This is a genomic window from Acetobacterium fimetarium (genome assembly GCF_014284475.1).
Classification (GTDB): Bacteria; Bacillota; Clostridia; order Eubacteriales; family Eubacteriaceae; genus Acetobacterium; species Acetobacterium fimetarium.
Window position 1 is genome coordinate 1 of the sequence record NZ_WJBC01000002.1, and the last position, 57671, is coordinate 57671.

General features: G+C 48.1%; 46 protein-coding genes and 4 riboswitches (1 of these 50 running past the window's edge). Of the genes, 37 read left to right on the top strand and 9 right to left on the bottom strand.

Going from position 1 to position 57671, the window contains the following annotated elements; genetic code table 11:
- Window positions 1–204: 204 nt before the first annotated feature.
- A complete protein-coding gene (locus GH808_RS01320) occupies window positions 205–714 on the top strand; it encodes a ferritin-like domain-containing protein (RefSeq protein WP_186841009.1) in 510 nt (169 codons plus the stop codon).
- Window positions 715–904: 190 nt separating this feature from the next.
- On the opposite strand, the gene GH808_RS01325 is transcribed toward GH808_RS01320, so the two are convergent.
- Window positions 905–1918 carry a type I glyceraldehyde-3-phosphate dehydrogenase gene (locus GH808_RS01325; RefSeq protein WP_186841010.1) on the bottom strand — a complete coding sequence of 338 codons (1014 nt, stop codon included), beginning with the start codon at window positions 1916–1918 and terminating at the stop codon, window positions 905–907.
- Between the two features lies 1 nt (window position 1919).
- Window positions 1920–2981 carry an AbrB family transcriptional regulator gene (locus tag GH808_RS01330; protein WP_186841011.1) on the bottom strand — a complete coding sequence of 354 codons (1062 nt, stop codon included), beginning with the start codon at window positions 2979–2981 and terminating at the stop codon, window positions 1920–1922.
- Between the two features lie 223 nt (window positions 2982–3204).
- Here GH808_RS01330 and GH808_RS01335 point away from each other — a divergent pair, with 223 nt between their 5' ends.
- Entirely contained in the window at window positions 3205–4143 is a 939-nt protein-coding gene (locus tag GH808_RS01335; protein WP_186841012.1) for a substrate-binding domain-containing protein, read from the top strand.
- A gap of 149 nt (window positions 4144–4292) precedes the next feature.
- Window positions 4293–4363: riboswitch (Fluoride riboswitch) on the top strand.
- 76 nt (window positions 4364–4439) lie between these two features.
- Complete coding sequence (locus GH808_RS01340; protein WP_186841013.1) at window positions 4440–6113, top strand: dynamin family protein; 1674 nt, start codon at window positions 4440–4442, stop codon at window positions 6111–6113.
- 140 nt (window positions 6114–6253) lie between these two features.
- Here the strand turns inward: GH808_RS01340 and GH808_RS01345 are convergent, their stop codons facing one another.
- Together GH808_RS01345 and GH808_RS01350 are read right to left on the bottom strand one after the other, a co-directional pair.
- Window positions 6254–6715 (bottom strand): EutP/PduV family microcompartment system protein, encoded by a 462-nt coding sequence (locus tag GH808_RS01345; protein WP_186841014.1) that lies wholly within the window; start codon window positions 6713–6715, stop codon window positions 6254–6256.
- A gap of 58 nt (window positions 6716–6773) precedes the next feature.
- A complete protein-coding gene (locus GH808_RS01350) occupies window positions 6774–7421 on the bottom strand; it encodes a hypothetical protein (protein WP_186841015.1) in 648 nt (215 codons plus the stop codon).
- A 171-nt stretch (window positions 7422–7592) separates the two neighbouring features.
- A riboswitch (cobalamin riboswitch) is annotated at window positions 7593–7782 on the bottom strand.
- A gap of 72 nt (window positions 7783–7854) precedes the next feature.
- A riboswitch (cobalamin riboswitch) is annotated at window positions 7855–8049 on the top strand.
- Window positions 8050–8162: 113 nt separating this feature from the next.
- Between GH808_RS01350 and cobK the strand changes: the two genes are divergently transcribed.
- The 23 genes from cobK to GH808_RS01465 all read left to right on the top strand — a co-directional run bounded on the left by cobK (window position 8163) and on the right by GH808_RS01465 (window position 38759).
- Window positions 8163–8972, top strand: coding sequence for a precorrin-6A reductase (cobK, locus tag GH808_RS01355; protein ID WP_186841016.1), 810 nt, complete (start codon window positions 8163–8165; stop codon window positions 8970–8972).
- Complete coding sequence (locus GH808_RS01360) at window positions 8969–9721, top strand: energy-coupling factor ABC transporter permease (RefSeq protein WP_186841017.1); 753 nt, start codon at window positions 8969–8971, stop codon at window positions 9719–9721. The genes cobK and GH808_RS01360 overlap by 4 nt, the downstream gene beginning before the upstream one ends.
- Window positions 9721–10047 (top strand): energy-coupling factor ABC transporter substrate-binding protein, encoded by a 327-nt coding sequence (locus GH808_RS01365; RefSeq protein ID WP_186841018.1) that lies wholly within the window; start codon window positions 9721–9723, stop codon window positions 10045–10047. Before GH808_RS01360 ends, GH808_RS01365 begins: the two co-directional genes overlap by 1 nt.
- 182 nt (window positions 10048–10229) lie before the next feature.
- Window positions 10230–10425, top strand: a riboswitch (cobalamin riboswitch).
- 119 nt (window positions 10426–10544) lie between these two features.
- Window positions 10545–11681 carry an ABC transporter substrate-binding protein gene (locus GH808_RS01370; RefSeq protein ID WP_186841019.1) on the top strand — a complete coding sequence of 379 codons (1137 nt, stop codon included), beginning with the start codon at window positions 10545–10547 and terminating at the stop codon, window positions 11679–11681.
- Between the two features lie 14 nt (window positions 11682–11695).
- The gene (locus tag GH808_RS01375) at window positions 11696–12718 is read left to right on the top strand and encodes a FecCD family ABC transporter permease (RefSeq protein ID WP_186841020.1); all 1023 of its coding nucleotides are present in this window, start codon (window positions 11696–11698) and stop codon (window positions 12716–12718) included.
- 18 nt (window positions 12719–12736) lie between these two features.
- Entirely contained in the window at window positions 12737–14014 is a 1278-nt protein-coding gene (locus GH808_RS01380; protein WP_243166056.1) for an ABC transporter ATP-binding protein, read from the top strand.
- A gap of 368 nt (window positions 14015–14382) precedes the next feature.
- Complete coding sequence (cobN, locus tag GH808_RS01385; protein ID WP_186841021.1) at window positions 14383–18135, top strand: cobaltochelatase subunit CobN; 3753 nt, start codon at window positions 14383–14385, stop codon at window positions 18133–18135.
- Window positions 18136–18192: 57 nt separating this feature from the next.
- Window positions 18193–19032, top strand: a complete 840-nt coding sequence (locus GH808_RS01390) for an ABC transporter ATP-binding protein (RefSeq protein ID WP_186841022.1) — start codon at window positions 18193–18195, stop codon at window positions 19030–19032.
- Complete coding sequence (locus GH808_RS01395; protein WP_186841023.1) at window positions 19032–19766, top strand: ABC transporter permease; 735 nt, start codon at window positions 19032–19034, stop codon at window positions 19764–19766. Before GH808_RS01390 ends, GH808_RS01395 begins: the two co-directional genes overlap by 1 nt.
- Window positions 19767–19782: 16 nt before the next feature.
- Window positions 19783–20838 carry a magnesium chelatase ATPase subunit I gene (locus tag GH808_RS01400; protein ID WP_186841024.1) on the top strand — a complete coding sequence of 352 codons (1056 nt, stop codon included), beginning with the start codon at window positions 19783–19785 and terminating at the stop codon, window positions 20836–20838.
- Window positions 20804–22858 carry a magnesium chelatase subunit D family protein gene (locus GH808_RS01405; RefSeq protein ID WP_243166057.1) on the top strand — a complete coding sequence of 685 codons (2055 nt, stop codon included), beginning with the start codon at window positions 20804–20806 and terminating at the stop codon, window positions 22856–22858. Before GH808_RS01400 ends, GH808_RS01405 begins: the two co-directional genes overlap by 35 nt.
- A gap of 9 nt (window positions 22859–22867) precedes the next feature.
- Window positions 22868–26194, top strand: a complete 3327-nt coding sequence (locus GH808_RS01410) for a cobaltochelatase subunit CobN (protein ID WP_186841025.1) — start codon at window positions 22868–22870, stop codon at window positions 26192–26194.
- An 18-nt stretch (window positions 26195–26212) separates the two neighbouring features.
- Complete coding sequence (locus GH808_RS01415) at window positions 26213–27337, top strand: ABC transporter substrate-binding protein (protein WP_186841026.1); 1125 nt, start codon at window positions 26213–26215, stop codon at window positions 27335–27337.
- 287 nt (window positions 27338–27624) lie between these two features.
- Window positions 27625–31368 (top strand): cobaltochelatase subunit CobN, encoded by a 3744-nt coding sequence (gene cobN, locus GH808_RS01420; protein WP_186841027.1) that lies wholly within the window; start codon window positions 27625–27627, stop codon window positions 31366–31368.
- A complete protein-coding gene (locus tag GH808_RS01425; protein WP_186841028.1) occupies window positions 31362–32192 on the top strand; it encodes a class I SAM-dependent methyltransferase in 831 nt (276 codons plus the stop codon). Before cobN (GH808_RS01420) ends, GH808_RS01425 begins: the two co-directional genes overlap by 7 nt.
- Window positions 32182–33198 (top strand): radical SAM/SPASM domain-containing protein, encoded by a 1017-nt coding sequence (locus tag GH808_RS01430; protein WP_186841029.1) that lies wholly within the window; start codon window positions 32182–32184, stop codon window positions 33196–33198. Before GH808_RS01425 ends, GH808_RS01430 begins: the two co-directional genes overlap by 11 nt.
- 92 nt (window positions 33199–33290) lie before the next feature.
- Window positions 33291–33950, top strand: coding sequence for a cobalamin B12-binding domain-containing protein (locus GH808_RS01435; RefSeq protein ID WP_186841030.1), 660 nt, complete (start codon window positions 33291–33293; stop codon window positions 33948–33950).
- A complete protein-coding gene (locus GH808_RS01440; protein ID WP_186841031.1) occupies window positions 33943–34668 on the top strand; it encodes a GntR family transcriptional regulator in 726 nt (241 codons plus the stop codon). The genes GH808_RS01435 and GH808_RS01440 overlap by 8 nt, the downstream gene beginning before the upstream one ends.
- 116 nt (window positions 34669–34784) lie before the next feature.
- On the top strand, window positions 34785–35378 hold the full coding sequence (locus GH808_RS01445; protein ID WP_186841032.1) for a CobW family GTP-binding protein: 594 nt from the start codon (window positions 34785–34787) through the stop codon (window positions 35376–35378).
- Between the two features lie 20 nt (window positions 35379–35398).
- Window positions 35399–35884 (top strand): hypothetical protein, encoded by a 486-nt coding sequence (locus tag GH808_RS01450; protein WP_186841033.1) that lies wholly within the window; start codon window positions 35399–35401, stop codon window positions 35882–35884.
- A gap of 318 nt (window positions 35885–36202) precedes the next feature.
- On the top strand, window positions 36203–36820 hold the full coding sequence (locus GH808_RS01455; protein WP_186841034.1) for a cobalamin B12-binding domain-containing protein: 618 nt from the start codon (window positions 36203–36205) through the stop codon (window positions 36818–36820).
- A gap of 2 nt (window positions 36821–36822) precedes the next feature.
- A complete protein-coding gene (locus GH808_RS01460; RefSeq protein WP_186841035.1) occupies window positions 36823–37947 on the top strand; it encodes a uroporphyrinogen decarboxylase family protein in 1125 nt (374 codons plus the stop codon).
- A gap of 8 nt (window positions 37948–37955) precedes the next feature.
- Window positions 37956–38759: a dihydropteroate synthase gene (locus GH808_RS01465; protein ID WP_186841036.1), complete on the top strand. Its 804-nt coding sequence runs from the start codon at window positions 37956–37958 to the stop codon at window positions 38757–38759.
- A gap of 97 nt (window positions 38760–38856) precedes the next feature.
- On the opposite strand, the gene GH808_RS01470 is transcribed toward GH808_RS01465, so the two are convergent.
- The gene (locus GH808_RS01470) at window positions 38857–39780 is read right to left on the bottom strand and encodes a cation diffusion facilitator family transporter (RefSeq protein WP_420797515.1); all 924 of its coding nucleotides are present in this window, start codon (window positions 39778–39780) and stop codon (window positions 38857–38859) included.
- Window positions 39781–40268: 488 nt separating this feature from the next.
- On the opposite strand from GH808_RS01470, the gene GH808_RS01475 reads away from it, so the two are divergent.
- From GH808_RS01475 to GH808_RS01490, 4 genes are all read left to right on the top strand, one after another.
- Window positions 40269–42068, top strand: coding sequence for a phosphoenolpyruvate carboxykinase (GTP) (locus GH808_RS01475; protein ID WP_476559223.1), 1800 nt, complete (start codon window positions 40269–40271; stop codon window positions 42066–42068).
- Between the two features lie 295 nt (window positions 42069–42363).
- A complete protein-coding gene (locus GH808_RS01480) occupies window positions 42364–43206 on the top strand; it encodes a DUF1002 domain-containing protein (protein ID WP_186841039.1) in 843 nt (280 codons plus the stop codon).
- Window positions 43207–43260: 54 nt separating this feature from the next.
- Window positions 43261–43983 (top strand): selenium cofactor biosynthesis protein YqeC, encoded by a 723-nt coding sequence (gene yqeC / locus GH808_RS01485; RefSeq protein ID WP_186841040.1) that lies wholly within the window; start codon window positions 43261–43263, stop codon window positions 43981–43983.
- Window positions 43984–44004: 21 nt separating this feature from the next.
- A complete protein-coding gene (locus GH808_RS01490) occupies window positions 44005–44661 on the top strand; it encodes a DedA family protein (protein ID WP_186841041.1) in 657 nt (218 codons plus the stop codon).
- Between the two features lie 113 nt (window positions 44662–44774).
- Here the strand turns inward: GH808_RS01490 and GH808_RS01495 are convergent, their stop codons facing one another.
- The 4 genes from GH808_RS01495 to GH808_RS01510 all read right to left on the bottom strand — a co-directional run bounded on the left by GH808_RS01495 (window position 44775) and on the right by GH808_RS01510 (window position 51202).
- Window positions 44775–45047, bottom strand: a complete 273-nt coding sequence (locus tag GH808_RS01495; RefSeq protein ID WP_186841042.1) for a DUF5661 family protein — start codon at window positions 45045–45047, stop codon at window positions 44775–44777.
- A 227-nt stretch (window positions 45048–45274) separates the two neighbouring features.
- Complete coding sequence (locus GH808_RS01500) at window positions 45275–47836, bottom strand: chemotaxis protein CheW (protein WP_243166058.1); 2562 nt, start codon at window positions 47834–47836, stop codon at window positions 45275–45277.
- Between the two features lie 203 nt (window positions 47837–48039).
- Window positions 48040–49596, bottom strand: a complete 1557-nt coding sequence (locus GH808_RS01505) for a carboxylesterase/lipase family protein (RefSeq protein ID WP_186841043.1) — start codon at window positions 49594–49596, stop codon at window positions 48040–48042.
- 355 nt (window positions 49597–49951) lie between these two features.
- Window positions 49952–51202, bottom strand: a complete 1251-nt coding sequence (locus GH808_RS01510) for a tRNA(Met) cytidine acetate ligase (protein ID WP_186841044.1) — start codon at window positions 51200–51202, stop codon at window positions 49952–49954.
- A gap of 484 nt (window positions 51203–51686) precedes the next feature.
- Here GH808_RS01510 and GH808_RS01515 point away from each other — a divergent pair, with 484 nt between their 5' ends.
- The 7 genes from GH808_RS01515 to smc all read left to right on the top strand — a co-directional run.
- Window positions 51687–52877, top strand: a complete 1191-nt coding sequence (locus tag GH808_RS01515; protein WP_186841045.1) for an acetate/propionate family kinase — start codon at window positions 51687–51689, stop codon at window positions 52875–52877.
- A 70-nt stretch (window positions 52878–52947) separates the two neighbouring features.
- Window positions 52948–53406, top strand: coding sequence for a YceD family protein (locus GH808_RS01520; protein WP_186841046.1), 459 nt, complete (start codon window positions 52948–52950; stop codon window positions 53404–53406).
- Between the two features lie 33 nt (window positions 53407–53439).
- Entirely contained in the window at window positions 53440–53619 is a 180-nt protein-coding gene (gene rpmF / locus GH808_RS01525) for a 50S ribosomal protein L32 (protein ID WP_186841047.1), read from the top strand.
- A gap of 105 nt (window positions 53620–53724) precedes the next feature.
- On the top strand, window positions 53725–54723 hold the full coding sequence (gene plsX / locus GH808_RS01530; RefSeq protein ID WP_186841048.1) for a phosphate acyltransferase PlsX: 999 nt from the start codon (window positions 53725–53727) through the stop codon (window positions 54721–54723).
- Between the two features lie 3 nt (window positions 54724–54726).
- Complete coding sequence (gene acpP, locus GH808_RS01535) at window positions 54727–54951, top strand: acyl carrier protein (RefSeq protein ID WP_186841049.1); 225 nt, start codon at window positions 54727–54729, stop codon at window positions 54949–54951.
- Between the two features lie 120 nt (window positions 54952–55071).
- Window positions 55072–55749, top strand: a complete 678-nt coding sequence (gene rnc / locus GH808_RS01540; RefSeq protein ID WP_186841050.1) for a ribonuclease III — start codon at window positions 55072–55074, stop codon at window positions 55747–55749.
- Window positions 55750–55871: 122 nt separating this feature from the next.
- On the top strand, window positions 55872–57671 hold the 5' portion of the coding sequence (smc, locus tag GH808_RS01545; RefSeq protein WP_186841051.1) for a chromosome segregation protein SMC. It continues 1773 nt past the right edge of the window; 1800 of the gene's 3573 nt are visible here — the first part of the coding sequence; its start codon is at window positions 55872–55874; its stop codon lies off the right edge, out of view.

Genomic DNA, 57671 nt, shown 5'->3' on the forward strand with positions numbered 1-57671 from the left:
AGCTTAAACTGTTTGTCATAGTGTTTTGCCATAATGAGATCCTCCGTTTACTGATAGATTTATTTTATCATGTTTTTCTATTTTGGACTTTCTCATTTTGACTTGTACTATTTATATTCTAACAGCACAATTGACACAGATGGGGAATATGATAATCACACAAAGAAGAGAGCATCATAGCAAAATAAAAAGGAGTTGAGTATCATGAAGAAATTGGTGAAATTAATCACATCAGCAACGCTGGCCCTGACGATATTGTTAACGACAGGAATAGCGATGGCGACAGAATTGCCGAACGGTTCAGCCGGTGCTCTTGCTGATGACAGCTACACCCTTGAAGAAATGCTGACCTATGCGATTCAGGATGAATACGCCGCGCAAGCAGAGTACAGTGGCATTATTGAGACCTTTGGTGCGATCAAACCTTACAAAAATATCGTGACCGCAGAAGCCAAACATATCAATGCGTTAATACCTTTGTTTGGCACCTCAAATCTGGCCGTGCCGGCTAACGATGCCAAAGCTCAGGTAGTGATTCCGGATTCGTTGAAACAGAGTTACGAAATAGGAATCGATGCCGAAATTAAGAATATCGAGATGTACAATCGCTTTCTCGAAGAAAACCTTCCCACTGAGGTGAGAAGAGTGTTTGAATCGTTAAGGAATGCTTCGCAAAGTCATCTTGCGGCATTTGAACGGGCCGCCAACAGATAAGCGTTGGTGAAAACGATAAAAAAGATACAGGTCCGAAAGAAGCAATGAAAATCGCCGCCAGATCAGCTCAAAAAACACATAACTGAGCATGGTGTTAAAAAAAGAACCGCCGCAGGGAAATCCCGGGGTTCAATTGAAAACGTGTCATTGTGAAAGCCCGGCAGCGCAGCTGCCGGGCTTTTGGTTTGTTTTATAAATCAGAATAGTATTTTAAAAGTCTTATCAGTTGACTGACAAACGAATTTTCATTATCAAACCATGCGGCAACGCGTACTTGATAGTCATCGTCGTTGATTTTGCTGACCAGTGTTTGTGTGGAATCGAAAATAGCGGCAAACGTGTTGCCAACGATATCAGAGGAAACGTACTCTTCTTCAGTATAGCCAAAGATTTGCGAAGCGGATGATTTCATGGTTTTGTTGATTGCATCGGCAGTTATATTTGATCCCATGACGACCGCGGTAAAGGTAATCAGACACCCAACTGGAACCGGTACCCTGACGGCAGAACCATGCAGTTTCCCATTTAATTCAGGGATCACCCTGCCGACCGCTGTTGCGGCTTCGGCTGTGGTCGGGATAATATTTTCAGCCGCCGCCCTTGATCTTCTAAAATGGCCTTTTTTCTGGGCATTGTCCTGGAGCATCTGGGTAGCGGTATAACCATGGACAACCAGCATCATGCCGCTCTTAATGGGGGCATAATCATTGAGTATTTTAACCATCGGAGCCAAAGCATTCGTGGAACAGGAAGCGCCTGAAATGATGGTATCTTTATTTGAAAGGATGTTTTCGTTCACCCCATAGACAATCGTGGGAATATCGGTTCCGGCCGGCGCCGATATCACCACGCTTTTGGCCCCGGCAGTTAGATGGGCCTGTGATTTTTCCTTGCTGAGGTAGGCGCCTGAGCATTCCAGGACAATATCGATGTTCAATTCTCCCCAGGGTAATTGAGAAGCATCGGACTCTTGAAAAAACGGAATTTTGATGTCGTCCACGGAAATATAATTATCTCCCGAATCAACGTAATCTGCCTGCTCGAACGGCCCTTGTGTCGTATCAAATTTTAACAAATAAGCCGACAAGTCTGGTGGGGCGATATCATTAATGGCGGCAACTTCAAATTCTTCCAACAAAAATAATTGCCGAAAAGCCATCCGGCCAATCCTTCCAAAGCCATTAATTGCAATTCTTACTGTCATTTTATAATCCTCCTTGTGTAAAACGTAAAATTAAACCGATGATTTGCGGGAAAACCGTCATCACGACGACGGCTCTCACGACCTGTAAAATAATAATATCCGTGTTTTCGACGCCCAGATCTGCCGCTATCAGCGCCATATCTGATGCGCCCGCAGGGGTGGTGATCAGCATCGCTTCTTTTTGAGTGAACCCGCAGGCACGGCTGATCAGCTTGCCGGTTAGAAAACAGTTGGCAGTATAACCGACAATGACAATCAACAATGGCAACAGCAGATAGCGCAATTCCAATAGATTGGAACTGCTGATGGTGCTGCCAAGGTAACAACCACTGAGCACCTGGGCAATTTTCTTGGCCCAGCGGGGTATGTAAGCAAAGTCAAAACATAATTTTAGAACCAATACCGAGATAATGGGAAAGACAAAGGTAGCCGAGGGTAAGCCGGAAGCGTTCCCTAAAAGACCGAAAATTGTGGCCACCGCCAAGGTACAAAGAAACGCCTGCCAGGACTTGGTGTTCGATTTCTGACGCTTTTTCGTATAAGCTGCTCTGGTTGCTGGCGCATGGCTTTTTTTGATGCGTTGATCCCATGCGTAGATAAGTCCCGGTAACACAGCGATACCGAGGATTTGACGGGCCAATTGCATCACGGCAACTTTGGGCCCGTCAGCCCCCATTGCAACCGCGATGATTGGGGTGTCACTGATTCCACCGGGGACAACTGACATCAGCGCGGTTGCTAAATCCAAAGGACTGGTATAATAAATTAAAAAGCCCGCCGTCAGATTTAATATCAGCAAAGCGATCAGCATGATCAGGGCCGGTTTCCAGATTTGCGGTAAACGCTTGACGTCGCTTTTCTCCATAATGCAGCCAATGAAAGCCCCGGCAATAATTTGAACAATGATTTTTGTTTGATTTGGCATATAAGCAGCAGCAAGAAAAATATTCAATGTCGCTGCGCCAATCATCGAACCAATCAAAAAGCCGCCAGGCACTTTTAACCTGTTGAAAATAAATCCCAGGATGCCCCCAAATAACAATGTTAGCAGAAGATTAAGCATGTAATTTCTCCTTCAATGATGATGTTAGATATGATGAAATAATGTCAAATGATCGATAAAATATATTTTATAAGCATTCGCTTCAACGAATATCTGTTATTTTAGCATTGGATTTATTGAAAAACAACGAAATGTGGTGTAATATAAGATACAGATGTGCGGAATATGCGAAACAAAACGAAATGATGCGAAATGATATAAAACTCAAGTCAGGAGAAAGAGGATGGAAAAGGAAAAGGCATTTTCAACCCAGCAGGTAGCGGAGATACTGCATGTGAGCAAGAGCACCATTTACAAACTGATCCACCAAGAAGAAATCAATTATTATAAGATTGGTCGAAAGATACGATTCACCCAGGAGGATATCGATACTTACATCGATAAAGCCAGAAATCAGCAGGATGGATTTTTGAAGAAAAGTTTTGCCAACGAAGAGCTGATCTTCAACGGATTACAAAGTGAGCGAAGTTTTGTGATCAGTGGCCAGGATTTGATTCTGGATGTCTTATCAAATTATCTCCGTCTTAACGGCATCCCTGCTTTGCGTGCTTACATTGGCAGTTTTGAAAGTTTGCTTTCGCTGTATCATGACAGAGTTCAAGTCGCTTCTTGTCATTTGTGGGACAGTGATCTGGATGAGTATAATGTCTCCTATGTCCGGAGTTTTCTGCCGGGGATACCGTGTATCATTGTTCATCTCATCGGTCGCAGGCAGGGTTTTTATGTAAAACAGGGGAACCCGAAGAAGATCAAAGGGTGGGCGGATTTAGCGCGTGAGGATATTTCAATCATCAATCGTGAAAAGGGCGCCGGATCCCGCGTTTTACTTGATGAACAGCTGCGATTGCTGGGCCTTGACAGTGATGCAGTCAATGGCTACCAAAATGAAACATCCTCTCATTTAACTGTGGCCAGTGCGGTGGGTCGAGGTGAGGTTGATGTCGGCGTCGGCAATGAAAAAATAGCCCGCCAAGTTGACAATATCGAATTTTTACCGATGCAAAAAGAGCACTATGACCTGGTTATCAAAAAGTCGCTTTGGAATACGCCGGAAGTCAAAACGATGTTCAAAATTATTCGATCGAATGAATTTAAAAAAGAATTTGACAAAATTGGGGGTTATGATGCCAGCCGCATGGGTCAAATCGTGATGGAAACTTAGTCAAATTTGTCTTTGATACAAAATACTTTTAAATTTCATAAGGCCTCCTGAATAACAAAAAAAGCTGATGATTTCCGCACTTTGTGCAGAAGTCATCAGTGATCGTATTTACCTTTTTCATTGAAATTTGGCAGAAGATCGATTACAATGTTACAGAAGGTGATGAAGTTCGCCTTGGCCAACGCCTAAATGCAACCATGCTGATGACTTCTGCAGAATAATTTTGCGGGGGCATCATTTTTTTTTGAAATGATTAACGGTTTGCTACGATCGTTAGGGCTCTGGAAAGGGAAGCAATGAATAAAACAATGATTGAACGGTTGGCAGATGCCCATGAATTCCTGATTCGTTCTGGTATCTGCGAAGATTACATCAAAAAAATAGAACAGCTTCAGACAAAGCTGAAAAACAAAGAACTGACCATTTCTGTGATCGGGCAATTCAAGCGCGGTAAAACATCATTTATCAATGCCATTCTGAATGATGATATCCTGCCGGTGGGGATCATTCCGGTCACTTCGGTGGTGACAAAAATACAATACGGTAGCGGTTATGCGACGGTATTATTTCTTGACGGTCATGAAGAGACCGTTTCCCTGGATTCTTTGGGAACCTTCATCAGTGAACAGGAAAATCCGGTTAATATAAAAGGGGTGCCGTTTGTCAATCTATATTTGCCCTATGATTTTCTGAAAAATGGGCTGATCATCGTCGATACACCCGGGGTTGGCTCAATGCACCAGCATAATACCGATGAAGCCTATTCTTTTATGAAAGACAGCGATGCCATCATTTTTATGCTCTCGGTTGACAGTCCGATCAATGAGATTGAACGGGAATTTCTTTGTTCGGCGAAAAACCATGCTGCAAAATTCTATTTTGCCGTAAATAAGATTGATACGGTCAGTTCGGTGGATCTTGAAGCCTATCTGGGCTACTGCCATGATATTTTATGTCAGATGATGGACGTGGAGACGCTCCATCTCGCGCCTATCAGTGCCAAGAAAAACATTGGTATTGACGCGCTGTTTTCTAGAATTTTACAGGATATCCAAACTTCAGCTGATGATATTCTAGCGGATTCCGTTCACATCAAGTTGCATGAGGTTTTGGCCAGGGCGTTATCGCAGCTTGAATTATACAAGGCAGCATTGAATCTGCCGATTGATAATCTTGAAGCGAAAAACAAAGAACTCAATCAGAAACTCGAAAATCTTGATCAGATGATCAAAGAAGCCATGTTTTATCTGACTCAGAATGTTGAGGAACTGCTTGAAAAGATTCAGGTGTCCCTGAACACCCATTCCATCGCGATCGTTGACGACTTAACAGTCTTGTTGAATCGCGCCGCTGCGGGTAATTGTGATAAAAAACCCAGGGAATTTGAACGCGCTTTAAGAGAAATCCTGGAAACTGATTTATACGGACAGTTGAACCAATTGAGCGACCTGGGTTTATCAATCCTGGAAGCGGGATATGATCAGGCCGCCGATTTTATCAATAAAAAAATTGACAGGATCAAATATTTCTTGAAAGAAACTATCGAAACACTCTTTGGCATCGCCTATCATTATGACAAAACCGTCCACACCCTTTCGGAAAAGGAAGACTTTTATGTGCGGATCAACAGCAAAGCTGGGGCATTTCTGATTGACATCAATGATTTTGTCTACTTGATGCCGCGGAAAATTGCGAACAAAAAAATAACTGAACGGTTTCTGAAGAAAATGCAGAATGATGTCAATCTCAATTTGAACAACATGATCTATAATTATCAATACAAAATTCGCGAAAGCTTGCGATTGTTCAAGTATATCCTGTCGGATGAGACCGATTCCCTGAAAATGGAAATCGAGAATCTGGTGAATCGCGTCATCATCGACAAAGAAAGCACCAGTCTGGAACTTGCTGAAAAAATTGAAGAATTAAACAGAATTTGCAGTGGCTTAAAGAATGTTTTGAGTGAATAACAACCGAAAAATTTTTGCTGGCCCGATTCAAACGATGCCCTCGGCTTAACGCCGGGGACGTTTAATGGCCGAACGCGAACCGTCAATCAAGGTATAGAAGCGGGTCGCCCGGGTTTTTGAGGTGGATATGGATTTTCTGATCAGGACTCAAAAGTGACATATTGTTGAATAACGGCTTTGAGCGCGGCGATTCCTTCGCCGGTAATGGCACTGACGGGGAAAATATTGTTGGCATGGATACCGGCATAGGTCAGGTAACGTTGACTTCGCTTCAGATCGCAGTGCCTGTGATCGATCTTGGTGATGACCCCAATCACCGGGGCATTGTAGGTGCAGACAAAATTGGGAGGAACTGAGTTCTGGGCATCGGTGCTGGAATTGATCAGAATAATCAGCCCTGAGTCACACGTGACGTTAATGGCCTGGGGACGAAAACAGGGCAATTCGACAAATTCACCGGGGGTGTCAATAAAATGTTCGGAATAACTGACCTGCTGGGTTTTGCCATAGACAATAAATTCATTGGTCAACCGTTGAAATAATGTTGTTTTTCCGCTGCCGATTCGTCCGATCAACGCGACGCGGTTCTTATTAGTGGCCATAAAAATCCTCCTGTTGTGTTAAAAAATCCCTCTCAAGCAGTGCCTGTGAAGTCCGCGGTCAGGTGGTCTGGTTGAACCGGGATTCCCGGCCGATACAGGCATCAATGGTGCAGGTTTCACACTCGCAGTAGTGCTGAAAATCCTCAAAAAGAATCCCTGACGAGCTGTAAAGCGGGCGCATCATACTGTGTTTGGTTATTTCCATCCCAATGGTTTGGGGGGCGCTGCCAAAGCTGGTGAAGATGGCTTGATTGGCCTGTAACGACCAGTCCGGAATCAGGCCGGGATTGACCATGCCGATTTTTTCGATGTGGTGCTCGGTCCGCACCAACTTTTTTAATTGCTGCATGGCAGCAACCATTACCGGCAGCTTTAACGAATGAACAAAATACGTCTCGGTACGGGTAAGATCGGCAGGCATTTCACCCATCGTGAGCAGGTACAGAAATACGGTCTGATTGTCATTGAGCAGATGACGCAGCATTTTGCTGCGATAGACATGACCGTCAATGAGAATGGTATTGCCGGATATGGCTTCCACTTCACACGCTTTCAGGAGGGCTATCGGCTGAATTCTTCTGGTGAAAATATCTGCGGCATGCAGATACTCATAATAGATGGGAGAATCAGCTTCAAAGTTCTTTTGGGGCAGCAGTTTTTCGATATTCGCTTCCACGGGTATTTTGTTGATGACGACATTATTCATGGTTTCCTCTTTTCGATCTGATTTCTGTTAGCTTCCTTCAAAAAAACAAAAAAACCTTTTTCAAAAAAAGGTTTTCAAATACTGTGATGATCGATGTCGCGCTCAACCAATAAACACAAGCCTGACATTTCACGCTATTGCTCACAATTTTCCGCCTTCTTTGAAGCTTCAAACAGATATTGCTTTCACAAAAATATCCTGACTTGGAGGGACATTCGGTATACAGCCTTCTCGGATCGATAATCCAATGACTGAACACGTCCATATTCTCCTTACAGTAGCAAAGAAACTGTCGCAGATTTGCACTGCGTTTCTTTTGTAAAAGTTTTTCCTGCAACGATCATAAACCAAAATTGCGCATTAATCAAGATGTTTATACAGATTTAAAAAAAAACGTGACAAGACACACGTTAGTTGTTATAATATTAACTAATTGAAAATTAATAAAACAGGTGTCGGCTATAATCACATGTATTAAAAGCCGATGAAAAGGGAAGAAGGGTGAAAATCCCGCGCGGTCCCGCCGCTGTAAGAGAAGAGTTCCTCCAGGAATGCCACCGTTAATCGGGAAGGCAGGAGGCAATGTTGACGCTTGAGCCAGAAGACCTGCCTGCTTTAGTAACTCAAACTCTACGAGAGATGGAGGAGGTTTATTATGGCATGCATTTTTTTGTGACCTCATTTTCTTGTAAAAGATAATGGGGCTTTTTTATTTCAATAAATTTTGATTAAGGAGGACTTATGTCAGATGTCTTAGTGATAGCAGGGACGACCGATGCAAAAATAGTCATTCAGCGATTGCTGGAAATGAATGTCGACACCGCAGTCACCGTTGCAACCCGGATGGGATGCCGGATGCTCGATGATTATCAGCATTTGAATGTTTATCAGGGAAAACTCAATAAAGAGCGGATTTTAAGTTTGCTCAACGCATTAAAACCGCAGTGTCTGATTGATGCATCCAACCCGTTTTCCGGTGAGATCACGCGCAATGCGATCCATGTGTGCCAATCGGCCAACATGCCATACATCCGTTTTGAGCGGGAGAAGCTCAATTATGATGATAACCCCAACGTCGTGGTGGTCAGAAATTACGGGGAAGCCTGTGAGGTATTGTCTCAGTGTGCAGGAAATATTCTGCTGACGCTGGGCAGCAACAAGATCGAGACGTTCACGAAGATCCCGGATTATAACCAGCGGGTGTTTTTGCGAATCCTGCCGGATTGGAAGGTACTGTGCAAATGCGAAAAGCTGGGTTTCAATCCCAAAAACATTATCGCCATCAAAGGGCCTTATAATGAGGCGCTTAACATTGAACTCTTTAAATACTGCAATGCCGCGGTGCTGGTGACCAAGGAAAGCGGCAATATGGGCGGCGTCGTCGATAAAATAAATGCCGCTGATAAACTGGGGATGAAGACCATCCTGGTTGACCGTCTCGAAGAGCAATGTACGAACAAAACAAGCTCCATCGACGAGATCATGGAATTTGTCAACCAAACAAAGAACTTATCAATAAGTAATCAAAAAACATACAAGGAGACAAAATGAACAGCAAAGAAAAAAGATTTATTGCCAGTGTGGCAGCCATTGCGTTGGTTTTCGGGATCTCACCGGTGGCCAATGCCATGCATATTATGGAAGGCTACCTGCCGCCAACATTCTGCGTCGTATGGGGCGTGATCTGTATCCCGTTTCTGGTAGCCGGCTATTTTTCAATCAAGAAAACGGTCGCAGCAAACCGCAAAACCATAACGATTCTGGCCATGGCCGGGGCCTTCGTTTTTGTCCTGTCATCGCTGAAAATTCCATCCGTGACCGGCAGCTGCTCCCATATGACCGGCACCGGACTGGGTGCCATTTTATTCGGACCGGCAGCCGTCAGCATTCTGGGGATTATCGTCCTGGTTTTCCAGGCCATCCTGCTGGCTCATGGCGGATTGACAACGCTCGGCGCCAATACCTTCTCAATGGCCATCGCTGGCCCCTTTGTGGCCTATGGCATCTACATTTTATGTAAAAAAATAAAGCTCAACAAAAATGTCGGCATTTTTCTGGCCGCCTGCATCGGTGACCTGTTTACCTATTGCGTCACGGCATTTCAGCTGGCAATCGCCTATCCGTCCGAGACCGGTGGGATCGGTGCTTCGGTCGTCAAGTTTCTGGCTGTCTTTGCCCCGACTCAGTTGCCGTTGGCCATCATCGAAGGGATTCTGACGGTCGTCATCGTGATGGGTCTGGAAACCTATGCTGCATCGGAATTATCCGATCTTGGATTTTTAGCAGGAGGTGAAAATTAATGACACAAACAAAAAAAACAGTGATTGGTTTATTGCTGATTGTCGTCTTGATCGCCGTCGTTCCTTTGTTTATGCTCAAAGGGGCTGAATTTGGGGGTTCGGATGATGCCGGCAGCGTTGCGATTTCGGAGATGACCGGCAGCGAATACGAACCCTGGTTTACCCCGGTGATGGAAACAGCCATCGGCGGTGAATTGCCGGGCGAAATTGAAAGTCTGCTCTTCTGTGTCCAGACCGGTATCGGCGTGGGCATCATCGCCTTTGTGATGGGCCGATTTGTGGAACGAAAAAAATTGGCAGACAAAACAAAAAACAAAACCGCATAAGCGATAAGAAACGGTCATCAGAGTACGATCGTAGTACCGACAATTGTTAGATCGTGTTGTATGCATCAGAGCGGACATCTCATAGAGTGTCCGATTCTGCAGCATACAACTGATTAACAATTGATCGGTACGGGGTTTGTGGAAAAACCAAAACCGTATCAGCGGTGATTAATTAGTAAAATTGAATCGTTAAAAAAACAGGTGTCGGCTGTAATCGCATGTATTATGAGCCGGTGAAAAGGGAAGATGGGTGAAAATCCCACGCGGTCCCGCCGCTGTAAGAGAAGAGTTCCTCCAGGAATGCCACTAATTTATTGGGAAGGCAGGAGGTAACGTTGACGCTTGAGCCAGAAGACCTGCCTGTTTTTATGACTCAGACTCTACGAGAGATGGAGGAGGCTTATTAAAACACGCATTTTTTCGTGACCTCATTGTCTTGTTTGGAGACAATGAGGTTTTTTTTATGCCGCAACAGAAGAATGGAAAGAGGAGTTAAAATGAAAAGAAAAATAAAAATAGCGGTTTCGCTGTGTTTGCTGATCGTGATGGGATCGTTTTTCCTGATGGGCTGCAGCAGCGCATCGGACAAGGTGGATGGCAAGCTGGAATTCGACTCCAGTATGCAACTGGAATATGCCCAGAATTTTACCGTCGACAATTATAAAGGCGGCTACAAAATCATTGCCCTGAAAGACGGCACCCGTTATCTGACGGTACCGGAGGGAAAAAGCGTGCCGAAGGATCTGGATGCGGATTTAGTGGTGCTGCAGCTGCCGTTGACAAATGTCTGTCTGGGATCAACCACCGCTGCATCGCTGATGACGGATATCGGAGCCCTGGATGCGGTCACCCTGACAACGCAGAAAAGAGAAAGCTGGTACATCGATAAAGTCGGCGCTGCCATGGATGCCGGCAAGATCACCTATGTCGGCGATTATGATACGCCTGATTATGAAATGCTGACCGCAAAGCAGCCGCAGTTGCTGATTTATTCGGGCATGCTGGATAGTCATCCGGAAGTTGCGGATAAATTCAAAGAACTGGGACTCAACTGTCTGGTGGATCGTTCATCCGATGAATCCCATCCGCTGGGCCGGGTTGAGTGGGCAAAACTCTTTGGCATCCTGTTTGACAAAGAAGATGAGGCGCAGAAACTGTTTGATGAACAGAAAAAGGTCGTCGATTCCATTGATGCAAAATCCACCGGTAAAACCGTGCTGGCTTTCTACCGGACGAGCAATGGCAGCTGTTATGTCAGAAATGGCGGCGACTATTTCGCTAAAATGATCGAACTGGCCGGCGGCGTGTACTACCCGGCTAATTTCAATGCGGACAAGAGCGGCACAACCAAAATGGACGCGGAGACTTTCTATCAGACCGCCATCGATGCGGATTATATCATTTACATCGATTTCAGTTCGTCGGAACAATTGACCCAGCTTTCTGAACTGGTGGCGAAAGACCCGCTGTTTGCCGATTTGAAGGCCGTCAAAAACGGCAATGTCTGGAGCACCCAACAGAGTTTCTGGCAGATTACCAGCACCCTGGGAAACATGATTTCAGACATCAATACGGCGATTACAGCGACGGATCATGCGCATGATGATTTAACCTATCTCTATCGATTGAAATAAGAAAGATTGGAAAGATGAAAAAGAGCAACTTGGGTAAAATCGCACGTTATCAACTTGTCTGCATATTTTTGTTGATTGGGTTAGTGGCCGCCGTGGTGTTCAGCATCAATTCTGGAACCGTGCACATGTCAGTGAAGGATATCTTCGATATCATCGTTTTGAGAGCGAATGAAGGTTCGGTGGAGAGCAATGTCATCTGGAAGATCCGCTTGCCGCGCCTGCTGGCCGCCGCCATTCTGGGCGGCGGCCTGTCGGTGGCGGGCTATCTGCTGCAGACGTTTTTCAGAAATCCGATCGCCGGGCCTTATGTGCTGGGTATTTCATCGGGATCGAAAATGTTTGTTGGCTTCACGATGATTGTGCTGATGCATTATGTCAAGACCATACCGGCGGGAATCATCGTCCTGGCCGCTTTTGTCGGCGCGCTTGTATCGATGGCGTTTGTCATGGCCGCGGCCAGAAAAGTGACGGATATGTCGATGCTGCTGGTGGTCGGCGTGATGATCGGCTATATCTGTTCGGCGATCACCGATTTCTTCATCAACTTTGCCCAGGAAAATGAGATTGCCAATCTGACAAACTGGTCACTGGGAAGCTTCTCCGGCATCGGCTGGTCGGATATTCGGGTGATGTCAATTGTGATTTTCAGCTCGCTGTTTGCCGTGATGATGCTTTCTAAACCGATTGGCGCCTATCAGTTGGGCGAGGGCTATGCCAAGAGCATGGGCATCAACATCAAACTGTTTCGATTGCTGCTGGTACTCTTTTCCAGCCTTCTGGCGGCAACCGTCACGGCCTTTGCAGGACCGATCGCCTTTGTCGGGATCGCCGTCCCCCAGATCGCAAAAATGCTGATGAACACATCAAAACCGATCATCATCATCCCGACGACTTTTTTAACCGGCGCTGTCTTCTGCACCTTCAGCGATCTGCTGGCGCGCACGATGTTTGCGCCAACTGAGCTGACAATCAGCACCGTAACCGCATTCTTCGGCGCGCCTTTCGTTATCTGGCTGCTGCTCAAGAAGAAAAAATAGAAATGGTCAATTATTTTTATGAAAGGAGAAGGGGCCGGTGGCAGCGGCCCCAAATTTAACATGTATTTTAAAACCGAAGATTTAGCAGTCGGATACAGCGGCAAGGCCTTGATTGAGAATATCAACATCGGCGTTGAAAAAGGCAAGATTCTGTGTCTGCTCGGGCCCAATGGCTCAGGAAAATCGACCATCCTCAAAAGCATTACTCGCCATTTAAACAAGATTGCCGGCACGGTCTTTATCGATCAGGAGGATATGAGTCATTTCAGCAGCGTCGAGACGGCCAAAAAACTGTCGGTGGTATTGACTGACAAGGTGGCGCCGGAATTGATGACCTGCGGTGAAGTGGTGGCCACCGGGCGCTATCCGTACACCAATCATTTTGGAAAGCTGACCGAGCAGGATAACCGGATCGTTGCGGAATCGATGGAAGCCGTCAAAGTGTTGGATCTGATGGAGCAGGAATTCATCCGCCTGAGCGACGGTCAGAAACAAAGGGTGTTGCTGGCCCGGGCCATCTGTCAGCGGCCGGAGATCATCGTCCTCGATGAACCGACTTCCTATCTGGATATCAGACACAAGATCGAGCTGCTGGGTATTCTCAGAAATATGGCTGTTGAACAGAATGTGACGGTGATCCTGTCCCTCCACGAAGTCGATCTGGCGGCAAAACTGGCGGATCAGATCATTCTGGTGAAGGACAATCACGTCTACGGTTACGGCTGCCCGGAAGATATTCTCGATGATGAAGTGATAAAAGACCTTTACGGCATTGAACACGGCAGCTTCAACATGCTGCTGGGGAGTGTGGAACTGCCGAAGACCGGCGACATGGAGCCACAGGTGTTTGTTTTTGGCGGCGATGGCTACGGGACGCTCTGTTATCGGGCCCTTAATAAACGGGGCATCTCCTTTGCCACCGGTGTGCTGTACCACAATGATGTGGATTATCAGGTGGCCAAAAGCCTCGCCAGCCAAACCATTGTTGAAAAGAGTTTTCGGCCAGTCAGCGAGTTTGTCTATGAACAAGCCCGCAAAGCATTGCAGAAATGCGAAGTGGTCATCGACAGCGGTTTTGATCTGGAAGGGGAGAACAACCGGAATCGGATGCTGCTGGAAATGGCCCGCCATGCAAATAAACCGATCCTCAGTCTGCGTAAAGAAACAAAACACGAAACCGGCAGTGTCGAATATTTTAATGATATCGGTGCGCTGATCAACAGCGACCGCTTAAAATTCGGATCAGCCAACGGACACAAACGAAAGCAACGCCGCTCACTGGCGGCAAGCATCTAGCCAGCGTGAAGACGGCAATTGAGAAAGTGGTGTGAGCTTCGCTGCCGGTTTGCGCGAATCAATTTGTACACTGTACGGCGGACAGCCTAACGACTGTTCGCCTACACGTTACCAAATTGATTGCGAAACCGACATCAAAGCAACAATGGTTCGTTTTGCAATTGCCTGAAAAATCAGGCTACTCTAAGCGCATTAGACATAAACGCAGTACCGACAATTGTTACATCGTGTTGCACCCTAAGGGGCAGGCTCTGTGCCTCAGAGCGGACATCTCGAAGAGTGTCCGATTCTGCAGCAGACAACAGATTAACAATTGGTCGGTACGGATATTAGCAAACAACCTTTTGAAAACAGGGTAAGGAGACGTTATGTACCATATTGCATTTATACATTCACCGATGGACCATTCCTACAATATGAAGGACGCGGCCCAGCGGCTAAAAAAAGAAGCAGAAAACATCGCCGTTTCTTTTCTGGACAGCCGGGAAATGGACAGCGCTCCTGAAATCTACAGCCGCGCGATGGAAAAACTGGAAAAGGCTGATTTTATTTTCATCTTCATGCATGGCGGGTTGACTCAGTTCAAAAGCTATGCGGCGGTGATGGAAAACTTCGAAAACCGGAAACGTTTTTTTGTCTGGTCGGGTTATGATGAAGAAAACCGGCTGGCGCTCAAAAAATCCGGTCTTTCGCTGATGGAACATGGCGAAATACAGAAATATGCGATGGATACCAGTCCGGCAAACGGCACGAACCTGCTCAAATATCTGGCGGCGTATTACGGCAAGCTCAGTATCAAATACGGTGAGCCGGCATCTTCCCAGTGGGAAGGCATCTATCATCCAAATCGGGAAATCGGCATCGAGGCGGCGTTGCAGGAGGCCAAAGAAAGCGATAAACCAGTTGTCGGCATTCTGCTTTACAGCCGGCTGATTCAGGAAAATAATCTGGTGCACATCGCGGCACTGATTCAAGAAGTGGAGAGACAGGGCGCTTATCCACTGGCGGTTTATTCCGCTTCGGCACCGCAGCCGGCGATCGGCTGTCGGGGTTTCAAGTGGGTTGTGGATCATATTTTTATGACTGACGGAAAAAATAACGTTGACGTAATCATTAATACCATGAGCCATTCCCAGAGTATTCTGTCAGATCCTGGGGATGGCTCAAAAACCGTCGCGCGCAGTATTTATGAAGACATCGACGTGCCGGTGATTAAAGCGCTGAGCACCTATCAGAGCTACGATGACTGGTGTGAAAATCTCCGCGGCATCGATGCGATGTCATTTCCCGGAAGCGTCTATTATCCGGAATTTGATGGACAGATTATCAGCTTCACGTTCGCCTATGCGATGGTGATCACGGATGAAATCGGCGATAAGATCGTCAATCGGCCGATTCCGGACCGGGTTCACAACCTCTGCGAGCTGGCGATCAACTGGGCAAATCTGTCGCGCAAGGACAACGGGGAAAAGAAGGTGGCGATTCTTTTTCACAATATGCCGCCGCGAAATGACATGATCGGCTGCGCCTTTGGCCTGGATACCCCGCAAAGCGTTTTTGATATGGTGGCAGATCTAAAAAAGAACGGCATCACCACCGCCTATGATTTTGAAAGCGGCGATGAAATCATCCAGCAGATCATCGATGCCGTCAGCAACGATACCCGGTGGCTGTCGGCCGAACAGTTAATCAAACGCAGCGTCGCCATCATCGAGAAAGAAGAATATCAAAGCTGGTTTGACCGGCTGGAGATGAAAAACCGGGAAGAACTGAAACGGGACTGGGGCGATCCGCCCGGTGAAAAGATGGTGTATCGGGATCAGCTGCCGGTACCCGGCATTCTCAATGGCAATATTTTTATCGGACTTCAGCCGGCCCGCGGTTATGAGGACAAGGCCGAGGAAGTCTATCACAGCACGGATATCGTGCCGCCCCATCAGTATATTGCTTTTTATAAATGGATAAAATACACCTTCAAAGCCGATGTGATCGTGCATGTGGGCACTCATGGCACGCTGGAATGGCTGCCTGGAAAAGAAATCGGGCTGTCGGCCGCCTGCTATCCGGATGTCACCATCGCCAATATTCCCCATCTTTATCCCTACAGCATCAACGTCGAAGGGGAGGGCATTCAGGCCAAACGGCGCGCGGATGCGGTGCTGCTGGACCATCTGATACCGTCCTTGACGCTCAGCGGTTCCTATGACGAAATGGCGGAACTGGATGATCTGATCAAGCAGTATTACCGGGCAGTGCGCACCGATCCGGGCAAACAGGGAATTGTGCAGCAAAACATCGAGCAGATTGTGATCGAGCAGAACTATCTCAGCGATCTGAACATCAGCGCCCAGGCGATGGCGGCGGATTTTTCAGCCTTTGTCGGCAAGCTGCATACCTGGGTGGAAGAAATCAAAAATACGCTGATCAAAGATGGGCTGCATGTTTTCGGGAAAGTGCCGCAAGACGAAAAACGGCATCAGCTGATCTGCGCCCTGCTGCGTTTGTCCAATGGCAAAGTGCCGTCGCTGACCCAGGCCACCTGCCGTGCCAGCGGTTACGATTATGAGACGCTGAAAAACGAACCGCAGGCGGTCGATGATCAGGGTATCACCAATCTGATGAAATTCAACGCGGTTGAAGAGATCAGCCGAGAGCTGGTCACCGTGTATCTTGAAAACCATTTTGAGCCGGATTTCATTTACGAGCAAAAGAGCGTCTATTTTCCGGCGGCCGACCACTCGGAGCTGGCAGATCTGGCGCAGGTTTTCAGGTTTGTCAGGGAAACGGTGGTGTCGAAACTGGACGCCACAACCGACGAGATGCGCTATCTGGTACATGGCGTCAACGGGAAATTTGTGCCGCCGGGCGGAGCCGGTTCACCGACCCGGGGCCGAGTCAGCATTCTGCCGACCGGCCGGAATTTTTACGCCATTGATCCCTCAGCCGTGCCGACTCGGGCTGCCTGGGAAGTCGGCCGGCAGCTGGGAGAGCAGTTGATCGACCGTTATGTCAAGGATGAAAACAAATATCCGGAGGCGCTGGTCATCGTCGTCTATGCCGGTGAAACCATGAAAACATCCGGCGACGACATTGCCGAGATCTATTATCTGTTGGGGGTTCAACCGAAATGGCTGGAGAATTCCGACAAGGTCATCGGCCTGGAAGTCATCCCGATTGAGGAACTGGGGCGGCCACGGGTGGATGTGACGCTGCGGATTTCGGGGCTGTTCCGGGATACTTTCCCGAACATCATTGAAGCGGTTGAGGAAGCCGTCAACATGGTCGCCGGTCTTGATGAAAGTGACGACGATAATTTTGTCAAACGCAATTTTCAGAACGAAATGCGGGAATTGATCCACAACGGCGCCAGCCTGGAAACCGCTCAGGAGGAAGCTGGAATGCGAATTTTCAGCGATCCGCCGGGGACCTACGGGGCCGGCGTCACGCAGCTGATCAACAGCAAGAACTGGGACAGCTATACGGACCTGGGCAATATTTACACCTTCTGGGGCGGCCATGCCTACGGCAGTAAAATGCACGGCCGGCAGGTGACCGAAACCTTTGCCAGAAGGTTGTCAAAAGCGCAGATCACCGTGAAGAATGAATCGTCGATGGAAATCGATATGCTCGAAAGCGATGATTTCTATAATTACCACGGCGGTCTGATTGCCGCTGTCCGGACGGAATCCGGGCAGAAGCCACAGTCCTACTGCGGCGATAGCAGCGATCCGACACGGGTGAAATTGAGCAATGTCAATGAACAGACGGCCAAAATCATGCGCGCGCGGATTTTAAATCCCAAATGGTTTGACGGCTTGAAGGAGCATGGCTACAAGGGGGCCCAGGAAATTTCCGGCATGGTCGATTTTGTCTTCGGCTGGGATGCGACCGCTGATATTGTCGAGGACTGGATGTACGAGAAAATCAGTGAGAATTTCCTCTTCAATGAGGAACGACGGGAGTGGATCAGAAGCGTCAATCCATGGGCGATTCAGAATATGACGGAGCGGCTGCTGGAAGCCGCCCAGCGGGGCATGTGGGAGGCCAAAGACGAAAGTCTTGATAAGCTGCGTTCGATCTACATGGAAATTGAAGGCGATCTTGAAACTTTCAGCGAATAGGACGTGGCTGTTTGATGTTTATAAGAACTGGAAAATGATTGAAGAGAAAGGGAAAAAATGCTGAATATTGTTGATTTGACAAAAGAGTATAAAAATGTGACCGCCGTGGATCATCTTAATTTAACCATCGAGGATGGTGAATTCTTTGGGCTGTTGGGCCCAAATGGTGCGGGAAAAACGACGACGGTGCGGATGATCAGTACGATTACGCCAAAAACATCAGGCGATATTGTGATCGACGGTGAAAGTATTGATCGGAATCTGACGACGATCAAAGCAAAAATCGGCGTGGTGCCGCAGCAGAATAATCTGGAAAATGAAATGTCAGCCTGGGAAAATCTGGAGGTGCATGGCATCCTTTACCATATCGGCAAGGAAAAACGGCGCCAGAAAATAGCGGAGCTGCTTGAATTCACCGGGTTGACGGAGCGCAAAGATGATCTGGCCAAAACCTATTCCGGTGGTATGAAACGCAAGCTGATGATCGCCAGAGCGCTGCTGCATGAACCGGAGATGCTGCTGCTGGATGAGCCGACGGTGGGACTGGATGCCGGCGCCCGACGAAAAATGTGGGATCTTCTGAAACGTCTGAAATCAAACGGACTGACGGTGCTGCTGACCACGCATTATATCGAAGAAGCGGAGGTGCTCTGCGACCGGGTGGGCCTGATCAACAAAGGCAAACTGGTGCAGCTGGACACCCCGTTAAACCTGATCGAGGAGGTCGGAAAAGTGACGGTGGAGTATTTTGAAGACGGCAAAACCCATGAGGAATTTTTCCGCACCCGTGAAGAAGCCAATACCTATGCCGGCACCATTGAAGGCGAAGTGCGGATCCGTCCCTCCAATCTGGAGGATGTGTTTTTGAAATTTACCAACAGAAGGGTGGAATCATAATGAGCGGTTTATATGGCATTCTCTGGCAGGAGGCGGTTGTTTTCCGACGAAAATTCTGGGCAACAACGCTCGGAAATATGGTTTCACCGATATTGTACCTGATTGCATTCGGCTGGGGACTTGGCGGCAGTGTTCAGATGAACGGCATGTCCTATATGGCCTATATTATTCCCGGTATCATCGGCATGAATACCATGATGATCAGTTTCAGCAATACCGGCAGTTCGATCAATATTTCCCGGCTGTTTTACAAAACCTTTGAATCCTACATGATATCGCCGATCAACATGACGGTGTACGCCCTAGGAAAAATCATTGCGGGAGCCCTTTACGGGGCATATTCGGCCCTACTGATCATCATCCTGGTTTCCGTTTTCACCACGGATCTGGCGATCACCCCCTATTTTGTGCTGGTGGCATTGCTGAACTGTCTGGTCTTTTCGGCAATGGGATTTTTCGTTGGACTACTGGTTAACTCCCATTCCGATATGTCGAAGTTCACGAGCTTTGTGATTACACCGATGTCGTTTTTATGCGGCACCTTTTTCCCGGTGGACAAGATGCCGGAAGTATTAAGCTGGATCATTTATCTGCTGCCGCTGACGCATACTAATATCGCACTGCGTTCAGCGGGAGAATCGCCGGAACAGATGGCCCTGCATGTCGGCGTGCTGGTCGCATATTTCATCGTCCTGTTTGTCCTGGGCGCGCATCATTGCAAAAATGTTGAATAACAAAGGAAGGTTAGAGATGAAAAATAATAATATAGTCTATCCATTTACGGGGATTATCGGTCAGGAACAGATGAAAAAGGCCCTGATTCTCAATGTGATCAATCCGCTTCTGGGCGGCGTTCTGATCAGGGGTGAAAAAGGGACGGCCAAATCAACCGCCGTCCGGGCACTGGCGGATTTACTGCCAACCCGGAGTCAGGTGGAAGGCTGCGCTTTCGGGTGCGATCCCCGCGAACCGGCCAACATGTGCAGCGATTGTCTGTCAAAATATGAAAGTAACGGGACCTTCGTCGAAATGTTTGGCCGCATGAAAGTCGTGGATCTGCCAGTCAGCGCCACCGAGGACCGGGTGGTGGGCACGCTGGATATCGAGTATGCCATCAAAAAAGGGGAAAAGAAGTTTGAACCGGGCATTCTGGCTCAGGCCAATCGCAACATTCTCTATGTCGATGAGGTTAACCTGCTGGACGACCATATCGTCGATGTGCTGCTGGATTCGGCAGCGATGGGGGTGAACACCATTGAACGGGAAGGGGTTTCCTATTCCCATCCGGCCCGCTTTATTCTGGTCGGCACCATGAACCCGGAAGAGGGTGATTTAAGGCCTCAGCTGCTTGATCGCTTCGGTATGGTTGTGGACGTGATCGGAGAACGGGACACCGCAAGACGGATCGAAGTGATCCGGAACCGGCTGGAATACGAAAACAATAAAGAAATGTTTTCAAATAAATTCATCGATGACCAGCAGGATTTGCGGGAGCGCATTCTGAAAGCGAAAAAACTGCTTCCGAAAGTTCAATTCGGTGATGATATGCTCGAGATGGCCGCGAAAATAAGCATCGAACTGGATGTGGATGGCCACCGGGCGGATATCGCGATGATCAAAACCGCCATGACCATCGCCGCTTTCAAAGGCTTAACAGCTGTGTCGTCCGCCGATATGCAGGAAGCGGCTGAACTGGTGCTGCCGCATCGGATGCGACGGACCCCGTTTGAGGAAGGAATCTTCAATTTCAGCAAGGTTGAGCAGATTATCAATGAAGTGGGGAGTGCTCGGGATGACGCCATTTAGCCAGTGCGAAAGCAAAGAAAAAAGCGGGCCCGTACCGTTGCTCAAAGACCGTCCGAAAAACGTCAGTAAAGCGGCACCGCCGCGTTCCTACCGCTTCCCATTTGTAGCGGTCATCGGCCAGGAAAAAGTAAAAAAAGCATTGCTGCTCAATCTGGTCAATCCTAAGATCGGCGGCGTTCTGCTGGCCGGCGAGAAAGGCACTGCCAAATCGACGCTGGTCAGGAGCTTGAACCAGGTCGCCAACGAAATGAAAGTGGTGGAACTGCCGCTCAATGCTACCGAGGATCGCGTGATCGGCAGCATCGATATTGAAAAAACCGTCGCCGGCGGGAAACGGAGTTTTGAAAGCGGCATCCTGAAAAAAGCCGACGGCAATATTCTCTACATCGACGAAGTCAATCTGCTGAGTGAACACATCGTCAACAGTATTCTGGAGGTGGCCGCTTCGGGCGTCAATCGCGTCGAGCGGGAGGGCATATCCTGCGAGCATGATTCGAAGTTCGTCCTGATCGGGACGATGAATCCGGAAGAAGGCTTTCTGCGCTCCCAGTTTCTCGATCGGTTTGGCATCTATGTCGAGGTTGGCGGCTCCAAAAATCTGGCCGAGCGAAAGGAAGTCATCAGACGCCGGCTGGCCTTTGAATCCGGCCCCGCCGAATTTGCCGGGAAATGGGAAACAGAAGCCGCTGAGCTCAGGAATCAGGTGCTTGACGCGCAGAAAAAGCTGCCGCTGGTCAAAATTTCCGAGTCGATTCTGAAACTGACGGCGGATATTGTCAATGAAGCCTGCTGTGCCGGAAACCGCGCGGAACTGGTTATGATTGAAACGGCCAGAGCACTGGCCGCCTGTGACGGCCGCCAGAACATCAACATCGCAGACATCAAGGAAGCGGCCGAGTACGCGCTGCCCCATCGAAAACGGGAAAAACCGGAAGAACCGGAATCCCGTGAGGATGAGCAGGAACCGTCGCAAGAAGAAAACGACGATCAGAATCAGGAACCTGATGACGAGCAACCGGATGATCAGGAAGATGGCGGCGCAGAGGAACCGGAAAATCAGCAGCAGGAACAGCCGCCAGAAACCGAAGCGGATCCGCCAGCAGAATCAGATGATGATGAATCACCGGAACCGGAAGAGCAAGAGCCGGATCTCAGTGAAATCATGGATCAGATTGATGCCATCGGCCGGACCTTTATCGTCAGGAACCTGAACATCAAAGCCATCGACCGAAAGAAACGAAAGGGCGACGGTAAACGGATCAAAACCAAAACTGATGCCAAAAAAGGGCAGTACATCAAAAGCATGATCCCGCAGCATAAAATCAACGACCTGGCCTTTGATGCGACCCTACGGGCCGCTGCGCCTTTTCAGAGCGTCCGCGAGAAAAACGGCCTGGCGGTGTCGATCCGATCAGAAGACATCCGCGAAAAGCTCAGGGAAAAACGGACCGGCAGCACCATCGTTTTTGTGGTCGATGCCAGCGGTTCCATGGGCGCCAAAAAACGGATGGAAACGGTCAAGGGCGCAGTCGTCTCGCTGCTCACCGATGCCTACCAGAAACGCGATCGGGTCGGTCTGATTTCATTTCGCAAAAAGGAAGCGGAAGTGCTGCTCAACATCACCCGGAGCGTCGATATGGCCCAGAAATGCCTCAGAGATTTGCCGACCGGCGGCAAAACACCGCTGGCGGCCGGGCTGTTGAAAGGGTATGAAGTGATCAAAAATGAACAGCGGAAAAATGAGGACCTGTTGCCGATTCTGGTGCTGGTTTCAGACGGTCGCACCAATGCCGCCCTGATGGATGGCGATCCGTTTTCGGAAGCGAAGGAGATCGGCCAAAGAATCAGCGCCGCGGGCATCCAGACCATCGTGGTGGATACCGAGGTCGACTTCATCAAACTGGGTCTGGCCAAAGAACTGGCGGCCTGCATGAATGCCCGTTATTATCGGATTGAAGATCTGGCCGCCGATGTGCTGGCGGATGCGGTGCGTGATTTATCAAATGCATCATCATTTTAGGAGGGCATTGTGGAAAGAAATATCAACACCGATGGCATTTTTCATCCAGACAGTGAAGCCGTGTTTGCGTCGCTAAACGCCTATGCGAAGTGGTACAGCAAGAAACCGGCTTGCACGCGCCGGGTGGGACTGCTCACCCATTACCAGAACTGGAAAAAGAAAAATCTGGCCGTCGAAAAAGCCCTGATCAGGGAACTGGAGGCCCAGGGGATCGGCGTTATCCCAGTATTTAGCAATATGACGACCGATCAGGAAGCCGGCGGCCGGGATTTTGGCATGATCATCAGGGATTATTTTTCGGCCGGAAAAAAGCTTGCCATTGACGGGCTGATCAATCTTCAGTCACTGGGTGCGACCGGCAACAATCAGCCCGGGGATCTGTTTTCTCAAAGTGTCGATACCTTCAAAGCGATGAATATCCCGGTTTTCAAGCCGATAATCAGTCGCCTGCAGGATGAAGCGCAATGGCGGGGTAACAGCGCGGGGCTTTCCACTGAAATGTCCTGGTCCTTCACTAACAATGAGATGATGGGAATGATTGAACCGGTCATCATCGGTGCGCGCAGCGATCCCGAAGATATGGTTAAAGCAGAGCCGATTCCTGAACGCATCAGTCGCCTGGTTGGCAGAATCAGGAAGCGGCTGATGCTGGCAGCGACGGACAACAAGGACAAAAAAATCGTGCTGATGCTGCATTGTTCACCCTGTGCCGGCGTCGAGGCGACGCTGGGCGTGGGGGTCGGCCTAGACGTATTTGAAAGTGTGGCCCGGATGCTGAAAAGCCTGAAAAATGAAGGCTACACGGTTGAGAATCCGCCGGCGGATGGACCGGCGCTAAAAAAAATGATGCTGGATAAAAAGGCTTATCAGGATTTTCGCTGGACAACAGTGGAAAATATCGTGGCAGCGGGCGGCGACATTTACCGGATGCCCATGGAAGGGGACGGCGGCTATCTCCAATTTTATGACGCGCTCGATCCGATGCTCAGAGAGCAGATGGAAAACGCCTGGGGACTGCCGCCGGGAGAGGGCATGGTCTTGGAAAATGAACTGATCATCACCGGACTGAATTTCGGCAATATCTGGGTGATGCTCCAGCCCAAAAGAGGCTGTTATGGTCCTAAATGCACCGGCGAGGTCTGCAAAATCCTGCATGATCCATCCTGCCCGCCGCCGCATCAGTATCTGGCAACTTACCGTTATATTGATGCGGTCATTAATGCTCATGCCATCGTGCATGTCGGTACCGGCGGCAGTCTGGAACACCTGCCGGGAAAAATAAACGCCTTGTCCGGTTTCTGCTGGCCGGATGTGGTGATCGGCAATCTGCCGAATTTCTACTGCTACAATGCCAGCATCGGCGTCGAGGGAATGGGCCCCAAAAGGAGGAATTACGCCACCATTCTGGATTATCTGCCTAGTTGTATCGGAACGGATTATCAACGTGTGCGGCTGATTAAAAGGCTGGCAACCTATCTGGCAGCCGTGGACGCCCGGAGCAATCAGGCGGTTATGTTAAGAAACGGCATTGAAAAAGAAATTACGGCAATACCGGTATATTTGCAAATAGTTGCAAAAGAAGCGGATTTTGATACCGGTATTCGTGAACTCAAAAACCGGCTGACTCAGTCGATCAGCCAGTCGTGGGAACAGGAGCTGCACATTTTTGGTCAGCTTCCGGATTTGAAGAATCAGATTTCCTATATCAGAGAATCCCTTGATGGCTCCAGTCTGACGGCATCGCTGCTGAAAAAAGACTATGCCGACGAGGATGCGTATCATGCGGCGATGCTGTCGCTGATCGCCCGGGTGCTGGAGGAAAATCAGGACGAAGGCTTCGAATCAGAAGCCCTGTATGGTATGGAAGCGGCGGTTCTAGTCAATGAAATTGAAGCAGTGCAGCAAAGTCTGCGGTCGGCAGAAAACGAAATGAAGAGTCTGGTCAAGGCTTTAAATGGCGATTATATCGAGCCGGGACTGGCGGGCAACCCCCGGGACGGCCTCGAGCGCGTGATGCCAACCGGTCGCAACTTTTTTCTGCTGGATACACAGAAAATTCCGACGCGGGAATCCTATGCTGTCGGCACTGAGATGGCAAATCAGCTGATTGATCATTACCGACAGGAAGAAGGCAAGCTTCCGGAAAAAGTGGTCGTCAATATGACATCCACGGATATCTCTATGACCAGCGGCGAACAGCTGGCACAGATTCTGTCACTGCTGGGCGTCCGTCCGGTCTGGAATGACTCCGGGATTGTCATGGATATTGAAGCGATTCCGCCGGCAGTGCTGAAACGCCCCCGGATCGATGTGGTAGTGCGGATTTCCGGTGTGCTCCGGGATGCCTACCCGGATATCATTGCGATGATGGATCAGGCGGTTCAAATGACAGCGGCACTGGTTGAACCCTGCGAACAGAATTTTGTCCGGAAGAATACGCTGAAGATAATCGATGCGATCAGCATCAATGAAGATCTAACGGATTCGGAAGCGTTCCGGCGTTCGACGATTCGCATTTTTGGGGATAAACCGGGAGCATACGGGTCCGGTGTTGACCTGGCCCTGAAGGCCAGCGCCTGGGAATCGGAAGCAGAACTGGCGAAGATCTTTACGATGTTTTCCGGCTATGCCTACGGCGAAGGCCTGAATGGCGCTGAATACAAGAAAGAATTTGTGGAAAATATCCGCTCGTCGGAGGTGGCTTTCGAAACATCCAGCGATAACCGCTTCAATATCCTGTCATCCAGTTTTTCCGCGACCGTTTTTGGCGGCTTCAGGATGGTCAAAAACCAGCTGACGGATGATGAATTGAAACAGTATCATGGAAATTCTAATCATAAAAAGAAGGTGGTGGTATCAAAAACTGCAGATGAAATAAAACGAATTATGACTCAGACCTTTTTCAATCCGCTATGGAATGCTTCGGTCATGAAAAAGGGTTATACCGGGGCCGCGGAATTGATGCGCAAAATGCAAACTCTTTTCGAATGGAAATGCGTAACCGAAAATATTGCCGATACTGCCATTGATCAAGTGGTTGAAACCTATCTCGGTGATGAGGAAATGATCAGATGGTTCAAAGACAACAATGCCTTTGCCATCGAAGAAATAACGCGACGTTTTCTGGAGCTGCAGAGCCGTAAACGATGGAATCCCGGTGAAGAGGCGTTAAAAGTACTTCAGAAAAGCTATATGGAGATTGAGGGAGACATGGAAGAAATGATGGAAAAGTCGGAAGGCGACTACCAGGGTGGAAGCATCGAAATTGTCCGTCATCAGGACGTGGCAGCCTGGAACGCGTCGATCCAGGAACTGGATTGTTTGTTTAAAAAATAACAGAAAGAGAGAAAAGCAATGAAGAAAAAGGCGATTTTAGTTCTGACAATTGTATTGTCAGCCGTGTTTGTATTGGCGGGATGCACCAGCCAGGCGGGTTCCGGCGGGAAAAAGGGTGAGCTGGAGGCGCTTTATGCCAAGAATTTCAGCATCGAATATCTGGATGACGGCGTCATTCTGGTAGTGGATGGAAAAGACAGACAGACGCTGCTCGTTCCGGATGGCGCCAAAACCCCGACCGGTTATGACGACGCACAGGTGATTAATGGTAAACCGGAGAAGCTGTTCATCGGTTCGACGACCCACAGCTCATATCTGCGCGCTTTGGGCGATGATACCTTTGACAAAGTGGTTGGCGTATCGACATATGATGTCGGAAAAGGTCAAATCGAACAGATTGATTCGCGAATGGCGGCCGGAAAAATCAAATTCATGGGTAAAAACAGTGCCCTGGATTATGAAGCCCTGGTGAGTGCCGGCGTCGATCTGGCATTTATTTCATACACCGATTATGACACGGTTGGGCCAAAACTTCAGGAATTGGGAATCCCGTTCATTGTCGACTCGTCCGGTCTGGAAACAACCGTGCTGGGCAGAATGGAATACACCAAACTGTTTGCGGCTTTCCTGGGCAAAGAAACGGAAGCCAATACCCAGATCGACAATGCCGCAAAACATCTCGAAGAAATTAAAAAATCCGTTGCCGGACTGGAAAAACCGCCAGTGGTTGGGGGCTACATCTATGATGGGCAGGTCCTCGTGCGAGGCGGTGGTTCATATATGGCTGATATCTATAACATTGTTGGAGCCGATTACGTCTATAAAGATTTTGAAACGTCCGATCCGGGCAATTCCTATGTGACCTATGAAGATTTTTACGCCAGGGGAACGACGGCCAAGTATTTTTTCTATGAACCAATGGGTAAGAAGGTCTTTGCGAATACCGGTGAAATCTTTGAATCGGCTTCGCTTGTTGCCGAGCTGCCCGCGGTGACTGCCGGAAACGTATGGGCTTTTCAGCCAAACTGGTTCCAGTCAGTCGACAAGCTCGATGACATCGTCGCCGATTATGCCGCGATCGTCCATCCGGATGCATTCAAGGATCACCAGATCACCTACATGTACAAGGTGCCAGTTCAATAATGAAATAGGCGTTTGCGAAATAACCGGCAGCGAAGCTGCCGGTTTTCGCAATCAATTTGGGAATGGGTAGGCGGACAGTGTGAAAATGTATTTTCAGTAGGTTGTTGCTAAACTCGCACCGACCAATTATTAATCTGTTGTGGTGCTGCAGATTCGGACACTCTTCGAGATGTCCGCTCAGAGGCACACAACATGATGTAACAATTGTCGGTACTTTGTTTGCTTTTTACCTCAAGTTCGTATTAGCGAACTGTCCGCCTTACAGTGTAAAAATTGGAGGAATAATAATGACCATGAAATTGGCGTTTTGCAGTGCAAATGGAACGGAACTGGCGATCCTGAGCAAAGCGATAAAACTTACCAGAACAGAATATGAAATCGATGTTTATGCCAGGAAAAATAAAGAATTCGATGATCCGGAGGTGCTGGATGAATTTATCGGATTTGCCCAAAATTCGGATTTCCTGATTATCTGTCTGCATGGCGGAAAAAACAATAGCATCGGATTTGACAGGATTGTCGCCGCTATGCCGGCGTCAGTCAAGATCTATGTTCATTATACCAATCCGATCGATGCGTTGGTTTCAGCCGAGTATTCAACCGTTGACAAAAGTGATTATGTGAAGCTGAACCGGTATCTGACGTATAGCGGCTGCGAAAACTACCATCAGGCGCTGCTGTATCTGCTGACGCGGTCAGACAAAATTTCCGGCGCGTATCAGGAGCCAGCACCTCTGCCATGGGAAGGAATCTATCATCCCGACTTTGAAACGCTTCCGACGCTGACCGAATATTTGAATGAGAAATTCGAAAAGGGCAGGTTGTCAGTCGGCATCTGGTTTCACCGTGAGCACTGGACAAATGCTGATACGAAATATGTGGACGCCTTCATCAGGGAATTTGAAAGCAGAGGGATCAATGTCATCCCGGTGTTTCGCAAAACGCGTTGCGAAGAGGATCTCGGCAATATGGGACTGGCAGAAATTCTGACGCATTATTTTAAAAATGAGGAAAAACCCATTGTCGATGTGATAGTAAATCTGATGAGTTTTTCGGCTTCAATGATGAGCTATAAAAGCAATGTAAGAAATCAGTCTCTTGATGCTGTGCTGGCAGATTTTGGCGTGCCGGTTTTAAAAGCGATGGTTGCCTTTGCCGACCGAGAATCCTGGCAAGCTTCGACCCAGGGGCTTTCGCCGGTGGATGTGATAGCAAACGCCGCTTTGCCGGAGATGGATGGCAATATCATCACGCTGGCTGGCGCTTTTACCGATTCAAGTACCCGCGATCCATTGACCGGCGCCAGGATTGTCGTTCATCAACCGGATGGGGACGGCATCCGACACATTGTCGACATTGCTGAGAACTGGGCGAAACTGAAGCATCTGAAAAACAAAGACAAGAAGGTCGCCATCCTGTTTCACAACTACCCGCCGCGCAATGACACCATCGGCAGCGCCTTCGGGCTGGATTCAAAAGACAGTGTCTTCAATATTCTGAATCTCCTGAAGGAAAATGGCTATTATCTAGAGACGATGCCCGAAAACGGCACGGCGATTATCGACGAACTGCTGTCGAAAACGACCAACGACTTAAGATGGGCGGCGCCCGAGCAGATGGTAGAAAAAGCAGTTGACACGATTCCAAAGCCCGCTTATGAGGCGTGGTTTGGAGAGCTGTCTCAAAAAGTACAGGATGAAATGACCGAATTCTGGGATCAGCCGCCCGGTGAATTTTTCTGCCATCAGGGCAAGCTGGCGGTACCGGGAATCATCAACGGGAATATTTTTATCGGCATGCAGCCGCCGCGGGGCAACACCCTCAATCCGGAAAGTGTCTATCACAGCCCGGATCTGCCGATGCCCCACAATTACTATGCCTATTACGAATGGATCCGTGAGGTGTTCAAAGCCGATGCCATCATTCATGTCGGCATGCACGGCTCACTCGAATGGCTGCCGGGAAAAGCGCTGGGACTGTCCGAGTCCTGCTATCCACGCATCGCCATCGAAGATCTGCCACACCTGTATATTTATATCATCAACAACCCGGGCGAAGGCACCCAGGCGAAACGGCGCAGCAACTGCTGTATCATCGACCATATGATACCTGTGATGGCGCGGGCCGAACTCTACGATGAAACAGCGGCGCTGGAAACCCAGCTTCAGGACTATTACAAATGCAAGGCGATGGATCCCGGCAAGCTCGGTTATCTGCAGAAAATCATCTGGGAAAAGGTGCTGGAGATAAATCTGCACCGGGACCTCAATCGGGATGATGCTCAGCCTGCGGATTTCGACGAATTTCTGGAGCAGTTGCACGATTATCTGAGTGAGCTGAAAGAAACGCAGATTAAAACGGGACTGCATACGCTGGGAGAAGCACCGATTGGCGAAAAACGTATCGAACTGCTGGCGGCAATGACCCAGTTGCCCAATGGCGAAACGCCGTCGCTGCGACAGTCCATCGCCAGTTTTGATGGTTATAACCTGGATGAACTGCTTGACAACCGGGGGAAACTTAACAATAATGGAAAGACAAATGCCGATGTGCTGGAAGATATTTATGCAAAATCCATCGCGTTTCTCGAAGTTTTAGCCAAAACGGATTTTGCGAAAAAGCAGATTGATACAGTCTGTAATCAGGTTTTTGGCTGCGTTGATTCAGAAATCCAAAAGGTGGCAATTTATATCTGCACCTTTCTGGTTCCCCGTCTTGCTGACTGCCAGAATGAACTGACCGCGATCACCGACGGTCTGGACGGTAAGTTCATCAAACCGGGACCGACTGGGAGTCCAAGCCGGGGGATGGCGCATATTCTGCCGACCGGCAGAAATTTCTATTCAATCGACCCGCAGACCGTACCTTCGCCAACCGCCTGGGAAGCCGGCAAACGTCTGGCTGATGACATGCTTGAAAAGTACCAAAAAGAGCAGGGACAGTATCCGGAGAATGTGGGAATGGTGGTCTTCGGCACCTCAACCATGCGCACCGGCGGCGAAGATGAAGCGGAGATCCTCTATCTGCTGGGAGTCCGACCCATCTGGCAGAAACAGAATGCCTATGTCAGGGAACTGGAAGTGATTCCGCTTGATGAGCTGGGCCGGCCGCGAATCGATGTGACGACGCGCATCAGCGGTCTGTTCCGGGATACTTTCCCGAATCTCGTCGATTTGCTGGATCGGGCGGTGCTGGCCGTCGCCGATCTGGATGAACCGGAAGAGATGAACTTTGTCGCGAAGCATGTCCGAAAAGACATCGAGGAAATGCTGGAAAAAGGTATCGATTACGACCGTGCCCGAGAGGAAAGCAGCTACCGGATATTCGGGTGCAAACCCGGTGCCTACGGGGCCGGTGTCTGCAACATCATCGATACGAAACAATGGAACACCGTCGATGATCTGGCCCAGATTTATCTGACCTGGGGCGGCTATGCCTACAGCAGAAAAACTTACGGAAAGCAATTACCGGAACTGTTCAAAAAAAGGCTGTCGGTGATGGACGCCGCGGTCATGAATCTGGATTCGCGTGAGTTTGAAATGATCGACAGTGATGATTTCTATTCTTTTCATGGCGGGATGATTGCCTCGGTGCGCGCATTCAAGGGAGAAGACCCGCTGGGGTTAGTCGGTGACAGCAGCAATCCGGAACGGATCAAAACCAGAACCGTCAGCGAGGGAACGCGCTTTGAACTGCGTTCCCGGGTTTTCAATCCGAAATGGATCGCGAGCATGAAGGAGCATGGCTATAAAGGCGCCGGCGATATTTCCCAGATTGTGGATCATATTTTCGGCTGGGACGTGACCGCCCAGGTGATGGATGATCAGCTTTACGAGGAACTGGCGAAAAAATTTGCCCTCGATCCGGAATTTTCAGACTGGCTCAGGGATGTCAATCCGTGGGCCCTCCAGAACATATCCGAACGGCTGCTGGAAGCGGTTCAGCGGAAGATGTGGGATGCCGACGACAAAATGGTCGCAGAACTCAGAAAAATATACCTTGAAATGGAAGGAGCGGCAGAAGAGTGCTGAGAAATGAAACGGCGAATGCGACCCTGAAAAATATGGTGGTCGAACAATGGGACCATTATGCCCCCAAATATACCACCAGAGTAGGTTATCATCTTTCATCGGATTTAAAGGAAGCCTGGAAAAAGGAATTATCCCGGGCGACAGACAATCGCCATAATTTAAAAGTGCTGGATGTGGGAACGGGTCCGGGTTTTATTGCCATGCTTTTTGAAGAATTAGGACAGGATTGCATCGGTGTCGATTTTTCCGAAGAAATGATCAAAGCCGCCCGTAAAGAGAGTAAAAAAAACCATTCCAGTTGTTCTTTTATCCAGGCTGACGCAGAAGCGCTTCCCTTTGACGATGAAAGTTTTGATGTCGTGACCAATCGTCATGTCATCTGGACCTTGACCGATCCTCAAAAAGCGATGATCGAGTGGGTACGGGTTTTAAAACCCGGAGGCCGGTTGATCATCTTTGAAGGGGATTGGGTTGAAGGCCAGATCAAGGGCATCGACCGAATCAGAAAGCAGATCGGCACAAAGATCAACAATCGGCATAAATCCAAACAAGATAGCAAGGATCGGACAAAAACAGGTAAATTCGATGAGATCAAACAAAAATTACCGTTGCGCCGGGTCACAAAAGAAAAGGTGGTCCGGTTAATGAAGAATGTGGATATCCGGTCGGTGCATAATCAGGACATCGGAAATCTGATCAGGGCGGAAATAAAAGCCCGGCCGTTGGGTTATAAACTGACCTATAACAGGAATCGCTTTATGGTGGTGGGGGAAAAGTCAGACAGTCCAAAAGAAAGCAGGAAGGGGGGCTGCCATGGCAAATGAAAGCGTACTGATCGTTTTATGGACGACCAGCCGGTGCAATCTGAACTGCCGATACTGTTATGCCGCTGCCAGCAAAAGAAAAGAAGATATGGCTTTTGAAACGGCCAAGGCGGCCTTGGATTATTTTGCCGACCGTAGAATAAAAGTTCAATTTGCCGGCGGGGAGCCCTTGCTGAATGTTGATCTGATCGGCCGGGTCGTTGGCTATGCAAAATCAGAGCATCTCGATGCCAGTTTTCAGATGCAGACCAATGGCACGCTGATCACGCCGGAGATCGCGGCCGGGATCAGAAAAATGAAAATTGTCGTTGGGGTAAGTCTGGACGGGACGCCGCAGATTAATGAGCGTTTAAGAGGCAAGACCCGCGAAGTGATTGTCGGTATCCAACTGTTGGGCCAGTTGGGAATCAAGACAAACATCAATGCGGTGGTGACGGCACAGAACGTGACTGAATTGCCGGAACTGGTTGACTTTGCTTTCTATCTGGGCAATGTTCCGGGCATCGGCCTGGACATACTGCGAGAAGCCGGAAATGCGAAAACGAACCCCGGCCTGGTCAGCCCGGCGTCACCAGCACAATTGGCGGCAGCGTTGAAAGCAATGCAGAAAAAATCGGCGGAGCTGTTCAAACTTTCGGGCAGGCGGATCCGGCTGCGGGAGATTGAAGAAGCCAGAAAGCGCCTGTCCTGTTCATCCTGCTCCGGCGATTACTGCTATGCTTCCGGCGGGCGGTCATTCGTTGTCCTGCCCAACGGCGCGGTTTATCCCTGCGGTTCCCTGATTGACCGGCCGGATTATTTTATGGGAAATGTCAAAGCGGGGAAAATAAAACCCATCGCATTACCAAAAATCGTGCCGGATTACTGCAATGACTGTACTTATTTTTCGGTCTGTTCCAGAGGCTGTCCGTCACGGATGATGGTCAACCATGCAGAGCAGGGCGAGCGATCGCTGGACTGTGTTTTGAAGAAAACGGCGTTTGAAATCGTCACAGGAAACGGCTGAAAAAGAATCACTTAAAAAATCAACTGTAATCTGGCAGCCGAATGTGGTATACTGACGACATACAGATATGTACGTAAGAGTTGAGGTGGAAGATGAAAGATAAGCTGGTTGAACTCATTGCTGATTTAAAGTTGGATGAAGCCGAGGCCTATGCGGATGAACTGATTCGCGGTGGCATCGATTACGCAATTCTCTTCGAAAAGGTCATGGCTGGGCTGGAAGAAATTGGCCGAAAGTATGAAAATGAAGAATGTTTTATCGCCGATCTGATCGTCTCCGGGATGATGGCCAAGAATATTTTTGCGGCCGCCAACCTATTCCAGGGCAATCAGGAACCGGCAAATGTGCTGGGAACCGTTGCGATGGGGACGATTTTTGATGATATCCACGATATCGGCAAGGATCTGATGATCGATGCGCTTGAAAATAAAGGAATCCGGGTCATTGACCTGGGGGTCGATGTCAAGGTCGAAACCTTTGTTGCAGCAGTCAAAGAGCATGATCCCGACATCATTGCGGTCAGTTGCGTGATGATCAGTTCAATTTCTTATGTCAAGGAACTGGGCAGTGCGCTGGAAAAAGAAAAACTGCTCAAAAACCGCCGTTTCATTCTGGGCGGCGCCAGTGTGGATAATGACTATGTTAGAATTCCCCAAATTGATTTTATGTCAAATAATTTTTATGAAGGCGTCAATTACTGCAAGGCATTTCTTCAGGAAAAATATAAAGAAAGCAGTGAAGTGAATGAGTGACGTTTTATACCTGGCCATCGTGGCCAGTCTGAAGGAAAAAATCATCAAAGGTCAGCTCAAGCCGGGTGATATGCTGAACTCGGAAAGCGCGCTGATGAAGGAGTATGAAGCGGGACGGATGACGATCCGCAAAAGTCTGTCGCTGCTGTCCAATGAAGGCTATGTCTATTCCGTGCCGGGAAAAGGAAATTTTGTCTGCAAACCAGAGGTGGATATTTTCCAGTTCAAATTCAATAAATACGATGGCCTGAACACCCATATCGATCGGGTCAAACTGCTGTCGGTAAAAGTGAAATTGCCAACCAGGCAGATTGACAGGATCTTAAATTTAAATGAGAATCAGAAGGCGGTGGAAGCGACCCGGATTCTGTGTTCGGATGACAGGGAAATCGCGATGGAAATCATCTACCTGCCCTATATACCCAACCAGCCGGTGATCGAGGATATGCTGAAATTTGCGAATTATCTGAAACCGCTTGAAGAAAAGCTGGCTTTTGTGCTGGATAAAACGATCACGATTTCGGTGACGCTGCCGACCGCAGAAATGAGCGACCGCCTGAATCTGGATCAGCAGGAACCGATTTTTGAAATAACGGAAATCATTAAAAATGAGGCGACCGACGAGGTGCTGCAGGTTGCCTGGTTCTACGTCAGCCCGAAATATTTGACGATCAAAGCATCGACACCAAAAGGTTCTGAAGATAAACGCATATTCTAAGATCAAGTGAAAATTTCAACTTGATCTTTTTTTATTGAAGCCATTGACAAAACGTTTTCATAGGTATATATTATATCCATACATACTTGTACGTATATGATGACAGGAGAAAATAGATGAACAATCCAAAGTTAATACTTTTCACGGGATTTCTGGGATCAGGTAAAACATCATTGCTTTTGAAAATAGCCAAGGAATTGTCGCAGCAACAGAAACGTTGTGCAATCATCGTCAATGAGGTTGGCGAAATTGGCATTGATAATCTGCAGATGAAGAAAATGGGCTATGATGTCTGGGAAATATTCGGCGGCTGTATTTGCTGCACATTGGCGATTAGCTTAGACGATACCATGCATCAACTGCTGGAACAATATGAAACCGAGTACATTCTGATAGAGCCTTCGGGAGCGGCTGACCCGTCTGCTCTGTATCCAACCCTGGCCCGTTGCGGGTTCACACCCGAAAAGATCAAAAATGTAATGATCATGGATCCGACCCGCGTGGAAATGCTGGTTGAGGTGCTGGAACCCTACCTGGAAGCAGCCATTCCGCTGGCGGATCTGGCGGTGATCAATAAAATTGATGTGGCGACTGCAGCGGAAATTGAGCAATCCGAACAGGTAATCAGGCAGTACAACCCGGGCGTTTCAATTGCCCCAATCAATGTGAATGAACTGACGGAGAATCAGTTACAGGAGTTGCTCAAATAGATACGAACGGAGAAAAAACAATGTATCAGAATGTATTTCAAACCCTGGCAATCGAGACAAAACTGATTTCGCGACAAGCATTGCAGAATGAAAAGTGGCAGGAAATCGGTTGCTTTTTTATTCAGAATTATGTGGAGCAATTAAGCAAAGCAGAAAATATAACCATTGGTCATATCAAGGGGCTGATTGAACTGGATGAGGGAAATTTCATCAAATTCAGCAGCGTTGCCGCTGACCGGCCGGTAAACGTTGAAATCCTTAATTCACAAGGCAATAGCCAGGAAGGGCGGTTGACCTTTAATGCCATCGTTGCTAATATTTTAAAGGAAACCAATCTCACCTGCTTTCATATGGCCCTGGAAAGAACCTGCAGTGTCTACGGGCTGATGACCGATTATAAAGAGACAATTCACGATGATGGAGAATTGGCGGAGTCAGAAGAACAGCCCTGTCCGGTCTGTCATGATCACCATCAGCATGATGAAACCTGTGGGCATCATCACTAAACGGTAATCACCGATGAAATCATCGGTATTATAAAGTAACTAAATTAAATTTGGAGGTATAATGCATGGTTGAAACAAAAAAAGAGACTCCTTAAAATTCCACAGGTACAGGCATTGCGGGCCATAACGTACACGGGAAGCGCTAAAAGGAGTTCTCATCGCTATAATAATAACACAAATCCGAATGGATAATAAAGTTATTTTTCCGTAAACCGGATTAATTTTATATATTCTTTAATAGCTGATGAGTTCTCCTCTGAAAATGTGTGGTTCAAATAAAAAAAAATCAATCAAAACAAAGACATGGAGGATAAAAAAATGGCGAAAATCAGTGAATTGCTGGCGAATCTGGAAATGGATGAGCTGATGGAAGTGGTACAGAAAGAACTGGATAACGGGACGGATCCGGTTGAGATTCTTAAAGAAGGCGAAGCCGGGATGGTAAAAGTCGGGGAAATGTTCAGCAGCGGCGAGTATTTCGTATCCGATCTGATGATGTCCGGGGAAATGTTCAAAGAAATGGGCGAAATGCTGGAACCCCATCTGGCCGGAAAAACTGGGGATGTTCTGGGAAAGGTCGTACTGGGAACCGTTGAAGGGGATATCCACGATATCGGTAAAGATCTGGTCTATATCATGCTCAAATCCGGCGGTTTTGATGTCATCGATGTGGGAGTGGATGCCAAACCCGAAGTTTTTGTCAATGCCCTGAAAGAATCCGGCGCGCCGCTTTTGGCTTTGTCCTGCCTGCTGACCACCTGCTACGACTCGATCTTAAATACGGTTAAAGCGGTTGAAGCAGCCGGACTCAGAGATCAAGTCAAAATCGTTATTGGCGGCGGACCGACCGACGAATCAGTAGTCAGATACACCGGGGCCGATGCAGTTGGCGACGATGCCCAATCGGCAGTACGATTATGTAAGGAGATGATTTAATCATGACAAAGAGTTTATATGAACAACGCGTAGAGCTTTATAAAAAGACAATTGCTTTTGAAAATGGCAGATCTTCAACTGCCTATGCGGGACCGGCCACACCGGCAGCACATTATAATATGACGATTAAAGACTTCATGTTCGATACTAAAAAAGGATTTAAAGCCTATGTGGATTATGTGAAAGAACTTGATTCATTGGCATCCATCGATTGCATCAATGCACCATATCCAGGCAAATTTAACGTAGCACTTTCACTGATGTGGTTGTCACAAATAAAAGTTCCTGGCAGAGATCTTCCGGATGATTCTTTGTGGCAGGTACATGAAAAAGCTTTGATCGAGATTGAGGATTATGATTTTATCATCGAACATGGTTTCGCTGAGTTTCAGCAAAAATATTTACCCAAGGTGATTGGAGTCGATGAAATACAGGATTTCATGAATTACAGTATGACTGAAGGTCCGTTACAGGCTCAGATGCTCGTCGAAAATGGCTTACCTCAGGTCAATTCAATCGCCTTCACGCCGCCTTTTGAAGCCTTGTGCGGTGGACGTTCAATGACAAAGTTCTATATGGACTGCTATAAAAGGCTGGATAAAATTAAAGAAGCACAGGATGTCATGTTTCCAACAACGATCGAATCCACTTTGGAGACACTCAAGCAAACCCATGCAATCGGTGGCTGGGTTGGTGGCTGGCGAGGCGCTTCAGGGATGGTGTCACCAAAAATATGGGACAATCTCGTATGGCCATATATGAAAAAAGCAGCTGAAGCTTTTATTGACAACAGTTTCATCCCGATCATGCACCTTGATCAGAATTGGGATCGCGACATCGAACGATTCCTGGAACTGCCAAAACAGAAATTTGTTTTAAATACCGATGGCATGACCGATCTTAACCGAGCCCGAAAACTGCTGGGCGATCATGTCGCTTTTATGGGTGATGTGCCAGCGCCGATACTCTCAATGGGTACCGTAGCTGAAACCGAAGATTATGTCAAGAAACTCATCGATAATGTAGGCGCGAAAGGGTTGATTGTCACCTCTGGCTGCGATGCGCCGGCCAATGCAAAATTCGAAAACATGGTGGCCATGTACAAAACAGCAGTGGAATATAAGTAGGAAGAGCTATGATATTTATCGGAGAAAAAATAAATGGCACCCGGCAAGCCATCCAGGAAGCCATTATCAAGCGGGATGTGGACTTCATCAGAAAAACGGCCCTGGATCAGGCCAACGCCGGAGCCGACTATCTGGATGTGAACGCCGGCACCGATCCCTCCCGGGAAAAAGAGGATATGCTGTGGCTGCTGGAGATCGTACAGTCCGTCACTGATACCCCGATCTGCATCGACAGTTCGACCCCGGAAGTCATCCAGGCAGCCATTCATGTGGTTAAGGCAACGCCGATGATCAATTCGATCAACGGGGATCCACAGCGGCTGGAGAGTTTTATTCCCTTCATTAATGAAAGAGACTGCAACGTCATTGCCCTGGCTCTGGACGAATCCCAGTCCGGCATGCCGAAAACCGTTGAAGAACGGATGATGGTACTGGAACGGATCTTTAAGGCTACCCGGGCGGCTGGAATTGCTGATGACAAGGTCTATATCGACCCGCTGATCATGGCGGTTGCCACCGATCAGCAGGCCGGGCTGATTGCCTTTGCCTCCATCCGGGCGATTCGGGAAACCTATCCGGAGGCGCATATCACCGGCGGGCTCAGCAACATTTCCTTCGGGCTGCCCAACCGGGCCCTTGTTAATCGGACTTTTTTAACCCTGGCGGTGGAGGCCGGCATGGATTCGGCAGTTGTCAATCCCCAGAATGTGCCGCTGATTGAATCGCTGAAAGCGACTGAACTGCTGCTCGGCAGGGATCGGTTCTGCCGGAAGTACACCACTGCGGCCAAAATTGAGTTTGTCAAAAAATAAAAAAATCATCGCCCCTGATCAATCGCGATCAGGGGCGGTGTTGATTTAAGAATATTTGGTCGGTACGGGTTTTAGCTACACCTGTTGAAAACAGCGCTCAGTAATTATCGTCCCCATCGGAATCGTCCGCTTCGCGGTTGTCCCCAAGGGGCGTATAGGGATCGATATGAACGCTGACGCGGGTGTTTTTCAAGCGCTCGCATAATTCCTTCTTGAAACAGCCGACAATTTCATGGGCGTCTTTCACTGAAAGGGTGGGATCGACCGTGATATGAAAATCGATATGGCGGATATTTCCGGATTTTCTGGTTTTGAGTTTGTGGTAATCCATCAGCTGGCTGGCGTAATCATTTTTGATTTTTTCAATCACGGCGCGGATTTCCTGTTCCTCTTCATCTGACAGCCGGATATCGATCAGATATTCCAGTGCGTTATAGCATAGTGCCCAGGCTTCCTTGACGATCAGCAGCGCCACTAATATTGCGACGATGGAGTCCAGCACGACGAAACCGGTCAGTTTGATCAGCAGGATGCCAACACCGACGCCTAAAGATGTGTACACGTCTGTTTTTAGATGGAGCGCATCTGCTTCAAGGGCCATCGAATCTTCCTCTTTAGCGACTTTATATAAAGTTCTTGAAACGAAATAATTGATCACCGCCGCAGTCGCCATGACGGCGATGGCAATCCAGGCCTGTTCAATTTCGGCCGGTTCCAATATTTTCTTGACGGCTTCAAAAACAATCATTCCGGCAGCAATGAAGATCAATAAGCCTTCCACGATGCCCGATATATTTTCAATTTTGCCATGACCATAGGGATGATCCCGGTCGGCCGGTTTTGACGATTTCTGGACCGCCATAAAGGCAATTAATGATGCGACGAGATCCATCGACGAATGGATGGCTTCCGAAATGATACTGACGGAACCGCTCAAGATACCGGCCATAACTTTCAGAATAATCAATACGGTATTTGAGCAAATTGACAATAAAGCAACTTTTGTTTTTCGATTTGAAATTTGCAAGAATATTTCCTCCTCAATAAAAAAATCCTGTGGAACATCAATTGTGATTGAAGTCCCACAGGATATCATCCTGCTGCCAGCGAAGGCCCAGCATACAGCTGTTAATACCATATGCCTGTGATTATATGTTTTTGAGAAGTTTAACACATTTTATTTTATCTGTCAAACAAATTTTAAATCCGCTTATTGACAATCATCAAACCCCGACGCGGGTCGTCAGGCCGAATTAACAGCGGTCACAACAGCATAAACGAAATAACATACTTGTTTAATTATTCATATTATAATACAATCTGAAGGGATAATAAATTGCCGGGCAATGACAACGTTTACGGAGAGCCCGTGAGATTTTAGAGGGTAACGTTAATAATGATAAAACGAACGAATATTAAAATAAACGTATAATTTATCGTAAATAATGGTATAATAATACAAAAAAGATTAATCTGATACAGAAGTTCTGATTGTTTAACTAGGGGGATATCATGGTACATAAAAAACTGCAGGCATGGATAGAGGAAGTGGCAACGATGTGTCAGCCGGATCAGATTTACTGGTGTGACGGATCACAAGAAGAGAATGACCGGTTGTTTCAGGAAATGGTTAATAAAGGACAGGCGATCCGCCTGAATCCTGAAAAACGTCCGGGATCGTATCTGTTCAGGAGTCACCCGTCGGATGTGGCGCGCGTTGAAGACCGGACGTTTATCGCTTCGGGAAAAAAAGAAGATGCCGGACCGACCAACAACTGGGTTGATCCCGTGGCACTGAAGAAAACGATGACAACGCTTTTTACCGGGTCGATGAAGGGGCGCACGATGTATGTGATTCCTTTTTCGATGGGTCCGATCGGATCGCCCATCTCCAAAATTGGGGTGGAGTTGACGGACAGTCCCTATGTGGTTGTGAACATGCGGATTATGACCCGGATCGGCACAGCGGTGCTGGAAACACTGGGAGCGGATGGTGAATTTGTGAAGTGTCTGCATTCGGTGGGGGTCCCGTTAAAGGACGGCGAAACAGATGCGGCATGGCCGTGTGCGCCGATTGAAGAGAAGTACATCAGCCATTTTCCCGATCAACGCACCATCTGGTCCTACGGCTCCGGCTACGGCGGCAATGCGCTGTTGGGTAAAAAATGTTTTGCGCTTCGCATCGCCTCCGTTCAGGCCCGAGATGAGGGCTGGATGGCGGAACACATGCTGATTTTAAGTATCACGGATCCGCAGGGCAACAAGAAATACGTGACCGGGGCTTTTCCGAGCGCGACCGGCAAGACTAATCTGGCGATGCACATTCCCAGCCTTCCCGGCTGGAAAGTCGAGACGGTCGGCGACGATATCGCCTGGATGAAATTCGGGGAAGATGGCCGGTTGCGCGCGATCAATCCGGAAGCCGGCTTTTTTGGCGTCGCGCCGGGGACTTCGCTGGAATCCAACTACAATGCGATGCGCAGCATCGAAAAGAATACCATCTTCACTAACGTGGCCTTGACCGACGACGGCGATGTCTGGTGGGAAGGCATCGGCTATGATGCGCCAGAACATCTGATTGACTGGAAAGGCAATGACTGGACCGCAGCGGATTCAAACGCGCTGGCCGCGCATCCCAATGCCCGGTTCACGGCACCGGCGGGGCAATGCCCGGTTATTGCTCCGGAATGGGAAGATCCGGCCGGCGTTCCTGTCGACGCGATTTTAGTCGGCGGTCGCCGCCCGAATACGATTCCTTTGATCCATGAAAGCTTTGACTGGGATCATGGCGTCTTTATGGGATCAACACTGAGCTCGGAAATAACCGCGGCGACGATTTCCAATGATATCGGGCAGGTGCGCTATGATCCCTTTGCGATGCTTCCCTTTATCGGCTATAACGTCTGTGACTATCTGCAGCACTGGATCGATATCGGGGCGCAACCGGAGGCTGACAAGCTGCCGAAGATATTCTATGTCAACTGGTTTCGCAAGGACGAAAGCGGAAAATGGCTGTGGCCTGGTTACGGTGATAATAGCCGGGTACTCAAATGGGTGATCGAGCGAGTCTCCGGCCAGGGCGCCGCGGTCAAGACGCCAATCGGATACATGCCGTCACCTGACGCCATCGATACGGATGGGCTTGATATCAGTGCCGCGGAGATGAAAGCACTGCTTTACGTTGACAAAAAACTTTGGTTGCAGAATGTTGACTTAATCAAAGCGTATTATGCCGGTTTTGGTGACCGTCTGCCCCAAAGTTTGCGCCTGCAACTCGAGGCGCTGGAACAAAGACTGACGGCATTGTAAAAATTTAAGATAAATTCTAGACTCAACTGGTATTCTAAGCAGATGTTTTGATAATCGCGAACCGGTTATCTTAACCGCAGCAATCAAAGCATGAAGTATTCAGGCACTTACGAAATGCATAAATCACAAACTGAAGTTGCTTTGATGTCGGTTTGCGCAATCAATTTGGTAACGTGTAGGCGAACAGTCGATAGACTGTCCGCCGTACAGTGTACGAATTGATTCGCGCAAATCGGCAGCGAAGCTCACGGCAGTATTGCAAAAACGCCTGATTGAATATTAGAAGAGGTGAAGAATGAAAAAGAAATTTTTAATGGGACTATTGGCGATCACCTTAGCGATGGCCATGATGTCGCCGGTACTGGCTGATTCAAAAAGCGCCTGCGTCGCCATCGGCGCCGATAATACCGAAGCGCAGTTGAAAACGGTCTATGGCTATTTCGGCATCAGCCGGGGAACGGTTGAAGAAACCGTTGTGACTAACGCCGATGAACGCGCCTATCTCGAAGGACAGGTTTCGCTTGATAAAATCGGCAGCCTGGCGCTGTCGAGCGTTTATGTGCAGGAGAAATCCAGCGGCGGCATCGATATCACAACAAAAAACATCGACTGGGTCACCGAAGCTATGTATAAAGCGGCGCTGACCACCGCCGGCATCACGAATGCCAAGGTGATTGTGGCGGCCTATACCCCGGTTTCCGGCACCGGCGCCCTGACGGGCATCTACAAAGCCTACGAAGCAGCGACGGGAACGACGCTTGATGAAGCCGCCAAAACAACCGCCGTCGATGAAGTGGTGGTCACCGGCGAACTGCAGGATGCGGTCGGCGACGATGCCGTCAATATCATCAACAGCCTAAAAAGCGAAATTGCCCAGACCAAGGGCATGAGTGACGACGAGATCCGGCAGCTGATTCAGGAAACGGCAACGAAATACGATACGACCCTGACGGATGCTCAGGTGGAAGAGATTCTGGGGCTGGTCAACCAGTTCAATGAACTGAATATGGATCCGGATACGTTCGTGAAACTACTTGAGGCAAGCCAGAAGACCGACGGTTTCATGGAACAGGTGCAGAGCTTTTTCCAGAATATCGGTGATTTTTTCAGCGCGCTGACTTCAGGATCCGGCAAGTAAGCCGCCGAACAAGCGCATGATGAACGCAATTTGATATGAAAGGCGTAATTAAAAATGGATCTGATAAAAGCATTTGATCTTCAGAAAGACGATGTGATCACCATTACCGGCGGTGGCGGGAAAACCTCGCTGATGTTTGCCATCGGCAAGGCATGCACTCGGGCAGGATGGAAACACCTGCTGACGACAACGGCCAAGATCTGCATTTCCGATGTCCCCGAAAAACAGTGCCTCATCGCAGACGACATCAACGCGGTGGTTCGTCAGGTGGAGAAAGAACCGCAGCAAGAGTGGATCGTCGGCAAAGAGTTGTTGGCCGGGCAGAAAATTTCCGGCTTTGCCGATGCCGAATTGCTGTTGCTGCGGGATGCGCTCGCCCCGATCGTGATTGTCAATGAGGGCGACGGCTCCAAAAGAAAGCCGTATAAATTTTACAATGAATATGAACCGATCATTCCGGACCTGACAACCAAAATTGTTCACGTGATCGGGGCCGAGGTTTTATTTCAAAAAATCGATAATGCAACATTTCACCGGTCGGAATTATTTGCCGGTGCAGAAACCGTCTTTGATGAGGCGGTTTTCAAAAAAAGCCTGGAACAGTTTGTCAAAAACAAGCTGGAGCCGCAATACGGCCAGCTTCCCAAAATTCTCTTGATCAACAAGGCGGATCAGGAGAATCGCGAGAAAGCCAGAATCATGGGGGAAATCGGCAAGCTGATTTTTGATCAGTGCTTTATCGCTTCGCTGAAAGAAGGCTGGCTGGAGCAGTGCTAGTCATTAAAAAAGGAGAATTACATGGACATAATCATCAACTTTATTAGCTTTATCTTGCATCTTGATGAATCATTATACGGCATCATCCAAACCTACGGGTTTTGGACCTACCTGATTTTATTCACGATTGTATTCTGCGAGACCGGATTGGTCGTGACCCCGTTTTTACCGGGGGATTCGTTAATCTTTGCTTCCGGCGCGTTGTCCGCGATGGGATCACTGAACGTGTGGGCATTTTTCATCACCTTTTTATTTGCCGCGGTAATTGGCGATACTGTCAACTACTCGATTGGAAAAGCGATCGGCAATAAAATTCTCGAAAAGGGAAAAAACAGATTTGTAAAGAAAGAGTACATCGTCAAGGCGCATAAATTCTATGAGAAGTATGGCTCGGCGACGATCGTCATCGGACGGTTTATTCCGATTATCCGGACCTTTGTGCCTTTTGTCGCCGGCATGGGCGAAATGCACTATACCAAGTTTATCATCTACAATATTCTGGGCGGATTATTATGGGTGAGTTTATTCCTCGGCGGCGGCTTCCTGTTTGGCAACATTCCGATCATCAAAGACAATTTTACCTTCGTTCTGATTGCGATCATTTTTATCTCAGTCCTTCCGGCGGTGATTGTTTATTTCAGGGAAAGAAAAAATGCGGATGCCGATGCGGATGCGTAGTTAATATTCAAAAATTTTAAGGCTGACAGGCGTATTGCCGGCCGCTTTTGCGGCAGTAATACGATTGTCAGCCTTTTTCGGTTTGAAATTTTAAAAATCACGCCAAGCAGATTTTATTTGCCTTCCCAGAATGCTTCCGCTTCGACTTCCATTTTTTCCAGCCGGGTATAATAATCGGGGAATTCATTTAAATGGGCCAACGCAATTTTTCCGGTAACAAAAGCGTCGTCGCCGGTTACATTGGTATGAGAATCACAGGTGCCGTGTTCAAGCTCAACGTCCATGCCCATTCGGAATTGTTCAATGTCGAATTTTTTCCAGTCGATGCCAAGCATTCTGCCGATTTCTTTGGCCTGTTCGGGGGTAAAACCTTTTTTTTCGGACATAAAAATCACCTCTTCTAAATTATTTTAAATTAGACGAATGGTTATTGTGATTTCGTCTTCTAATCGATTACATTATATGCAAAGCAGATATTTTTGTCAAACAATCTCCATCAAAAGTTGGTCAATAAATAAGAAAGCGGCCAATCTCCAAGCGATTGGCCGCGAATGTGAAGCGTTTTAAGTGGTTAAGCCCGCAGCAAAGCGGGAGGATGTCGATGCGGATGCGGCTAGATGGTTTCAAGCAACGGCAGTGCGGCTTCGAGGTCTTCTTCGACCGTGTTTTCAACCAGTTTTTCCAGCATGATCTGGGGATCCATTTCCAGAATGGTGCGATTGGAATTGTCGTTCAGGCAGATAACACCGGTGATCGCGGAAGTGATGTCGACCGGTTGGATGTCATTTTTATTGATTTCCAGGACGCTGACCAGTTTTTCAACCTGAATGGCGATCATTTCCTCGTCTGAAAGCTGCAGCATCAGCAGATGGGTGGCGTCGATACTCGGCTGGTCCTTGTCAAAAAGCGCCAGTGCATCAACGACGGCGTAATACTGTTTGTTGAATTCAACCGCGCCGCGGATGACACTGTTCGTCCCCGGAACCGAGATCATTTTACTGGCTTCCAGAACTTCAATGACATAAGACTGCTCCATTCCGTAAACCTGTCCATTGATGACAAAAGTAGCCAGTTTCTTCGATTCATCGGCCAACGAAAAGGCGAAATCGGATTGCTCAATCTCTTTGTATTCGGTCTTTTCGATGCGCATTTCTGAATAATCGGCCATTTTTTCAAAAACAAATGCGATCACATCATTATGGTAGCCATCCGAGTCTTTATATTCCCGATAACTGGACGAGCAGGCACAGCCGATGGAATAGTAGCAGTTTTCATAAACCCGGATTTCCGAGCGGGTATCGCCGTTGGGTACACTGAAGAGTTCATCCGGAAGATTGAGCTTTTCGCCAACGGCATAGGCATCACTGGTGGCGGCGATGATCCGTTTCTTGCGGTCGGTAAAGACGGCGAAGGCATCGTTGCCGCTGTTGAGCGATTCTTCCAGGATGGTTCTAAACTGGTATTCACTGTCGAAGACAATACCGATGCCGCCGACGGTTTTGTTGCTGTTGTTGAAATCAGTAATGGAAGCACCGTAAATATAGGTATGGCGATCATCGTACAGATCCGTTTTTTCGAACGGCGAGACGAAATATTTTTCCGGGCTGGCGTTCGCCAGAATATCACTGATAAAGGGCATCGTCAGGGTCTTGCCGATATCGTCGGCATGTTCCGGTTGGGAAACGGCGACGATGGTACCGGTTTTATCAAAAACAAACAGATTGGTGTAAACCGTATAGAGATCATTGATGTAGGTTAGAATATCGGTCAACTGTTTCTGTTTGGCCGAGTCGAGCTCGTCTTTGGCCAGAATCCGGCGGATGGTCGAATCCAGTGCCCACCAGCGACAGTCATTGGCGCGTTCATAGAGGTTGCGGTCCATGATGTCGACGCACAGGGAGGCCAGAAAGCTGGTATCAACCAGACTGGTGGAAACCACGGTGGAAAACAGGTTGGATACCGAATTCTGAAACAGGCTGCTGGTGTTGGTCCCGATGCGCCCGATGGCTCTTAAAATCGGCTTCAGCCGGGAATATTCGGCGTCGATGCTGTCATCCCGGGCGATGATCTGGCCGTTGTAGACGATCCGTTTGAGCGAGCCGTTGATCAGCTGCGTTTTATTGATGATGGCGTTGAGTTCAGTTGAAAAGGAATCAGCCTGGCGCAGCAGCCCGGTTGAAACGGTTGAATCGATGTCTTTCAGATTGCGGTTGTCGCGGAAGGCCAAGCCCAGCGGCAGCATCACATGGCCCTTCCAGCCCAGTCCGAAGTAGTTCTGATAGCCCTGGGTCGACAGGGTTTTGGCAATATAGTCGGAGCCGCGGTAGTAGACAACACCATTCTCGCCGGATTCAACCGGTTCAACGACGGTTCCGGTCGGCACATGGTTTTCGTCACTGCTGGCAATCACGGTATTCGCATCATCGATAATCGTAATGACAGAGCCGTCATAATCGTTGGTCAGTTTTTCAAAAATCTGCTTCATTTCGTTTTCAAAGCGGAAGCATAAACAGATTAGACCGATGGTCTGGGAGGTGCCTTCGCGACAGATCCGGCTGGAAAACACATGAGAATTCTTGTCGCCATACTGTAATTTGGAGTTCTTGAAATATTCAACAAAGCTCTGTTCGCCGTTCATGGTTTTGACGAGATTCGGTCCCTTGATTTTTTTACCGAGGATATTATTCTGTTCATCAAGATTGGCAAGAACGCGAAAATCCTGATCGAGGACGATGATGTCTTCGTATACGGAGTATTTTGCCACATATTCACGCATCCGCGCCAGAATCTGATTGCGGTCGCTTTCGGTGCGTTCATCATTTTCAACAAAACGGCGGATATCATCGTCGGTGGCCAAAAAACCGATATCGGCGGTTCGTTCAAAAAGGTTTCGAATCAGGATGTCGATGGCGACCTGCGTTTTTGAAACGATTTTCTGTTCCATTTTTTTCAGTTTTTCAGAGACAAGGGTGTCGATAAGCTCCTGTTGCAGATCACAAAAACCGTTTTGGATTTTGGTCATATTGGGAAGAACACTGATCGACTGAATGGGACAATTGATTTCGGACAACAGTTTAATATTGTCCCATTGATCATTCAGGTCAGAGATGCTTTTATTGCATTCCTGAACATCCGGCATGTAGCTGAGAAAGTCCTTTTGTTTATAAATTATCATGATCATTCTCCTGTGGATAATAAAAGATTATAAAAAAGATGCTTAGGGGTATAATTATACCACCTTAAGCATCTTTGCAATACCTAAAATTTACCATTTTTTTAATTGTTTTGCAAGTTTTTAGCAGAAAAAAACCGCGCGCCAAGAAATTATTGTCAATCAGGGGTGTTTAGTCCTGGTTTTACCGATGGGCCCGGTCTTTTTCAGGCAAACATCAGGCTTTCCAGAAAATCCAGATCTGCCTGGCCCGGCAGCACCGTACTTGAGAGTTTGGCATCAAAAACCATGATGTGCTTCTTTTGGGCATCAAATTTCGGCCAGATCACCTGTCCCTTATAGGGCTCTGTAAAATTGGGATCGCCGGATTTGATGAAGTTGATCCAGGACTGCTGCATCACCCATGACAAATTGCTGATTTTTGTGGCCCGGCGCTGGCCGATTCCGTTTCCGAAAACAAAAGGCAGTTCCATGCCGTGGGCGGTATTTAAACCGACAATTTTGAGAATCGCCGGGTCATAGTTGAAATTGTAAAAATAGGTGTCCAGGCCCATTTTGGCATATTCTTTGGCCGTCATTACCATCCCGATCAGAAAAGCCGAGTGGGTGTAAATCTCCCGCGTGCGTTCCAGCGGCGAATGATCGTGATCGACTTTAAAGTGGTTCATGACGTCAACAGCATGTTCCGGACCAAAAATATGATAACAGAGCATCTGATAAATACCCAAATTGGTATGGCCCTTGATAAATAAGGTCGATTCATCGGTGTTGTAACCAAGCAGGAGTTTTACCTTATTCACCTGCCCGTTTCGCAGCGCCGCCACCGGGTCTTGGGGCAGCACCACCCCGTCGAAAACCGGCCAGAAGCCAAAGGCATGGGGCACTGAAGACTGATCGGATTTTACCATCGACAGTGCCGCCAGCAGGTCGCCAGGAAGCGACCGCAGTTTCTCAAGGCCCTCTTTGGTGTCTGCGATGCCGTATAATTCACAGAAAAGATGGCCGTTTTCCAGTGTCTTTTCCAGATCGCCGCGGTTGAGCATGGCAAAGGCGGGAATCGAAAAAATCGAGCCGCTTTCCACAACCGCCTGATGAAAAAGTCCTTTCGCCAGCGGCGAGAACATCAGCGCCGTGACACTGTAGGCGCCGGCCGATTGGCCGCCGATGGTGACCTGGCCGGGATCGCCGCCGAAAGCCGCGATGTTTTCCTGAACCCAGTGCAGCGCCTGAATCTGATCGAGGATGCCGTAATTGCCGGTGGTTTCGGATTCTTCCAGCAGACCCCGGGTGGCCAGAAAGCCCAAAGCGCCCAAACGGTAATTGATGGTTACGACCACCACGCCGTCCTGCGCCATTCTCAATCCGTCATAAACCATTTCGGAACCGGAACCGGTCGCAAAGGCGCCGCCATGGATAAAAACATAAACCGGATAGCGCTCAGCCGTTGTCTGGGCCGGGGTCCAGACATTCAGAAACAGGCAGTCCTCGCTTTTTTCATCCATCTGGTAGGTGCCCGGGGCATCAATGGTAATGCCGCCCATCTGCAGCGAACTCGCGCCGTATTTGGTGCACTCCCGGACTTCCTGCCAGGGCGGCAACGGTTCCGGAGCCCGGAACCGCCGCCGGCCGACCGGCGGCATGGCATAGGGAATGCCCTTGAAGCAGGAAATTTCTTTGCGGAATTGTCCTTTGACCGGTCCGCAGGGCGGGTTGAGAATGGGCCATTTGGGCATTTCAGTTTCATCAGTATGTAAAAATGACATGCGGTTCTCCTTTTTTTGTTGGTTGTTTTATCGGCAGGTTGTTGCTAAAACCCGTACCGACCAATTGTTAATCTGTTGTGGTGCTGCAGAATCGGACACTCTTCGAGATGTCCGCTCTGAGGCACACAACATGATGTAATAATTGTCGGTACTCCGTTTATGTCTGATGCGTTTCACAGCGGCCTGATATTTAAGGCAATTGCCAAATTCAAAAGACTCGAACCATTATTGCTTTGATGTCGGTTTCGCAATCAATTTGGTAACGTGTAGGCGAACAGTCGATAGACTGTCCGCCGTACAGTGTACACATTGATTCGCGTAACCGGCAGCGAAGCTAACGGCACTTTTGTGATGGCTAAAGGTCCAGGCGGATCGGGCTTTGGGTGTAGTCTCTATGATAGTTATACCCATTTTCATAAAATAAATTATGCAAATCGGTGGCCCGGCAATCGTAGTACAGCAGTTCTCGCTGCCGATCGTTCAGCCGGTTTTCGTTCGTCTTGAGGTTGGTCAGAATCGGCAGCTCGCTGTGATCTTTGATGCGCTTCAGGATCTCCCGCCCGTTTTGGTTGAAGCCGAGCACCCGCAGGTAGGGCGTAAAATCATCGCTCTGAAAGGTCGCCAGGGTTTGTTTATTGAGTTCCAGAACCCGGTTGCCCAGAATCCGGCGCACCCGGGTATGGGGAATGCGTTTGGATACGATGGCATCGATCAGTTCAGCCAGCGTATCAGCGGTTTTGACGGCATCGCGGATTTTATGCTCCAGCCCTTCCGCTACATAGGGGGTGTTTTTCAGATGATCAACATCCCGGGACAGAATCAGCAGCCGCAGGGCATCGAGCAGGCGCTCATCGCCACCGACCCGATGCGTCTGCTTAACCGGCAGAAAGACATCATCGAGCGGGTAGGGAAGCTGGCGGTCCAGTTGCTTCAGGATCGCCGCCGCTGCCTCCGGTCGTTGCAGCGCGTCGATCAGGATGCTGCGGATTTTACTGGCGCTGAGATAGTCACAAGCCGACAGACTATGGTAACCGGCGCCCTGGCGTTTGACTGTCATCGGAACGATCGGACTTTGGGTCCGGTGCAGCGCCTTCAGGTACTCCACGGCCAGAATATTATTGGGCGCATGCAGCAGGGTACCGGATGCATCATCGCTTAACTGATTGACCGCCATCATTCTGGCTGTTGGAAAAGAGACGCCGGTGGCCAATTTTTTTTTCAGCAGCAGCTTAAATTCCGGCGACTCTTCGGCCAACAGTTGGGCCAGCTGGTTCAGCGGTTCCAGTTCGCCGCTTTCGGAACCGAAAGAAAGCACATCACAGACCGCCGTGGCATTTAAAATTTTGACCCCGCCGCCGGCAAAGGCTTCGGCGCTCTGACCGGCATAGGCGACCGGCAGCTCGCAGACGAGATCCACCCCGGCAGACAGCGCCAGCCGCGCGCGCTCCCATTTATTGAGGAGGGCAAAGTCACCCCGCTGGGTCATGCTGCCGCTCATCAGAACCATCACGGCATCACAGCCGCTTGCTTTTTTGGACGCACCAATCTGCCAGGCATGCCCCTTATGAAACGGATTGTATTCCGCAATGACACCAAGAATTTTCAAAGCGATCCTCCTATTGTTATAAATCAGGTCAGTGCCGTGAGCTTCGCTGCCGGCTTGCGCGAATCAATTTGTACACTGTACGGCGGACAGTCTATCGACTGTTCGCCTACACGTTACCAAATTGATTGCGGAAGCCGACATCAAAGCAACGCTGGTTCGATTCTTTTGAATTTCGCAATTGCTAGAAAAATCAGGCCCGGCAAAGCATATCAAGCACAAACGCAGTACCGACAATTGTTACATCATGTTGTCCGCATCAGAGCGGACATCTCGAAGAGTGTCCGATTCTGCAGCGGACAACCGATTAACAATTGGTCGGTACGGGTATTAACAACAACCCTCAATAAAAATTGTTAAAAAAATAGCATTATTTTTAGAAATTATAGAAATATGACAAAAAATGAATGGAAATATTGCGTTATAACTGTTATTATATAGAACGTATGATATGTAATCAATAAAAAACTAAAGGAGAGTAATAATAATGAATGTACTTGTTATTAACTGCGGTAGTTCTTCACTCAAATATCAGTTGCTTGATATGTCAAACGAAGAAGTTTTAGCTAAGGGTTTAGCCGAAAGAATTGGTATCGAAGGATCTGTATTGACTCACGAAGCACCAGGTCAGGACAAAGTAAAATTTGAACAGCCGATGCCAAGCCACAAAGATGCTTTAAACATTTTAATGAAAGCATTGGTCGATCCTAACCATGGGGTCATTAAATCTTTAGATGAGATTTCTGCAGTCGGACACCGAACGGTACACGGCGGCGAAGCCTTCACCGATTCTGTTATCATCGACGACAAAGTAATCGCGATCATGGAAGAAGTTTCCGAATTAGCACCACTGCACAATCCTGCCAACTTGATTGGGATCCGCGCCTGCAAAGAATTGCTGCCAACCGTGCCGATGGTTGCTGTATTCGATACCGCTTTCCATCAGACTATGCCAGCAGAAGCTTACATGTATCCACTTCCTTATGAATTGTATGAAAAATACAAGATCAGAAAATACGGCTTCCACGGCACCTCTCATAAATTTGTCAGCCTTGCTGCTGCTGATTTAATGGGCAAAAAAATCGAAAATCTGAAACTGGTTTCCTGTCATCTCGGAAACGGCGCCAGCCTTTGTGCTGTACTTAATGGAAAATCAGTTGATACGTCGATGGGACTGACACCACTGGCCGGTCTGGAAATGGGAACACGATGCGGCGATATCGATCCCGCCATCATTCCTTTCCTTGTCAACAAAGGTTATACTGTTGAAGAAATCGACAACATCATGAACAAAAAATCAGGTGTGCTTGGCGTTTCTGGCGTCAGCTCAGATTTCCGTGATGTCGAAAGTGCTGCTAACAAGGGCAATAAACGCGCAAAACTGGCCCTTGATATTTACCACTACCGCGTTGTCACCACTATCGGTGCTTATGTTGCAGCCATGAACGGCGTCGACGGCATTATCTTTACCGCTGGTCTGGGTGAAAACTCATCAACATCACGCCAGGCAATCTGTAATGGACTGAAATTCTTGGGCGTTTCCATCGATCCTGTTGCCAACAGCAAACGTGGCGAAGCAACAATCATTTCCAATGAAGAGTCAAAAACAACCGTTATGGTGATCCCAACCAATGAAGAACTGATGATTGCCAGAGACACACTTTCTTTAGTTAAATAATGTAAAGTATTTTACTTGACAAAACGGGCAATCGTCTATATAATGATGATTGCCCGTTTGGAGTGATAATATGAATTTTGAAATCAATAAGCTATTACAGGATGAAATAATCCCTTTTGAATTTGTTGCGAATAATACGGATTTTAATGAGATAGAGGGAGAAGTGGATGAAAATGGTGCGTTGATTCGTGGAACCATCGAGAAATTATCACGTGATACATTTCTTGTGCGTTTTACCATTGAGATGACCATGATCTATCCCTGTGCGCGTTGCCTAGAACCAACCCCGGTCGATTGTTGTTATGAATATTCTGACACAGTGATGGTTGATGACGGTGTGACTATACTGGAGCTTTTGCCCATCGTTGAAGAATGTGTTTATATCAATGAGCCTTTCCGCGTGCTATGTCATGAGGATTGTGCGGGTTTGTGTCCAAAATGTGGCGTTAATTTAAATCACGAGCAATGCGATTGCGACAAATCCGGTGATGTTGATCCCCGCTTTGAAGTATTGAAAAATTTATTGTAAGTGAAACGACTTTACTATTAGGAGGTGTAAGTGATGGCTGTACCAAAGAGAAAAACTTCTAAGGCTCGCAGAGACAAAAGAAGAACACATTACAAATTAACTATTCCAGGAATGAGTACTTGTCCGAAATGTGGCGAAATCAAATTACCACATCGCGTTTGCAAGTCTTGTGGAACATACAAGGACGTTAGTGTCATTAGTTTTGACGAATAAACAGAGTTTAGACTCTGTTTTTTTCTCTGTCTGGGATTGTTTTTCCGGCAGTGTTTGCTGAATAGATCTTTTCCGGGACGATAGACAGAAAAGGAGAGTGTTATTTTGAACATATTTTTGGATGCCATGGGCGGTGATCATGCGCCCCATGAAATCGTCAAGGGAGCCGTTGACGCCGTCAAAGAATATGACGTATCGTTGACCCTGGTGGGGCAAAGGTCGGTCATCGAAGAGGCGCTTTCGCAATACGACTACCCGAAAGACAAAATAAAAATTCTTCACGCCCAAACCGTGATTGAAAATACTGAAGAGCCGGCAATGGCGATTCGACACAAATCGGATTCGTCGCTGGTGGTGGCGCTGGAAGAAATGAAAACGCTGGAAAATGCCGTGCTGATTTCGGCTGGCAGCACCGGTGCTCTTTTAGCCGGTGGCCTGTTAAAGCTGGGACGCATCAAGGGAATCAAACGGCCGGCACTGGCGGCGACAATTCCCAAGAGCGATGGCGGCGTCTTTCTGCTGATCGATACCGGCGCCAATGCGGATTGCCGCCCCGAGTATCTGGAGCAGTTTGCCCAGTTGGGAAAAATTTATTCCGAAAATGTTTTAGGAAAAACAAATCCGGGCATTGGCCTGATCAATATTGGTGCGGAAGCAAAAAAAGGCAACAGCCTCGTCAAAGCAGCTTACGAGCTGCTGGCAGCTGGCGACTTTAACTTTTTGGGCAATGTTGAAGCACGCGATATTCCTGAGACAAAGGCCGATGTTTTGGTTTGCGATGGGTTTACCGGCAATATTGTCTTGAAGCTGACCGAAGGCATTGCGGCTTATATGATCAATGGCATCAAGACATCGATCATGAGCAGCACCAAAGGAAAAGTCGGCGGCATGCTGATTAAAGACAATTTAAAACAATTCAAAAAACAGTTCGATTATGCTGAGTATGGCGGCGCGCCGTTTTTAGGTGTCAAAGGCGGGATTATTAAAGCGCACGGCAGCAGCGATGCGTTTGCCATTAAAAACGCCATCCGCCAAAGCATTAAATTTGTAGAAAATGATGTTTTGAAAAAGATTACCGAAAATGCAAATAAAATGGAGGCGTAAATCATGGATGAACGATTTTTAAAAGTAACAGCCATTATTTCTGAACAACTTGATGTTGACATTGATAAAATTACTCTTGAAACGTCACTCATTGATGATCTGGAAGCAGATTCACTGGACATCGTTGAGCTGATTATGGCGTTTGAAGATGAATTTGGAACCAAAGTCGATGAAGATGCTCTGGAAGATATTCAGACAGTCGGCGATATACTGAATGCCATTTCATAAACAACCACAGGAAACACATCAAGCACAAACTTAAGTGGCAGCGAAGCTAACAGCAGTTTGTGCAAAGAGGAGGTGTCGCTGAATTTTGGCGACACCTTACTTGTTAAGGGGGGATACTAGATGACAATAGAAAAGAAAATTGGCTATCATTTCAAGCAGAAAGAACTGCTGAAAGTTGCTATGACACACAGTTCACATTCAGGAAATTCGACCAATAATGAACGTCTTGAATTCTTGGGGGATGCAGTATTGGAACTGATTATCAGTGAGTATTTATTTTTAGCTCACAAATTATCTGAGGGTAAAATGACGAAAATCCGTTCCAATATTGTATGTGCCGAGTCACTCTCAAAAGCTGCCTACGATCTTAAGTTGGGGGAGCATATCTTTCTGGGAAAAGGTGAAATTGTTACTGGCGGAAGGCAACGAAAATCAAATCTGGCCAATGCCTTTGAAGCGCTGATCGGAGCGGTTTTTTTGGATAGTGGTTTCGAAACCACTAAAGAAGTCGTACTCCGGCTGCTGGAGCACAATATCCATCTTGCTTTAAGCGGGGCGCTGGTCAAAGACTATAAAACAGAACTGCAGGAGTATATTCAGAAAAACAACGAGAATGAGATTGAGTATACGCTGGACAAGTCGGAAGGTCCAGAGCATAACAAAACCTTCTATATCAATCTGATTTTTAACGGCGAATGCGTCAGCCAGGGCGTTGGCAAAAGCAAAAAAGAAGGCGAGCAGAATGCGGCCAAAATCTATTTGCACCAGGTCAAGAAAATATCGGAACAAAACAACTGACAATCAAGGGTAGACAAACCGAAAGACGATCAAAGCTAACATCTGTGATCGTCTTTCGGACGGTTTGCGGCCCAGTTCAGGCAAAATAAAGAGCTCATAAATTAAAGAATTGAGGTGAGGGTTTGTATTTAAAAAAATTGAAATTATCGGGTTTTAAATCATTTGCAGACCCTGTTACACTTGAGTTTTCAAAGGGTATCTCCGCCATCGTCGGCCCGAATGGCAGCGGCAAAAGCAATATCACCGACGCCATCAAGTGGGTGCTGGGCGAGCAGAGTATCAAATCACTGCGTGGAAAAAAAATGGAAGATGTTATCTTTTCAGGAACAGAAAAAAAACCGGCCTCCGGCTATGCCGAGGTTGTTTTAGTTTTGGACAACAATGACAAAACACTGGAGAATTATCCGCAGGAAGTGGCAATTTCTCGAAAGCTGTTTCGAACCGGCGAAAGTGATTACGCGATCAATAAAAAAAGCTGCAAGCTTAAAGAAGTTCACAGCATTTTTATGGATACCGGATTAGGCAAAAACGGCTATTCCCTGATCAGTCAGGGGGGCATCGAAAGCATCATTGCCAGTTCACCCACCGAGCTCCGAAACATTTTTGAAGAAGCCGTCGGGATCGTCTCCTATAAAACCAAGAAAAACGAAGCGGAAAAAAAGCTGGACCAAACCCAGGGCCATCTGGACCGGCTGCGGGATATTATGGCAGAAATTGAAAAACAGATCGGTCCGCTAAAAAACCAGTCCCGTAAGGCAAAAAGCTGGCAGGTGCTCCATGAGGAACTTAAAACCGTCGATCTGGTGGTGTTTCACACGAAGATGAGCGCCGCGATGACCGAGCTGGAAGGGCTAAAAAGCAAACTGGAGCAGCAGCTCAAAAGCTGTGAATCCGACGAGAAAAGCATCGCCGAAAAAGATGCCCTGTATCAGCGCTTGACCATCGAAAACCGCGAGCTGGATCTGCTCGGCGATGACGAGAAAAAAGGTCTGGCCGCATTAAAAGCTGATTTTGACCGCAACCAGCAGGCAGAAATTCGCAGCAACAGCCAGCTCGAAGCCAATGAAATCACCCAGGCCCGTTTAACGACTGAATGGGAGAGCCTGACTTCCCGAATCGATGCGATGATGGAGCGAATTGAAGCGCTGGCGACCGAAAAAGATGCGCTGATCAAGACGCGCGTGCATCATGAAGAACACCATCTGGAACTGGAGCAGGCTTTTAATGAAGTGCTGGCGGCGGAACAGCAAGTTAAAGAACGGATCAAAGCGCAACAGGATGCGGTTTTAAATCATCAGGCCACGTGCGACAGCCTGGCCGAAAAACGCCTTGAGCTGCGCGCCGCCATTCAGGAGACGAAAACAGAAGAAACATTTGTTAAAAAACGCCTGGAAGAATGCGGTGAAAATACCGCTCTTTTACAGGCTGAATTAAGGCGCGTCAAAGCAGACCGCGAGCAGCAGATTGATGCCTTAAAACAGCAGCAGGAACAGTACAAAAACCTTCAGAGCGCCTACAATCAGGAAGTGGCGGTGCAGAAAAGTTGGCAGAATGAAGAACACCTGTTGTCCAATAATTTAAGGGTCAATGCCTCAAAGGTGGATTATTTAAAGAACATTCAAAAGAATTACCAGGACTACTTTCCGACGATTCGCAAGCTGATGACGTCGGAAAAAATGCTGGGACCGGTGATCCGCGACGTTTACGGACCAGTTGGCGAACTGATTTCGATGGATTCCCGTTATCTCCAGGCCATTGATATCGCACTGGGAGCGAAGAGTCAGAATATTGTGGTCGCGACCGTGAAAGTGGCCAGTGACTGCATCAATCTGCTCAAAAAAGAACGCCTTGGCCGGGCGACCTTCTTGCCGCTGGACAACCTGCGCTACAGCGCCGTTGACGAAAGAACGAGGCAGCTGCTT

What these genes read in the sequence shown, in the direction of transcription:
- cobN (WP_186841027.1), top strand. Translation starts at nt 27,625, where the DNA reads ATGACCATGAAATTGGCGTTTTGCAGTGCAAATGGAACGGAACTGGCG.
- GH808_RS01490 (WP_186841041.1), top strand. Translation starts at nt 44,005, where the DNA reads ATGGACATAATCATCAACTTTATTAGCTTTATCTTGCATCTTGATGAA.
- GH808_RS01330 (WP_186841011.1), bottom strand. Translation starts at nt 2,981, where the DNA reads ATGCTTAATCTTCTGCTAACATTGTTATTTGGGGGCATCCTGGGATTT.
- GH808_RS01400 (WP_186841024.1), top strand. Translation starts at nt 19,783, where the DNA reads ATGAAAAATAATAATATAGTCTATCCATTTACGGGGATTATCGGTCAG.
- GH808_RS01480 (WP_186841039.1), top strand. Translation starts at nt 42,364, where the DNA reads ATGAAAAAGAAATTTTTAATGGGACTATTGGCGATCACCTTAGCGATG.
- GH808_RS01395 (WP_186841023.1), top strand. Translation starts at nt 19,032, where the DNA reads ATGAGCGGTTTATATGGCATTCTCTGGCAGGAGGCGGTTGTTTTCCGA.
- GH808_RS01445 (WP_186841032.1), top strand. Translation starts at nt 34,785, where the DNA reads ATGAACAATCCAAAGTTAATACTTTTCACGGGATTTCTGGGATCAGGT.
- GH808_RS01455 (WP_186841034.1), top strand. Translation starts at nt 36,203, where the DNA reads ATGGCGAAAATCAGTGAATTGCTGGCGAATCTGGAAATGGATGAGCTG.
- GH808_RS01375 (WP_186841020.1), top strand. Translation starts at nt 11,696, where the DNA reads ATGAAAAAGAGCAACTTGGGTAAAATCGCACGTTATCAACTTGTCTGC.
- yqeC (WP_186841040.1), top strand. Translation starts at nt 43,261, where the DNA reads ATGGATCTGATAAAAGCATTTGATCTTCAGAAAGACGATGTGATCACC.
- GH808_RS01345 (WP_186841014.1), bottom strand. Translation starts at nt 6,715, where the DNA reads ATGGCCACTAATAAGAACCGCGTCGCGTTGATCGGACGAATCGGCAGC.
- GH808_RS01390 (WP_186841022.1), top strand. Translation starts at nt 18,193, where the DNA reads ATGCTGAATATTGTTGATTTGACAAAAGAGTATAAAAATGTGACCGCC.
- cobK (WP_186841016.1), top strand. Translation starts at nt 8,163, where the DNA reads ATGTCAGATGTCTTAGTGATAGCAGGGACGACCGATGCAAAAATAGTC.
- GH808_RS01320 (WP_186841009.1), top strand. Translation starts at nt 205, where the DNA reads ATGAAGAAATTGGTGAAATTAATCACATCAGCAACGCTGGCCCTGACG.
- GH808_RS01430 (WP_186841029.1), top strand. Translation starts at nt 32,182, where the DNA reads ATGGCAAATGAAAGCGTACTGATCGTTTTATGGACGACCAGCCGGTGC.
- GH808_RS01495 (WP_186841042.1), bottom strand. Translation starts at nt 45,047, where the DNA reads ATGTCCGAAAAAAAAGGTTTTACCCCCGAACAGGCCAAAGAAATCGGC.
- GH808_RS01370 (WP_186841019.1), top strand. Translation starts at nt 10,545, where the DNA reads ATGAAAAGAAAAATAAAAATAGCGGTTTCGCTGTGTTTGCTGATCGTG.
- GH808_RS01520 (WP_186841046.1), top strand. Translation starts at nt 52,948, where the DNA reads ATGAATTTTGAAATCAATAAGCTATTACAGGATGAAATAATCCCTTTT.
- cobN (WP_186841021.1), top strand. Translation starts at nt 14,383, where the DNA reads ATGTACCATATTGCATTTATACATTCACCGATGGACCATTCCTACAAT.
- GH808_RS01500 (WP_243166058.1), bottom strand. Translation starts at nt 47,836, where the DNA reads ATGATAATTTATAAACAAAAGGACTTTCTCAGCTACATGCCGGATGTT.
- GH808_RS01380 (WP_243166056.1), top strand. Translation starts at nt 12,737, where the DNA reads ATGAAAGGAGAAGGGGCCGGTGGCAGCGGCCCCAAATTTAACATGTAT.
- GH808_RS01515 (WP_186841045.1), top strand. Translation starts at nt 51,687, where the DNA reads ATGAATGTACTTGTTATTAACTGCGGTAGTTCTTCACTCAAATATCAG.
- GH808_RS01465 (WP_186841036.1), top strand. Translation starts at nt 37,956, where the DNA reads ATGATATTTATCGGAGAAAAAATAAATGGCACCCGGCAAGCCATCCAG.
- GH808_RS01350 (WP_186841015.1), bottom strand. Translation starts at nt 7,421, where the DNA reads ATGAATAATGTCGTCATCAACAAAATACCCGTGGAAGCGAATATCGAA.
- rnc (WP_186841050.1), top strand. Translation starts at nt 55,072, where the DNA reads ATGACAATAGAAAAGAAAATTGGCTATCATTTCAAGCAGAAAGAACTG.
- GH808_RS01440 (WP_186841031.1), top strand. Translation starts at nt 33,943, where the DNA reads ATGAGTGACGTTTTATACCTGGCCATCGTGGCCAGTCTGAAGGAAAAA.
- GH808_RS01325 (WP_186841010.1), bottom strand. Translation starts at nt 1,918, where the DNA reads ATGACAGTAAGAATTGCAATTAATGGCTTTGGAAGGATTGGCCGGATG.
- GH808_RS01415 (WP_186841026.1), top strand. Translation starts at nt 26,213, where the DNA reads ATGAAGAAAAAGGCGATTTTAGTTCTGACAATTGTATTGTCAGCCGTG.
- GH808_RS01360 (WP_186841017.1), top strand. Translation starts at nt 8,969, where the DNA reads ATGAACAGCAAAGAAAAAAGATTTATTGCCAGTGTGGCAGCCATTGCG.
- GH808_RS01335 (WP_186841012.1), top strand. Translation starts at nt 3,205, where the DNA reads ATGGAAAAGGAAAAGGCATTTTCAACCCAGCAGGTAGCGGAGATACTG.
- GH808_RS01405 (WP_243166057.1), top strand. Translation starts at nt 20,804, where the DNA reads ATGAAGTGGGGAGTGCTCGGGATGACGCCATTTAGCCAGTGCGAAAGC.
- GH808_RS01450 (WP_186841033.1), top strand. Translation starts at nt 35,399, where the DNA reads ATGTATCAGAATGTATTTCAAACCCTGGCAATCGAGACAAAACTGATT.
- acpP (WP_186841049.1), top strand. Translation starts at nt 54,727, where the DNA reads ATGGATGAACGATTTTTAAAAGTAACAGCCATTATTTCTGAACAACTT.
- GH808_RS01435 (WP_186841030.1), top strand. Translation starts at nt 33,291, where the DNA reads ATGAAAGATAAGCTGGTTGAACTCATTGCTGATTTAAAGTTGGATGAA.
- GH808_RS01505 (WP_186841043.1), bottom strand. Translation starts at nt 49,596, where the DNA reads ATGTCATTTTTACATACTGATGAAACTGAAATGCCCAAATGGCCCATT.
- GH808_RS01460 (WP_186841035.1), top strand. Translation starts at nt 36,823, where the DNA reads ATGACAAAGAGTTTATATGAACAACGCGTAGAGCTTTATAAAAAGACA.
- GH808_RS01340 (WP_186841013.1), top strand. Translation starts at nt 4,440, where the DNA reads ATGAATAAAACAATGATTGAACGGTTGGCAGATGCCCATGAATTCCTG.
- rpmF (WP_186841047.1), top strand. Translation starts at nt 53,440, where the DNA reads ATGGCTGTACCAAAGAGAAAAACTTCTAAGGCTCGCAGAGACAAAAGA.
- GH808_RS01365 (WP_186841018.1), top strand. Translation starts at nt 9,721, where the DNA reads ATGACACAAACAAAAAAAACAGTGATTGGTTTATTGCTGATTGTCGTC.